At 54.2% G+C, this 57,671-nt stretch carries 49 protein-coding genes, 2 pseudogenes and 1 riboswitch (2 of these 52 cut by a window edge); of the genes and pseudogenes, 32 read left to right on the forward strand and 19 right to left on the reverse strand.

Annotation, left to right across the window (positions count from 1 at the left end):
- The 3 genes from thiP to sgrR all read right to left on the reverse strand — a co-directional run.
- Positions 1–1,496: the 5' portion of a thiamine/thiamine pyrophosphate ABC transporter permease ThiP gene (thiP, locus tag ACLJQD_RS14650; RefSeq protein WP_000235635.1), read on the reverse strand. The gene continues 115 nt to the left of window position 1, outside the view; the window shows 1,496 of its 1,611 coding nt (coding positions 1–1,496); it begins with the start codon at positions 1,494–1,496; the stop codon falls past the left edge of the window.
- Entirely contained in the window at positions 1,472–2,455 is a 984-nt protein-coding gene (gene thiB, locus ACLJQD_RS14655; protein WP_000915326.1) for a thiamine ABC transporter substrate binding subunit, read from the reverse strand. Before thiB ends, thiP begins: the two co-directional genes overlap by 25 nt.
- A gap of 31 nt (positions 2,456–2,486) precedes the next feature.
- A riboswitch (TPP riboswitch) is annotated at positions 2,487–2,586 on the reverse strand.
- A 46-nt stretch (positions 2,587–2,632) separates the two neighbouring features.
- On the reverse strand, positions 2,633–4,291 hold the full coding sequence (sgrR, locus tag ACLJQD_RS14660) for an HTH-type transcriptional regulator SgrR (protein WP_017441564.1): 1,659 nt from the start codon (positions 4,289–4,291) through the stop codon (positions 2,633–2,635).
- A gap of 92 nt (positions 4,292–4,383) precedes the next feature.
- Here sgrR and sgrT point away from each other — a divergent pair, with 92 nt between their 5' ends.
- A complete protein-coding gene (sgrT, locus tag ACLJQD_RS14665; RefSeq protein WP_001248755.1) occupies positions 4,384–4,506 on the forward strand; it encodes a glucose uptake inhibitor SgrT in 123 nt (40 codons plus the stop codon).
- A 334-nt stretch (positions 4,507–4,840) separates the two neighbouring features.
- On the opposite strand, the gene leuD is transcribed toward sgrT, so the two are convergent.
- The 5 genes from leuD to leuL all read right to left on the reverse strand — a co-directional run bounded on the left by leuD (position 4,841) and on the right by leuL (position 9,696).
- The gene (gene leuD, locus ACLJQD_RS14670; RefSeq protein WP_000818264.1) at positions 4,841–5,446 is read right to left on the reverse strand and encodes a 3-isopropylmalate dehydratase small subunit; all 606 of its coding nucleotides are present in this window, start codon (positions 5,444–5,446) and stop codon (positions 4,841–4,843) included.
- 10 nt (positions 5,447–5,456) lie between these two features.
- Positions 5,457–6,857, reverse strand: a complete 1,401-nt coding sequence (gene leuC, locus ACLJQD_RS14675; protein ID WP_017441563.1) for a 3-isopropylmalate dehydratase large subunit — start codon at positions 6,855–6,857, stop codon at positions 5,457–5,459.
- 2 nt (positions 6,858–6,859) lie between these two features.
- On the reverse strand, positions 6,860–7,951 hold the full coding sequence (leuB, locus tag ACLJQD_RS14680; RefSeq protein ID WP_000042336.1) for a 3-isopropylmalate dehydrogenase: 1,092 nt from the start codon (positions 7,949–7,951) through the stop codon (positions 6,860–6,862).
- Positions 7,951–9,522, reverse strand: a complete 1,572-nt coding sequence (gene leuA, locus ACLJQD_RS14685; protein ID WP_000082819.1) for a 2-isopropylmalate synthase — start codon at positions 9,520–9,522, stop codon at positions 7,951–7,953. Before leuA ends, leuB begins: the two co-directional genes overlap by 1 nt.
- 87 nt (positions 9,523–9,609) lie before the next feature.
- On the reverse strand, positions 9,610–9,696 hold the full coding sequence (leuL, locus tag ACLJQD_RS14690) for a leu operon leader peptide (protein WP_001575587.1): 87 nt from the start codon (positions 9,694–9,696) through the stop codon (positions 9,610–9,612).
- 656 nt (positions 9,697–10,352) lie between these two features.
- Here leuL and leuO point away from each other — a divergent pair.
- From leuO to mutT, 23 genes are all read left to right on the forward strand, one after another.
- A complete protein-coding gene (gene leuO / locus ACLJQD_RS14695) occupies positions 10,353–11,297 on the forward strand; it encodes a transcriptional regulator LeuO (RefSeq protein WP_001115420.1) in 945 nt (314 codons plus the stop codon).
- Between the two features lie 321 nt (positions 11,298–11,618).
- Positions 11,619–13,343 carry an acetolactate synthase 3 large subunit gene (ilvI, locus tag ACLJQD_RS14700; RefSeq protein ID WP_023242871.1) on the forward strand — a complete coding sequence of 575 codons (1,725 nt, stop codon included), beginning with the start codon at positions 11,619–11,621 and terminating at the stop codon, positions 13,341–13,343.
- Positions 13,344–13,345: 2 nt separating this feature from the next.
- Positions 13,346–13,837, forward strand: a complete 492-nt coding sequence (gene ilvN / locus ACLJQD_RS14705) for an acetolactate synthase small subunit (protein ID WP_001750262.1) — start codon at positions 13,346–13,348, stop codon at positions 13,835–13,837.
- Positions 13,838–14,120: 283 nt separating this feature from the next.
- The gene (gene cra / locus ACLJQD_RS14710) at positions 14,121–15,125 is read left to right on the forward strand and encodes a catabolite repressor/activator (RefSeq protein ID WP_000762406.1); all 1,005 of its coding nucleotides are present in this window, start codon (positions 14,121–14,123) and stop codon (positions 15,123–15,125) included.
- 605 nt (positions 15,126–15,730) lie between these two features.
- Entirely contained in the window at positions 15,731–16,189 is a 459-nt protein-coding gene (gene mraZ / locus ACLJQD_RS14715; protein ID WP_000488294.1) for a division/cell wall cluster transcriptional repressor MraZ, read from the forward strand.
- Position 16,190: 1 nt separating this feature from the next.
- Positions 16,191–17,132 carry a 16S rRNA (cytosine(1402)-N(4))-methyltransferase RsmH gene (gene rsmH / locus ACLJQD_RS14720; protein ID WP_000970444.1) on the forward strand — a complete coding sequence of 314 codons (942 nt, stop codon included), beginning with the start codon at positions 16,191–16,193 and terminating at the stop codon, positions 17,130–17,132.
- Positions 17,129–17,494, forward strand: a complete 366-nt coding sequence (gene ftsL, locus ACLJQD_RS14725; RefSeq protein ID WP_000625651.1) for a cell division protein FtsL — start codon at positions 17,129–17,131, stop codon at positions 17,492–17,494. Before rsmH ends, ftsL begins: the two co-directional genes overlap by 4 nt.
- A 15-nt stretch (positions 17,495–17,509) precedes the next feature.
- Positions 17,510–19,276, forward strand: coding sequence for a peptidoglycan glycosyltransferase FtsI (gene ftsI, locus ACLJQD_RS14730; protein ID WP_000642235.1), 1,767 nt, complete (start codon positions 17,510–17,512; stop codon positions 19,274–19,276).
- Positions 19,263–20,750, forward strand: coding sequence for a UDP-N-acetylmuramoyl-L-alanyl-D-glutamate--2,6-diaminopimelate ligase (murE, locus tag ACLJQD_RS14735; protein ID WP_000775072.1), 1,488 nt, complete (start codon positions 19,263–19,265; stop codon positions 20,748–20,750). Before ftsI ends, murE begins: the two co-directional genes overlap by 14 nt.
- Entirely contained in the window at positions 20,747–22,105 is a 1,359-nt protein-coding gene (murF, locus tag ACLJQD_RS14740; protein WP_017441561.1) for a UDP-N-acetylmuramoyl-tripeptide--D-alanyl-D-alanine ligase, read from the forward strand. Before murE ends, murF begins: the two co-directional genes overlap by 4 nt.
- On the forward strand, positions 22,099–23,181 hold the full coding sequence (gene mraY / locus ACLJQD_RS14745) for a phospho-N-acetylmuramoyl-pentapeptide-transferase (protein ID WP_000964138.1): 1,083 nt from the start codon (positions 22,099–22,101) through the stop codon (positions 23,179–23,181). Before murF ends, mraY begins: the two co-directional genes overlap by 7 nt.
- 2 nt (positions 23,182–23,183) lie before the next feature.
- Entirely contained in the window at positions 23,184–24,500 is a 1,317-nt protein-coding gene (murD, locus tag ACLJQD_RS14750) for a UDP-N-acetylmuramoyl-L-alanine--D-glutamate ligase (protein ID WP_000796443.1), read from the forward strand.
- Positions 24,500–25,744 carry a cell division protein FtsW gene (gene ftsW / locus ACLJQD_RS14755; RefSeq protein ID WP_001239803.1) on the forward strand — a complete coding sequence of 415 codons (1,245 nt, stop codon included), beginning with the start codon at positions 24,500–24,502 and terminating at the stop codon, positions 25,742–25,744. Before murD ends, ftsW begins: the two co-directional genes overlap by 1 nt.
- Positions 25,741–26,808, forward strand: a complete 1,068-nt coding sequence (murG, locus tag ACLJQD_RS14760) for an undecaprenyldiphospho-muramoylpentapeptide beta-N-acetylglucosaminyltransferase (RefSeq protein WP_000016613.1) — start codon at positions 25,741–25,743, stop codon at positions 26,806–26,808. Before ftsW ends, murG begins: the two co-directional genes overlap by 4 nt.
- Positions 26,809–26,926: 118 nt before the next feature.
- A complete protein-coding gene (murC, locus tag ACLJQD_RS14765) occupies positions 26,927–28,402 on the forward strand; it encodes a UDP-N-acetylmuramate--L-alanine ligase (protein WP_001096072.1) in 1,476 nt (491 codons plus the stop codon).
- On the forward strand, positions 28,395–29,315 hold the full coding sequence (locus tag ACLJQD_RS14770; RefSeq protein WP_000763895.1) for a D-alanine--D-alanine ligase: 921 nt from the start codon (positions 28,395–28,397) through the stop codon (positions 29,313–29,315). Before murC ends, ACLJQD_RS14770 begins: the two co-directional genes overlap by 8 nt.
- 1 nt (position 29,316) lies before the next feature.
- Positions 29,317–30,147, forward strand: coding sequence for a cell division protein FtsQ (gene ftsQ / locus ACLJQD_RS14775; RefSeq protein ID WP_000075728.1), 831 nt, complete (start codon positions 29,317–29,319; stop codon positions 30,145–30,147).
- Positions 30,144–31,406, forward strand: a complete 1,263-nt coding sequence (ftsA, locus tag ACLJQD_RS14780; protein ID WP_000588463.1) for a cell division protein FtsA — start codon at positions 30,144–30,146, stop codon at positions 31,404–31,406. The genes ftsQ and ftsA overlap by 4 nt, the downstream gene beginning before the upstream one ends.
- Before the next feature lie 60 nt (positions 31,407–31,466).
- Positions 31,467–32,618 (forward strand): cell division protein FtsZ, encoded by a 1,152-nt coding sequence (gene ftsZ / locus ACLJQD_RS14785; protein WP_000462785.1) that lies wholly within the window; start codon positions 31,467–31,469, stop codon positions 32,616–32,618.
- Between the two features lie 100 nt (positions 32,619–32,718).
- Entirely contained in the window at positions 32,719–33,636 is a 918-nt protein-coding gene (lpxC, locus tag ACLJQD_RS14790) for a UDP-3-O-acyl-N-acetylglucosamine deacetylase (RefSeq protein ID WP_000595487.1), read from the forward strand.
- A gap of 278 nt (positions 33,637–33,914) precedes the next feature.
- The gene (gene secM / locus ACLJQD_RS14795) at positions 33,915–34,412 is read left to right on the forward strand and encodes a secA translation cis-regulator SecM (protein WP_000014336.1); all 498 of its coding nucleotides are present in this window, start codon (positions 33,915–33,917) and stop codon (positions 34,410–34,412) included.
- Between the two features lie 61 nt (positions 34,413–34,473).
- Positions 34,474–37,179, forward strand: a complete 2,706-nt coding sequence (gene secA, locus ACLJQD_RS14800) for a preprotein translocase subunit SecA (RefSeq protein WP_000905756.1) — start codon at positions 34,474–34,476, stop codon at positions 37,177–37,179.
- 151 nt (positions 37,180–37,330) lie between these two features.
- Positions 37,331–37,726, forward strand: a complete 396-nt coding sequence (gene mutT, locus ACLJQD_RS14805) for an 8-oxo-dGTP diphosphatase MutT (protein ID WP_000736058.1) — start codon at positions 37,331–37,333, stop codon at positions 37,724–37,726.
- Between the two features lie 33 nt (positions 37,727–37,759).
- Here the strand turns inward: mutT and ACLJQD_RS14810 are convergent.
- Positions 37,760–37,912 (reverse strand): annotated as a pseudogene (locus ACLJQD_RS14810) (aldo/keto reductase); the annotation flags it as partial.
- 26 nt (positions 37,913–37,938) lie between these two features.
- Here ACLJQD_RS14810 and ACLJQD_RS14815 point away from each other — a divergent pair.
- Positions 37,939–38,034 (forward strand): annotated as a pseudogene (locus ACLJQD_RS14815) (LysR family transcriptional regulator); the annotation flags it as partial.
- A 14-nt stretch (positions 38,035–38,048) separates the two neighbouring features.
- Here ACLJQD_RS14815 and yacG read toward each other — a convergent pair.
- The 3 genes from yacG to coaE are packed head-to-tail and all read right to left on the reverse strand — an operon-like array spanning position 38,049 to position 39,613.
- Positions 38,049–38,240 carry a DNA gyrase inhibitor YacG gene (yacG, locus tag ACLJQD_RS14820; RefSeq protein ID WP_001286419.1) on the reverse strand — a complete coding sequence of 64 codons (192 nt, stop codon included), beginning with the start codon at positions 38,238–38,240 and terminating at the stop codon, positions 38,049–38,051.
- A gap of 9 nt (positions 38,241–38,249) precedes the next feature.
- Complete coding sequence (gene zapD / locus ACLJQD_RS14825) at positions 38,250–38,993, reverse strand: cell division protein ZapD (RefSeq protein WP_000557441.1); 744 nt, start codon at positions 38,991–38,993, stop codon at positions 38,250–38,252.
- Positions 38,993–39,613, reverse strand: a complete 621-nt coding sequence (coaE, locus tag ACLJQD_RS14830; RefSeq protein ID WP_001270913.1) for a dephospho-CoA kinase — start codon at positions 39,611–39,613, stop codon at positions 38,993–38,995. The genes zapD and coaE overlap by 1 nt, the downstream gene beginning before the upstream one ends.
- 225 nt (positions 39,614–39,838) lie before the next feature.
- Here coaE and ACLJQD_RS14835 point away from each other — a divergent pair, with 225 nt between their 5' ends.
- Positions 39,839–40,882, forward strand: a complete 1,044-nt coding sequence (locus tag ACLJQD_RS14835; RefSeq protein ID WP_001217365.1) for a GMP reductase — start codon at positions 39,839–39,841, stop codon at positions 40,880–40,882.
- A gap of 30 nt (positions 40,883–40,912) precedes the next feature.
- On the opposite strand, the gene hofC is transcribed toward ACLJQD_RS14835, so the two are convergent.
- The 4 genes from hofC to nadC all read right to left on the reverse strand — a co-directional run bounded on the left by hofC (position 40,913) and on the right by nadC (position 45,052).
- Entirely contained in the window at positions 40,913–42,115 is a 1,203-nt protein-coding gene (hofC, locus tag ACLJQD_RS14840; RefSeq protein ID WP_017441559.1) for a protein transport protein HofC, read from the reverse strand.
- Positions 42,105–43,490: a type II secretion system protein GspE gene (gene gspE / locus ACLJQD_RS14845; RefSeq protein WP_017441558.1), complete on the reverse strand. Its 1,386-nt coding sequence runs from the start codon at positions 43,488–43,490 to the stop codon at positions 42,105–42,107. Before gspE ends, hofC begins: the two co-directional genes overlap by 11 nt.
- A gap of 9 nt (positions 43,491–43,499) precedes the next feature.
- A complete protein-coding gene (gene ppdD / locus ACLJQD_RS14850) occupies positions 43,500–43,937 on the reverse strand; it encodes a prepilin peptidase-dependent pilin (RefSeq protein ID WP_000414989.1) in 438 nt (145 codons plus the stop codon).
- A gap of 221 nt (positions 43,938–44,158) precedes the next feature.
- Positions 44,159–45,052 carry a carboxylating nicotinate-nucleotide diphosphorylase gene (gene nadC / locus ACLJQD_RS14855; protein WP_017441557.1) on the reverse strand — a complete coding sequence of 298 codons (894 nt, stop codon included), beginning with the start codon at positions 45,050–45,052 and terminating at the stop codon, positions 44,159–44,161.
- 87 nt (positions 45,053–45,139) lie between these two features.
- On the opposite strand from nadC, the gene ampD reads away from it, so the two are divergent.
- Positions 45,140–45,703 carry a 1,6-anhydro-N-acetylmuramyl-L-alanine amidase AmpD gene (gene ampD / locus ACLJQD_RS14860; protein WP_000936326.1) on the forward strand — a complete coding sequence of 188 codons (564 nt, stop codon included), beginning with the start codon at positions 45,140–45,142 and terminating at the stop codon, positions 45,701–45,703.
- The gene (ampE, locus tag ACLJQD_RS14865) at positions 45,700–46,554 is read left to right on the forward strand and encodes a beta-lactamase regulator AmpE (protein ID WP_000172039.1); all 855 of its coding nucleotides are present in this window, start codon (positions 45,700–45,702) and stop codon (positions 46,552–46,554) included. The genes ampD and ampE overlap by 4 nt, the downstream gene beginning before the upstream one ends.
- A 91-nt stretch (positions 46,555–46,645) precedes the next feature.
- Here the strand turns inward: ampE and ACLJQD_RS14870 are convergent, their stop codons facing one another.
- The 3 genes from ACLJQD_RS14870 to aroP all read right to left on the reverse strand — a co-directional run bounded on the left by ACLJQD_RS14870 (position 46,646) and on the right by aroP (position 50,539).
- Positions 46,646–47,596, reverse strand: coding sequence for a family 43 glycosylhydrolase (locus ACLJQD_RS14870; RefSeq protein WP_000024767.1), 951 nt, complete (start codon positions 47,594–47,596; stop codon positions 46,646–46,648).
- Positions 47,596–49,002: a glycoside-pentoside-hexuronide (GPH):cation symporter gene (locus ACLJQD_RS14875; protein WP_000357539.1), complete on the reverse strand. Its 1,407-nt coding sequence runs from the start codon at positions 49,000–49,002 to the stop codon at positions 47,596–47,598. The genes ACLJQD_RS14870 and ACLJQD_RS14875 overlap by 1 nt, the downstream gene beginning before the upstream one ends.
- A gap of 163 nt (positions 49,003–49,165) precedes the next feature.
- Positions 49,166–50,539 (reverse strand): aromatic amino acid transporter AroP, encoded by a 1,374-nt coding sequence (gene aroP, locus ACLJQD_RS14880; protein ID WP_410967618.1) that lies wholly within the window; start codon positions 50,537–50,539, stop codon positions 49,166–49,168.
- Between the two features lie 562 nt (positions 50,540–51,101).
- On the opposite strand from aroP, the gene pdhR reads away from it, so the two are divergent.
- The 4 genes from pdhR to lpdA all read left to right on the forward strand — a co-directional run.
- Entirely contained in the window at positions 51,102–51,866 is a 765-nt protein-coding gene (pdhR, locus tag ACLJQD_RS14885) for a pyruvate dehydrogenase complex transcriptional repressor PdhR (RefSeq protein WP_000331771.1), read from the forward strand.
- 306 nt (positions 51,867–52,172) lie between these two features.
- A complete protein-coding gene (aceE, locus tag ACLJQD_RS14890) occupies positions 52,173–54,836 on the forward strand; it encodes a pyruvate dehydrogenase (acetyl-transferring), homodimeric type (RefSeq protein ID WP_017441556.1) in 2,664 nt (887 codons plus the stop codon).
- Positions 54,837–54,850: 14 nt separating this feature from the next.
- Positions 54,851–56,740 (forward strand): pyruvate dehydrogenase complex dihydrolipoyllysine-residue acetyltransferase, encoded by a 1,890-nt coding sequence (aceF, locus tag ACLJQD_RS14895; protein ID WP_017441555.1) that lies wholly within the window; start codon positions 54,851–54,853, stop codon positions 56,738–56,740.
- A 201-nt stretch (positions 56,741–56,941) separates the two neighbouring features.
- Positions 56,942–57,671 carry the 5' portion of a dihydrolipoyl dehydrogenase gene (gene lpdA / locus ACLJQD_RS14900; RefSeq protein WP_001519338.1) on the forward strand. Its footprint extends 695 nt past the window's final position, so 730 of the gene's 1,425 nt are visible here — the first part of the coding sequence; its start codon is at positions 56,942–56,944; its stop codon lies beyond the right edge, outside the window.

Consider the following 57,671-nt stretch of genomic DNA (forward strand, 5'->3'; position numbering starts at 1 on the left):
ATCTGCTGATACAGATAAAACGGCAGCGTGCGGAAATTGTCATTGCCGAAAAGCGCGACGACGCCAAAATCACCGATAGAAAGTACGCAGGCAAACGCCAGCGCCTGCGCCAGCGGACGTTTCAGCGCCCGCAGTTCCACGACCTTTAACCGCGACCAGCCTTCAATTCCTAATGACTGGCACAGCATTCCATAACGGGCGGTAATATCGCGCATTGGGTTTTCCAGGACTTTTAGCGCGTAGGGGATTGCCATCAGCGCATTGGTGAAAATCACGATGCCGTCGGCGGATTCCGGTAAGCCAACGCTGTTATTGAGCAGTAAAAAGAAGCCTGTCGCCAGCACGATCCCCGGCATCGCGAGGATCAACATTCCGCTGAGTTCCAGCGTTTGTCCGGCGAATAGTTGCTGGCGTTGGCGTAGCTCGCGGCTACTCCACAGCAGCATCATGGTCAGCACCACACACAGAACGCCCGCCGCCAGCGCAATGCGTAGCGATGTCCAGACAGCCTGCCACAGAATGGGTTGCGCCAGCACCTCCGGCAGGCTGCGGTTGACGCCATCGACCACCACGGCGACCAGCGGCGGAAGCAGCAGCAGCAGCGCCAGCACGATTAATAAGGCGTCCGTCAGACGGCTGTGGAGACGATCGTCAGGATCGCGCCAACCCTGCGTCAGCGTCATCCCCGGCGCAATCGCTTTGCTCAGCCGTTGGCTTAGCAGTACCAGCGCCAGGCAGCAGACCATCTGGATTAATGCCAGCATCGCCGCGCGGGCGGGATCGTAGTCATAACTAAGCGCCTGAAAGATAGCCAGCTCGATAGTGGTGGCCTGCGGGCCGCCGCCGAGCGACAGGACCGTTGCGAAACTGGCGAAGCAGAGCATAAAAATCAGCGCCGCGACGGGCGGAATTTGGCGGCGCAGCCACGGCCATTCGACAAAGCGGAAAAAATGCCAGCCGCGCATACCGAGCTGGGCGGCGAGTTGGCGCTGCTCGCCGGGAATGCTTTCCAAAGATTGCAGCAACAAACGGCTCGCCATTGGCAGGTTAAAAAAGACGTGCGCCAGTAAAATGCCCTGCAAGCCGTAGGGGGAGAATGTCCACTGAAGCCCCAGCATCTGCCACAGTGAGGCCAGCCAGCCCTGACGGCCATACACGCTAAGAATGCCGAACACGGCAACCAGTACCGGCAGAATCAGCGTCATGGCGCACAGACGCAGCAGCGCCAGACGTCCAGGAAAACGGCGTCGATAAAGCGCGCGGGCGAGAAAAACCGCCGGGACCACAGACAGCACTGCGGACAGAAACGCCTGCCAGAATGAGAAGCGCACCACATGCCACAGGTAGCTATCCCGCCAGATTGTCGACCACGCGCCCGACGGCGCGTTCAGCCAAAGCGCCAGAAAGGCCGCCAGCGAGACGGTTATCATCAGCGCGGCGGCGCACAGCCCCGGAATCAGCCAGCCGGGAATTAACGGCTGACGGCGCGTTGCCATTCGCTAATCCATGCCTGGCGTTGTGCTGCCACTTGTTGCGGCGTGAATTCCAGCGTTGTGGCGGGTTTGGCCAATGATTCAAACCCTGCGGGTAAGGCGACGTCCGCTACCGGGTACATCCAGTTGCCGGTGGGTATGGCGTTCTGAAACGCCGGAGAAACCATAAATTTGAGGAATTTCTCCGCCAGTTCCGGCTGCTTACTGGCGACGGTACGCGCCGCGACTTCTACCTGTAAGTAATGGCCTTCGCTGAAGTTCGCGGCGGCGTAATTGTCCTTCTTCTCTTCAATAATGTGATACGCCGGAGAGGTGGTGTAACTGAGCACCAAATCGCTTTCACCTTTCAGAAATAAACCGTAGGCCTCGCTCCAGCCTTTCGTCACCGTCACCGTTTTGGCCGCCAGTTTTTGCCAGGCCTGCGGCGCGTTATCGCCATAGACTTTGCGCATCCACAGTAACAGCCCCAGCCCTGGCGTACTGGTACGCGGGTCCTGATAAATCACCCGCCATTTTTGATCGCTCTCGACCAGTTCTTTCAGGCTTTTCGGCGGATTTTTCAGCTTGCTTTTATCGTAGACAAAGGCGAAATAGCCGTAATCGAACGGCACAAATGTGTCGTTTTTCCAGCCGCCGGGCACCTTGACCGCCTCATTCGCCACGCCGCTTTTGGCAAAGAGTTTAGTTTGCGTGGCCGCTTCCAGCAGATTGTTGTCCAGCCCCAACACCACATCGGCTTTGCTGTTCTTCCCCTCCATCCGCAGGCGGTTGAGCAGCGAAACGCCATCCTCCAGCGCCACCAGTTTCAGCTCGCAGTTGCAATCGGCTTCAAACGCTTTTTTCACCGCCGGGCCTGGCCCCCAGTCGGCGGCGAACGAGTCGTAGGTATAGACGGTGAGAACGGGTTTGGCGAAAGCAGGCGCCGCGCACAGGAGTAAAAGCGGAAGATATTTTTTTAACACTTTGCACCTCAGTGAAAGAGTGGCAAAGGACTTGAGAGGTAACCTCAAATCCCTTCGCCGGCATTATCCGGATCAGGTTCGACGGGTATTTTCTCAGCGCGCGCATGAGCGCGGCACCCCGTTGAGTTCGGCGTTAGTGTAGTGATTTTGTTGCCGGGCAGCAATCAAGAGCTGGCGTTAAGGATCCGGCGGCGCAAACCACGCCGATTTAAAATCAAACCAGCCGAGGGTATTCATGCGCAGCCCGCGCATACTGCGCTGTCCCTGGATAATCAGCCAGTGGTGGATCAGCGGCACAATCGCTTTGTTGGCCAGCAGTTGCTGGCACCAGTTCGCCAGGTTCATCTCGCCAGCGCGCCACTGCGCGGCGTCGTCCTGCCAGTCGCGCGGAATGCAGTTCTGCAAGAGCGGTACTTCGCACAGGTGCGCGAACAGCGAGAAATCCAGCGGCAGCGTAAAGTTAGCGCTATTGAGCCAGATATCGCTTTCGATCTCGCCGGCGTGCCATTGATCGTAGTCGATCTCCTGAATATGCAAATGCACCTGATGTTCAGCCAGAAGCGCGCTCATGATACGGGCGATAACCCGGTGCTCAATGTGTTCGCGATAGAAGGTCAGCGTGAGGGTTTCCAGACCGGCGGGTTTTTCGCCCGGGCCTGGACGGGCGTGATGCCAGCGCGGTAAAAGCCCATAGGCCGGGAACCAGAGCTGCTGTAGCGGTTCATCGGCATGATAGAGTAAATTGGTGGGGGAGAGGACGTGGCTTACCCATTCTCTGACCTGCGGATGCGCGCCGCGCGGCGTTCTGGCGTCGAATAGCAGGTAATAGCACCCCTCTTCCAGTCGGCTTTCTATCGCTTTTTCACCGCCTTGTATCGGCCCTTCCAGCATCAAGCCGCAGGCCGGTTCTTCACTGATATCCGGCAGTACCCAGACGTTCACTTCGTCTATCAACGCCCGATAGCCGAAGTAATCATCAAAGGCGAGTATCTTGAGCTGGTTTGGCGTATTACGCCGCACGGCATAAGGCCCGGTGCCGATAGGGTGGCTGGCGAAATTAGCCAGCGTTTCCCACTCCCGCGGCAAAATCATCGCCGGGACCTGGCCCAGCAGCCACGGCAACCAGCGATCCGGCTGGGAAAGATGAATATCCAGCGTCCACGCGGTAGGGGAGTCTATCTTTGTGATGTGCGAGTAAAGCGGAAGCGTATTGATACGCGTCAGCGAGGAGATGACATCTTCCATCTCCAGCTCGCGGCCATGATGAAAATGAATGCCGGGGCGCAGGTAGAAGCGCCACAGTAAAGGGGAAATTTGCTGCCAGTGGTGCGCAATGTCCGCTTCCAGTTCCCCGTTTTCCTCATTTACCCGCGTGAGCGAACTGAAAATTTGCCGGGCAATATGAGTTTCCGAGCGGCGTAATGCGGTTCCCGGCAGGAGATTGTGCATCGGACGATAGTAAAGAACCCGCAGAATATGCCGCCCCTGGCGGAAGCTGCGTCCCAGATGGGAAATCAGCATTTGCCTGACAGCGCTTTTATCGCCGACCAGTTGTACCAGTTGATCGATTCGATCTTGTTCCAGCAGGTCTTCCGCCCGCTGCTGTTGCAGCGCCAGTCCGGTATACAGGAACGTCAGACGCGAACGCTTTCCGCGTCCAACCTCGGCTTCCCATGTTAGCCAACCGCGCGCCTGCATCGTATTTAGCAGCGTACGCATATGGCGACGCGAGCAGTTCAGCAGATCCGCCAGCTCATTAAGCGTGGTGTCTTGCGTTTTACCGTCACAACATTGCCAGAGACGGATAAATTGTTGTTGCAGGCGACCTGAGGGCATAAAAGGGGAACTCCGATGAAAAACTCAGCAATTTTATTATCCCTATATTAGGCCAATAATATCTTTCGATGAAGCAAGAGGAAGAGGTCACTATGCGCCAGTTCTGGTTGAGATATTTTGCCGCGACGGAAAAAACGTCCTGGCTGGCTTGCCTGAGCGCGCCGCAGCGCTTAAAAATGCTCGCGGAACTGATGCAGTGGGAGGCGACCGATTGAAGCCAATTGCAGACATCATGTGTGACTGAGTATTGGTGTAGGCGATAGCCTAAAATCACCCGCCAGCAGATAATATCTGCTGGCTTTTTTTATTTCGGCTGTTTCTGGATGACGACGATGGGACGGCGTCTCAACGGGATTTATGCGGCGGTTTCTGTGGTCACGCGGGGGTGAGCGGGCGAGTAAAAGACGTATAAAAAATGCCGGAGTATCCCCGGCATGAGCGACTGATGAGTAACCCGGCGCTTGATGGCGCTACGCTTATCAGGCCTACAGGATATAGTGGCAACCTGGTGATATTGCATAACCTGTAGGCCCGGTAAGGCGTCAAGGGTTACCGCATAAATGCCGGTTGTTTATTTTCGTAGGCGGCAATCGCGTCTTCGTGCTGCAGCGTCAGCCCGATGCTGTCCAGACCGTTCAACATGCAGTGGCGGCGGAAGTCGTCGATTTTAAAGCTGTAGGTCTTATCGCCTGCTTTCACCACCTGTGCTTCCAGATCCACTTCAAAATGAATCCCCGGATTGGCTTTCACCAGAGCAAACAGCTCATCGACCTGTGCGTCGCTCAGGGTTACCGGCAGCAGTTGGTTATTGAAACTGTTGCCGTAGAAAATGTCGGCGAAGCTTGGCGCGATCACCACTTTAAAGCCGTAATCGGTCAACGCCCACGGCGCGTGTTCGCGTGAAGAGCCGCAGCCAAAGTTTTCCCGCGCCAACAGAATCGACGCGCCTTGATATTCCGGAAAGTTCAACACGAATTCCGGATTTGGCTGTTGGCCCTTTTCGTCCAGGAAGCGCCAGTCGTTAAACAGATGGGCGCCAAAACCGGTGCGCGTAACCTTCTGCAAAAACTGTTTAGGGATAATTGCATCGGTATCGACGTTGGCGGCATCCAGTGGGACAACCAGGCCGGTATGCTGGGTAAATTTCTCTGCCATGGTAGTTTCCTTATTTGATGCTGCGAATGTCGGCGAAGTGGCCGGTAACGGCGGCAGCGGCGGCCATCGCCGGGCTGACTAAATGCGTGCGACCCCCGCGGCCCTGACGGCCTTCAAAGTTACGGTTGCTGGTGGATGCGCAGCGCTCGCCCGGGTTCAGGCGGTCATTATTCATGGCCAGGCACATGGAACAGCCCGGTAAGCGCCATTCAAATCCTGCTTCGATAAAGATCTTGTCCAGACCCTCCGCTTCCGCCTGCGCTTTCACCGGACCTGAACCCGGCACCACCAGCGCCTGTACGCCAGGCGCGACTTTGCGCCCTTTGGCGACTTCCGCTGCCGCGCGCAAATCTTCAATGCGCGAATTGGTACAAGAGCCGATAAAGACTTTATCGATAGCAACGTCCGTTAACGGTACGCCCGGCTGTAAGCCCATATAAGCCAGCGCTTTTTCGGCGCTGGCGCGCTCAACCGGATCGCTAAAGGAGGCGGGATCGGGGATGATGTCGGTGACGGAAATCACCTGGCCCGGATTAGTGCCCCAGGTCACCTGCGGCGCGATTTCTTCTGCCCGCAGGGTGACGACAGTATCAAAGGTCGCGCCGTCATCGGTTTTCAGCGTTTTCCAGTACTCGACGGCTTCGTCAAAATCGCGGCCCTTCGGCGCGTGCAAACGCCCTTTTACGTAGTTAAAAGTGGTTTCATCCGGGGCGACCAGACCGGCTTTGGCGCCCATCTCAATCGCCATATTGCACAGCGTCATGCGGCCTTCCATACTCAGCGCGCGGATCGCGTCGCCGCAAAATTCAACCACGTGCCCGGTGCCGCCGGCGCTGCCGGTTTTACCGATGATCGCCAGCACGATGTCTTTGGCGGTAATGCCCGGCGCGGCGTAGCCCGTGACTTCAATCTTCATGGTTTTAGCGCGCCCCTGTTTCAGGGTTTGCGTCGCCAGTACATGTTCTACCTCAGAAGTGCCGATGCCGAAGGCCAGCGCGCCAAACGCGCCGTGGGTGGCGGTGTGGGAGTCGCCGCAGACGATGGTCATGCCCGGCAGGGTGACGCCCTGTTCCGGCCCCATCACATGGACGATGCCCTGATACGGGTGATTCAGGTCATACAGCTCGACGCCGAACTCGTTACAGTTCTTAATCAGCTCCTGCATCTGGATACGCGCCATTTCACCAGAAGCATTAATGTCTTTAGTCTGCGTCGAGACGTTGTGATCCATCGTGGCGAAGGTTTTCCCTGGCTGACGTACCGGACGATGGTGCGCGCGCAGACCGTCAAACGCCTGCGGAGAGGTGACTTCATGCACCAGGTGGCGGTCGATGTACAGCAGCGGCGTTTCGTTTGGCGCCTCAAAGACCACGTGGGCATCAAATAATTTTTCGTATAACGTTTTGGCCATGATTACACCCCTTCTGCGACATAGCGGGCGATAATATCGCCCATCTCATCGGTACTGACTGCGGCAGCACCCCTGGCTAAATCGCCGGTGCGAACGCCCTCTTCTAATGCGCGATTGATCGCCTGTTCAATGGCTGTTGCCGCATCGTTGGCATCCAGGCTGTAGCGCAGCAGCAGCGCCAGCGACAGGATCTGCGCAATTGGGTTGGCGATATTTTTCCCGGCGATATCCGGCGCGGAGCCGCCAGCCGGTTCATACAGGCCAAACCCTTGCTCGTTCAGGCTGGCGGAGGGCAACATCCCCATTGAGCCGGTGATCATCGCGCATTCGTCGGACAGAATGTCGCCGAACAGGTTAGAGCACAGCAGTACGTCAAACTGTGACGGGTCTTTAATCAACTGCATGGTGGCGTTATCGATATACATGTGCGCGAGTTCCACATCGGGATACGTTTTCGCGACATCATTGACGATCTCACGCCACAGGATAGAGCTTTGCAGTACGTTGGCTTTATCAATAGAGGTGACTTTACGGCGGCGTTTACGCGCCGATTCAAAGGCGATACGGGCAATGCGCTCGATCTCAAAGCGGTGATAAACTTCGGTATCAAAGGCTTTTTCGTACTGACCGCTGCCTTCGCGGCCTTTTGGCTGTCCGAAATAGATCCCGCCGGTCAGCTCGCGCACGCACAGGATATCGAAACCGTTAGCGGCGATATCGGCGCGCAACGGGCAAAATGCTTCCAGTCCCTGATACAGTTTCGCCGGACGCAGGTTACTGAATAACTTGAAATGTTTGCGCAGCGGCAGCAGGGCGCCGCGCTCCGGCTGGCTTTCCGGGGGCAAATTTTCCCATTTCGGGCCGCCGACGGAGCCAAACAGAATGGCATCCGCCTGCTCACACCCTTCAACGGTGGCTTTCGGCAGTGGATGACCATGATTGTCGATAGCAATACCGCCGACGTCATAGCGGCTGGTGGTGATACGCATATCAAAACGGCTGCGTACCGCATCCATAACTTTCAGGGCTTGCGCCATGACTTCCGGGCCGATACCGTCGCCCGGCAGTACGGCAATATGATAGTTCTTCGACATTACACGGTTTCCTTGTTGTTCTCTTTATTTTGAGCTTTGCGTTGCAATTCTTTTTCAACTTCGGCGGCGCGCCAGATATTGTTCAGTACGTGTACCATCGCTTTGGCGGAGGATTCGACGATATCCGTCGCCAGCCCGACGCCGTGGAAGCGGCGACCATGATGGTTCACGACGATATCGACCTGACCCAGCGCGTCTTTGCCCTGGCCTTTGGCGTTCAGGTCGTATTTAACCAACTCAACGTCGTAGCCAGTGATGCGGTTAATCGCCTGATAGATGGCGTCGACCGGGCCGTTGCCGTTCGCCGCCTCGGCCTTGATCTCTTCACCACAGGCCAGCTTCACGGAAGCAGTGGCGATATCGCTGGAGCCGGACTGCACGCTGAAGTAATCCAGACGGAAATGCTCTGGTTCTTCTTGCTGTTTATTAATAAACGCCAGCGCTTCCAGGTCATAGTCGAACACCTGGCCTTTTTTGTCCGCCAGCTTCAGGAACGCGTCGTACAGGTGGTCCATGTTGTAGTCTGTGTCCTTGTAACCCATCTCTTCCATGCGATGTTTCACGGCGGCACGGCCAGAGCGGGAGGTCAGGTTCAGCTGTATCTGGTTCAGACCGATGGACTCTGGCGTCATGATTTCATAGTTTTCGCGGTTCTTGAGGACGCCATCCTGGTGGATGCCGGAAGAGTGGGCAAAAGCGCCGCTGCCGACAATCGCTTTGTTGGCCGGGATCGGCATGTTACAGATCTGGCTGACGGTCTGGCTGGTGCGCCAGATTTCGTGGTGATTGATGTTGGTGTGTACGTTCATGATGTCTTTGCGCACTTTAATCGCCATGATCACTTCTTCCAGTGCGCAGTTACCGGCACGTTCTCCGATACCGTTCATCGCGCCTTCAACCTGACGCGCGCCCGCATGTACTGCCGCCAGCGAGTTGCCTACTGCTATCCCTAAATCGTCGTGGGTATGAACGGAGATGATGGCTTTGTCGATATTGGGGACACGTTCATACAGGCCGGAAATGATTCCCGCGAACTCAAACGGCATGGTATAGCCCACGGTATCGGGAATATTAATGGTTCTCGCGCCGGCGTTTATAGCGGCTTCCACCACGCGCGCCAGATCGTCAACAGGCGTCCGGCCAGCATCTTCGCAGGAGAACTCTACGTCATCAGTGTAATTACGCGCCCGCTTAACCATGTATACCGCGCGTTCGATGACCTCATCCAGCGTGCTGCGCAGCTTGGTGGCAATGTGCATTGGCGAGGTGGCGATAAAAGTATGGATGCGAAACGCGTCGGCGACCTTCAGCGCCTGTGCCGCGACGTCGATGTCTTTTTCTACACAACGCGCCAGGGCGCAAACGCGGCTGTTTTTGATGGTGCGGGCGATGGTTTGGACAGATTCAAAATCACCCGGAGAAGAGACCGGGAAGCCCACTTCCATGACATCAACACCCATGCGCTCAAGGGCCAGGGCAATCTGCAGCTTCTCTTTCGCGCTCAGGCTGGCCTGTAACGCTTGTTCGCCGTCGCGTAAGGTCGTATCAAAAATAATGACTTGCTGGCTCATGATGTGGTCCTTGTCTCCAGGGGTGCCTTGCGTCAGGCATAAAAAAACCCGCGCAACGGCGCGGGTTTTGTTTGACTTCGAGCTGACTTAATGTTGAATGCCGCCCACCGGTCTACCGCGCACAATAAATGCGTTGAGTAGTAGTAGCCCAGTGAAACGAACGATATGTGACATTAATTCAGCTCCAGCGAATGCGTTATGCTTTTAGTGGTACTGGATATGCCGTTTAATGTCAACTCTATTTTCTGTCGCCATTGCATTTTGTTGACGATATCCGGATACGTACTTTAGCTAATTGTGCTGGGCTGCGCGTCCAATAAAGGATAAAAGAACGAGTGGACATTCATACTTTTCATTGTTTGAAATATTTAGGCATTTTTGTTTGCAAATTGGTTAGGGGAATGGACTGTTAAAGGTATGCTAAAGGTTTGGTTTATCTTTTTGATTTGTTTTATATTTTAACAAATAACCTTGTTTACTTAATGGATAAGGATAAAGTTATTGATAAATTAATGTTAACTTTTTAGCTATTAATAATATAAACATTTAATTGAAACTTAAATGATCATTCACTTGGTGTATGATTGTGTATTCGCCATAGTTATGGTTATATTGCTTGCGTAATTTAAACATTATGAATCGCAATGGTGTGACTCAGGACACATTACGCTTGCGCTGGCATTCTATTTGTCTCTGTCAGCGTCTTTATGTTTTCCGAATTTTAACGCTTTCCCTTTTTCTTATTTTATATGCATGGTAAATCATATTTTCAGGAATTATTTCTGCCTTCAGCCAGAAAAAGGGAGTTAAGCGTGACAGTGGAGTTAAATATGCCAGAGGTCAAAACCGAAAAGCCGCATCTTTTAGATATGGGCAAACCACAGCTTCGCATGGTTGATTTGAACCTATTGACCGTGTTCGATGCGGTAATGCAAGAGCAGAATATTACGCGCGCCGCCCACACGCTGGGAATGTCGCAGCCTGCGGTCAGTAACGCCGTAGCGCGTCTGAAGGTTATGTTTAATGACGAACTTTTTGTTCGATATGGACGAGGAATTCAGCCGACTGCCCGTGCATTTCAGTTATTTGGTTCAGTCCGTCAGGCGTTACAATTGGTGCAAAATGAATTGCCGGGATCGGGGTTTGAGCCGACCAGCAGCGAACGTGTATTCAATCTTTGCGTGTGCAGTCCGCTGGATAATATCCTGACGTCACAGATTTATAATCGTGTAGAAAAAATTGCGCCAAATATTCATGTCGTTTTTAAAGCGTCGTTGAATCAGAATACTGAGCATCAGCTACGCTATCAGGAAACCGAGTTCGTTATTAGTTATGAAGAATTCCGTCGTCCTGAGTTTACCAGCGTACCGCTATTTAAAGATGAAATGGTTTTAGTCGCCAGCCGAAAACACCCGCGTATTAGCGGCCCGCTACTGGAAGGCGATGTTTATAATGAACAACATGCGGTTGTTTCTCTCGATCGTTATGCGTCATTTAGTCAACCGTGGTATGACACGCCGGATAAACAGTCGAGCGTGGCTTATCAGGGCATGGCGCTTATCAGCGTTCTGAACGTGGTTTCGCAGACGCATTTGGTCGCTATTGCCCCGCGCTGGCTGGCGGAAGAGTTTGCGGAGTCGCTGGATCTGCAAATATTGCCGTTGCCTTTAAAACTGAATAGCCGGACATGCTACCTTTCCTGGCATGAAGCGGCTGGGCGTGATAAAGGGCACCAATGGATGGAAGATTTATTAGTTTCTGTTTGTAAGCGATAAAACCGGGCAGAATAAATCAGAAACAAATTCTGGTTTATTCTGCTTTTTAGCGTATATAAAAAATTTTATGCTGAATTAACGGTGAGCGATTCTTTTCGTCGTTGTGAAAAATAGATGAATTGCTGTAAGTCTGCATTTATAAGCGATTATTTATTACCTGGTGTGATTCAGACGGAGTATTTCTCCATTTCTTCTCTTCTTGCCTCCTGATTATTCTAACCTTCCCCATCTTTACGTCATTCCACCCAATTGCCAGGCGTGATAGCGAGCGGTTAAGGTGTCCGTCAAACCGTGATGACAGGTATAAAGTGGAGGCAAGCCGTGGAGATGTTGTCTGGAGCCGAGATGGTCGTCCGATCGCTTATCGATCAAGGCGTAAAGCAGGTGTTCGGCTATCCTGGAGGCGCAGTGCTTGATATTTATGATGCGCTACATACCGTTGGAGGGATCGATCATGTGCTGGTGCGTCATGAGCAGGCCGCGGTGCATATGGCGGATGGCCTGGCGCGAGCCACTGGCGACGTTGGCGTGGTGCTGGTGACTTCCGGACCGGGAGCGACCAATGCGATTACCGGGATTGCTACGGCCTATATGGATTCCATTCCGCTGGTGATTCTTTCCGGCCAGGTCGCCACCTCATTGATTGGCTATGATGCCTTTCAGGAGTGCGACATGGTGGGGATTTCCCGACCAGTGGTCAAACATAGCTTCCTGGTCAAACAGACGGAAGATATTCCCCAGGTGCTTAAAAAGGCCTTCTGGCTGGCGGCAAGCGGACGTCCTGGGCCGGTGGTCGTGGATTTGCCGAAAGATATTTTGAATCCGGCGAAAAAAATGCCGTATGTCTGGCCGGAAACGGTCAGTATGCGCTCTTACAATCCCACAACATCAGGACATAAAGGACAAATTAAGCGAGCCTTGCAAACGCTGGCGTCGGCAAAAAAACCGGTGGTCTATGTTGGGGGAGGGGCGATAAGCGCGGCCTGCTATGCGCCGCTGCGCCACATCATTGAAACCTTTAACCTGCCGGTGGTCTCTTCATTAATGGGACTGGGCGCGTTTCCTGCTACTCATCGCCAGTCGTTAGGAATGCTGGGAATGCATGGCACTTATGAAGCCAATATGACCATGCATAACGCCGACGTGATTTTCGCTGTTGGCGTACGATTTGACGACCGCACGACGAATAATCTCGCTAAATATTGTCCGAACGCGACGGTATTACACATCGACATTGACCCGACGTCCATATCCAAAACGGTTAACGCTGATATCCCGGTGGTGGGCGATGCCCGCCTGGTACTGGAACAAATGCTGGAGCTACTGGCGCAGGATGCGCCGTCTCAGCCGCAGGATGATATTCGCGACTGGTGGCAGCAGATAGAGATCTGGCGCGCCCGTCAGTGCCTGAAATATGACGCGGAAAGCGAAAGCATTAAACCCCAGGCGGTGATTGAAACCCTCTGGCGTCTGACGAAGGGCGACGCGTACGTGACGTCCGATGTAGGACAACACCAGATGTTTACCGCTCTCTATTACCCGTTCGATAAACCACGTCGCTGGATTAATTCCGGCGGGCTCGGCACGATGGGTTTTGGCCTACCGGCTGCGCTGGGCGTTAAAATGGCCCTGCCGAAAGAAATGGTGGTCTGCGTGACCGGCGATGGCAGTATACAGATGAACATTCAGGAGCTGTCGACAGCCTTACAGTATGAACTGCCGGTACTGGTTCTGAACCTGAACAACCGTTATCTGGGGATGGTGAAACAGTGGCAGGATATGATCTATTCCGGTCGCCATTCTCAGTCTTATATGCAGTCGTTACCGGATTTTGTGCGCCTGGCGGAAGCATATGGCCATGTCGGGCTGCAGATTAACCGTCCGGATGAGCTGGAAAGTAAACTCAGCGAAGCCCTTGAGCATGTGCGTAATAACCGACTGGTGTTCGTCGATGTCACCGTTGATGGCAGCGAGCATGTCTATCCAATGCAGATTCGCGGGGGCGGGATGGACGAAATGTGGTTAAGCAAAACGGAGAGGACCTGATGATGCGCCGGATTTTATCGGTATTACTGGAAAACGAATCTGGGGCGTTATCGCGGGTTATCGGCCTCTTTTCGCAACGCGGATATAATATTGAAAGCCTGACCGTTGCGCCGACAGACGATCCGACGTTGTCGCGCATGACTATCCAGACGGTAGGCGATGAAAAAGTGCTTGAGCAAATTGAAAAGCAACTGCACAAGCTGGTTGATGTGCTGCGCGTCAGCGAGCTGGGACAGGGAGCGCACGTTGAGCGGGAAATCATGCTGGTGAAAATCCAGGCTAGCGGCTACGGACGGGAAGAGGTGAAGCGTAATACGGAAATTTTCCGTGGTCAGATTATTGACGTTACGCCAACGTTGTATACCGTTCAACTGGCGGGCACCAGCGATAAACTGGATGCTTTTCTGGCCTCGCTGCGCGACGTGGCGAAAATTGTTGAAGTGGCGCGTTCAGGCGTCGTCGGGCTTTCGCGCGGCGATAAGGTTATGCGCTGAGCAGATTCGCCGGATGACGACGCGGTTGCGTTTTATCCGGCCTGCAGGCTGATATCTGGCCCGGGTCCGATAAGCGTAGCGCCATCAGGCAGGTTTGCCGGATATCAGCCAACAGGAATTATCGCCCAACCCAATATCACCGGTTGGGCTTTTTTTTGCGAAATCCGTGGTAACCCGGAATAAAAGCGGTTGCCGGAGTGATCAAACTGCGCTTAGATGTTAACGATTTTAACCCATGCCGACATAAAGGTTATGGTTTGTACAATTTACACAAGGGGCAATTGTGAAACTGGATGAAATCGCTCGGCTGGCCGGTGTCTCGCGCACAACTGCAAGCTACGTTATAAACGGTAAAGCAAAGCAATACCGCGTGAGCGACAAAACCGTAGAAAAAGTCATGGCGGTAGTGCGTGAGCACAATTACCATCCTAACGCTGTGGCTGCCGGGCTGCGTGCTGGACGCACACGTTCCATTGGTCTGGTGATCCCGGACCTTGAAAACACGAGCTACACCCGTATCGCAAACTATCTTGAGCGCCAGGCACGCCAGCGTGGCTATCAACTGCTGATCGCCTGTTCTGAAGATCAGCCCGATAACGAAATGCGCTGCATTGAGCACCTTTTGCAACGCCAGGTGGATGCAATCATTGTTTCAACTTCGTTACCACCGGAGCATCCCTTCTATCAGCGCTGGGCCAACGATCCGTTCCCCATCGTCGCGCTCGACCGCGCGCTGGATCGCGAACATTTCACCAGCGTGGTCGGCGCCGATCAGGATGATGCCGAGATGCTGGCGGAAGAGCTGCGTAAATTCCCGGCGGAAACGGTGCTTTATTTGGGCGCGCTGCCGGAGTTGTCCGTCAGTTTCCTGCGCGAGCAGGGGTTCCGCACCGCATGGAAAGACGATCCGCGGGAGGTGAATTTCTTATATGCCAACAGCTATGAGCGCGAAGCCGCCGCGCAGCTGTTTGAGAAATGGCTGGAAACGCATCCTATGCCGCAGGCGCTCTTTACGACATCGTTCGCGCTATTACAGGGCGTGATGGACGTTACGCTGCGGCGCGATGGAAAACTGCCTTCGGATTTGGCGATTGCGACCTTCGGCGATCATGAGCTGCTGGATTTTCTGCAATGCCCGGTACTGGCGGTGGCGCAGCGTCATCGTGATGTCGCGGAACGCGTGCTGGAGATTGTGCTGGCAAGTCTTGATGAACCGCGTAAACCGAAACCCGGCTTAACGCGTATTCGGCGAAACCTGTATCGTCGCGGCATTCTGAGCCGTAGCTAAAGGACCGGCGGTAAAAGACTCTCTCTTCTGCCGCCGTCAAACAAATGCGTATCAGTAAAAATATCCCTTAAATAATTAAGATTATTCCTTAAAATTATCCGAAAATTCTTTTTTATTACCTTTCTTTTGTCCGAAATCGTCCATATTCCACTAATTAAGACGTAACGAGTCTTTTCCTTTGTCTTGTTTTGTTACAAGCAGGCAAGAAATCGTCGAATTAACAGCCACTTTTTGTCTTTGGCGCGACAGTCGCTCGTAGGCGCTGGTATAGCAGGCGCTGCACACGTTAAACAGGCACTGTTAACACGGTGCAATATGTCCTAAAATGCCGCTCGCGTCGCAAACTGACACTTTATATTTTTCTCGGATTATATTGAGTCCGTTTTAAACGGCGGTGGGTCTTTGGTTTTTTTCTTACAAATATTCATAACGTTAATTTGGCTTGCGCGCTGGACGGAAATTAATCAACGCAGATATTCGCCGTAAACATTGGCTTTTTTACTTAGGTAAGCGTTGTGACTTGCTTGACAAGCTTTTCCTCCGCTCCGTAAACTCCTTCGAGTGGGAATTTGTGGGATAAAGTGGTAAGAAGGGGTGAGACTGGCATGTTCCGGGGGGCAACGTTAGTCAATCTCGACAGTAAAGGGCGCCTGACCGTGCCGACCCGTTATCGGGAGCAACTGATCGAGAGCGCTACCGGTCAAATGGTATGTACCATTGACATCCATCACCCATGCCTGCTGCTTTACCCCCTGCCTGAATGGGAAATTATTGAGCAAAAGTTATCTCGTCTGTCGAGCATGAACCCGGTAGAACGTCGCGTACAGCGTTTACTGTTGGGCCATGCCAGCGAATGTCAGATGGATGGTGCAGGTCGATTACTGATCGCGCCAGTTCTGCGGCAACATGCCGGACTGACGAAAGAAGTGATGCTGGTTGGACAGTTCAACAAATTTGAGCTGTGGGATGAAACGACCTGGTATCAACAGGTCAAGGAAGATATCGACGCTGAACAGTCAGCTACCGAAACGTTATCGGAGCGGCTGCAGGACTTGTCTCTATAAGATGATGGAAAATTTTAAACACACTACGGTACTGTTGGATGAAGCCGTTAATGGGCTGAATATTCGTCCGGATGGTATCTATATTGATGGCACATTTGGTCGCGGCGGCCACTCGCGCCTGATCCTCTCGCAACTGGGCGAAGAGGGGCGCTTGCTGGCGATCGATCGCGATCCGCAGGCGATCGCCGTTGCGCAGACCATTAATGATCCTCGCTTCTCCATCATTCATGGACCTTTTTCCGCGCTGGCTGATTATGTAGCCGAGCGCGAGCTTACCGGCAAGATTGACGGGATCCTTCTCGATCTTGGCGTCTCTTCTCCGCAGCTTGACGATGCGGAGCGCGGTTTTTCATTTATGCGCGACGGTCCGCTGGATATGCGAATGGACCCGACGCGCGGCCAGTCTGCCGCCGAGTGGTTACAAACGGCGGAGGAAGCGGATATCGCCTGGGTGCTGAAAACATTCGGCGAGGAGCGTTTTGCCAAACGTATTGCTCGCGCCATTGTTGAGCGCAATCGCGAACAGCCGATGACCCGCACCAAAGAGCTGGCTGAAGTGGTTGCGGCGGCGACCCCGGTAAAAGACAAATTCAAACATCCCGCGACCCGTACCTTCCAGGCGGTGCGCATCTGGGTAAACAGTGAACTGGAGGAGATAGAGCAGGCGCTAAAAAGCTCGCTCAGCGTACTGGCCCCAGGCGGGCGGCTTTCAATCATCAGTTTCCACTCGCTGGAAGACCGTATTGTGAAACGCTTTATGCGTGAGCAAAGCCGCGGTCCGCAGGTACCGGCTGGATTACCGATGACGGAAGCGCAGCTCAAAAAACTGGGCGGTCGTGAGTTACGAGCGTTAGGCAAGTTGATGCCGGGTGAAAAAGAGGTAGCTGAAAATCCTCGGGCCCGTAGTTCAGTTCTGCGTATCGCAGAGAGGACGAACGCATGATCAGCAGAGTGACAGAAGCCCTAAGCAAAGTGAAGGGATCGATAGGAAGCAACGAGCGCCATGCCTTGCCTGGCGTGATCGGTGACGATCTTTTGCGGTTCGGGAAGCTGCCACTCTGCTTGTTCATTTGCATCATTTTAACGGCGGTGACGGTGGTCACGACGGCGCACCATACTCGTTTACTCACCGCGCAGCGTGAACAACTGGTTCTGGAGCGCGATGCATTGGACATTGAATGGCGCAACCTGATCCTTGAAGAAAATGCGCTCGGCGATCACAGCCGGGTGGAGCGGATCGCAACGGAAAAGCTGCAAATGCAGCATGTTGATCCGTCCCAAGAAAATATCGTAGTGCAAAAATAAGGATAAACGCGACGCATGAAAGCAGCGGCAAAAACGCAAAAATCGAAGCGCCAGGAAGAACAGACCAACTTCATCAGTTGGCGTTTTGCGTTGCTGTGCGGCTGTATTTTACTGGCGCTGGTTTTTTTACTTGGACGCGCGGCGTGGCTACAGATTATCGCCCCGGATATGCTGGTGCGTCAGGGCGATATGCGTTCGCTGCGTGTTCAGGAAGTCTCCACCTCACGCGGTATGATTACCGACCGTTCCGGGCGTCCACTGGCGGTCAGCGTACCGGTTAAGGCGATCTGGGCCGACCCGAAAGAAGTTCATGACGCCGGCGGCATCAGCGTTGGCGATCGCTGGAAAGCGCTTTCTACTGCGCTCAATATTCCGCTCGATCAGCTCTCCGCCCGTATCAACGCCAACCCGAAAGGGCGTTTTATTTATCTGGCGCGCCAGGTAAACCCTGACATGGCGGACTACATCAAAAAACTCAAACTGCCGGGGATTCATTTGCGTGAAGAGTCCCGCCGCTACTACCCGTCAGGAGAAGTAACCGCTCACCTCATCGGTTTTACCAACGTCGACAGTCAGGGGATTGAAGGCGTTGAAAAGAGCTTTGATAAGTGGCTTACCGGTCAGCCTGGCGAGCGAATCGTGCGTAAAGACCGCTATGGCCGCGTGATTGAGGATATCTCCTCCACTGACAGTCAGGCAGCGCACAACCTGGCGTTAAGCATTGATGAACGCTTACAGGCGCTGGTTTACCGCGAACTGAACAACGCGGTGGCGTTTAACAAGGCGGAATCCGGTAGCGCGGTGCTGGTCGATGTCAATACCGGTGAAGTACTGGCGATGGCGAATAGCCCTTCCTATAACCCCAACAACCTTGCCGGTACGCCGAAAGACGCGATGCGTAACCGTACCATCACCGACGTGTTTGAACCGGGTTCTACGGTTAAGCCGATGGTGGTGATGACTGCGCTTCAGCGCGGTATCGTCAACGAAAATACGGTGTTGAATACCGTTCCATACCGAATTAACGGCCACGAAATTAAAGACGTGGCGCGCTACAGCGAATTAACCCTGACCGGGGTTCTACAGAAGTCGAGTAACGTCGGTGTATCCAAACTGGCGTTAGCGATGCCGTCCTCAGCGTTAGTAGATACTTACTCACGTTTTGGGCTAGGAAAGGCGACCAATTTGGGGTTGGTCGGAGAACGCAGTGGCTTATATCCTCAAAAACAACGGTGGTCCGACATAGAGAGGGCCACCTTCTCTTTCGGCTACGGGCTAATGGTAACGCCGTTACAGTTAGCGCGAGTCTATGCAACGATCGGCAGCTATGGCATTTATCGCCCGCTGTCGATTACCAAAGTTGATCCGCCTGTACCCGGCGAACGCATCTTCCCTGAATCCACCGTACGCACCGTGGTGCATATGATGGAAAGCGTAGCGCTGCCGGGCGGCGGCGGCGTGAAGGCGGCAATTAAAGGCTACCGTATCGCGATTAAAACCGGTACGGCGAAAAAAGTGGGGCCGGACGGTCGCTACATCAACAAATACATTGCTTACACCGCAGGCGTCGCGCCTGCGAGTCAGCCGCGCTTCGCGCTGGTGGTTGTCATCAACGATCCGCAGGCGGGTAAATACTACGGCGGCGCCGTTTCCGCGCCGGTATTTGGTGCCATCATGGGCGGCGTTCTGCGCACCATGAACATCGAACCGGACGCGCTGGCAACGGGCGAAAAAAATGAATTCGTAATTAATCAAGGCGAGGGAACAGGTGGCAGATCGTAATTTGCGCGACCTTCTTGCTCCGTGGGTGGCTGGACTACCCGCGCGAGAACTGCGAGAGATGACGCTCGACAGCCGTGTGGCTGCGGCGGGCGATCTCTTTGTGGCAGTGGTGGGTCATCAGGCGGACGGGCGTCGATATATCCCGCAGGCGATAGCGCAAGGCGTAGCTGCCATTATTGCAGAGGCGAAAGACGAGGCGAGCGACGGTGAGATTCGCGAAATGCACGGCGTACCAGTCGTCTATCTCAGCCAGCTCAATGAGCGTTTATCTGCGCTGGCGGGCCGCTTTTACCATGAGCCATCTGAAAACATGCGTCTGGTGGCGGTGACCGGCACCAATGGCAAGACCACCACCACCCAACTACTGGCGCAGTGGAGCCAGTTGCTCGGCGAAACCAGCGCAGTGATGGGAACGGTAGGCAACGGACTGTTGGGTAAAGTGATCCCGACGGAGAACACAACCGGTTCCGCTGTGGATGTTCAGCATGTGCTGGCCAGTCTGGTTGCGCAGGGCGCGACCTTCGGCGCGATGGAAGTCTCTTCTCACGGCCTGGTGCAGCATCGCGTGGCGGCGCTGAAATTTGCCGCCTCCGTGTTTACTAATTTGAGCCGCGACCATCTCGACTATCATGGCGATATGGCGCATTACGAGGCGGCAAAATGGATGCTTTATTCCACCCACCATCACGGTCAGGCAATCGTCAATGCCGATGATGAAGTTGGACGCCGCTGGCTGGCGTCGCTACCCGATGCGGTCGCGGTTTCAATGGAAGGGCATATCAACCCTAACTGTCACGGTCGTTGGCTGAAAGCGGAGGCGGTGGAGTACCACGACCGCGGAGCGACGATTCGTTTTGCTTCAAGCTGGGGTGAAGGCGAAATCGAAAGCTGCCTGATGGGCGCGTTTAACGTCAGCAACTTACTGCTGGCATTGGCGACGCTGCTGGCGCTGGGCTATCCGTTAACGGATTTGCTGAAAACCGCCGCGCGTTTGCAGCCGGTTTGCGGGCGTATGGAAGTGTTCACTGCGCCAGGCAAACCGACGGTGGTGGTGGATTACGCGCACACGCCGGATGCGCTGGAAAAAGCGTTGCAGGCGGCGCGCCTGCACTGCGCCGGAAAATTGTGGTGCGTCTTTGGCTGTGGCGGGGATCGTGACAAAGGTAAGCGCCCACTCATGGGGGCCATTGCCGAAGAATTCGCGGATATCGTCGTGGTGACTGACGATAACCCGCGTACCGAGGAGCCGCGCGCCATTATCAACGATATTCTGGCCGGAATGCTGGACGCCGGGCAGGTCAGGGTAATGGAAGGCCGCGCTGAGGCGGTAACCAATGCCATTATGCAGGCAAAAGACAATGACGTCGTGCTGATTGCAGGTAAAGGGCACGAGGATTACCAGATTGTCGGCACGCAGCGTCTTGATTATTCAGACCGCGTGACCGCAGCGCGTTTGCTGGGGGTGATCGCATGATTAGCGTAACGCTCAGCAAAATTGCCGATGTCCTTGGCGCCGAACACCGCGGGGCGGATCTCACGCTCGATACGGTCATTACCGACACACGGAAAGTGACGCCGGGATGCCTGTTCGTGGCGCTGAAAGGGGAACGCTTTGATGCGCATGATTTTGCTGATAAAGCAAAAGCGAACGGCGCTGGCGCCCTGCTGGTCAGTCGTCCTCTGGATATCGATCTTCCGCAGGTGATTGTAAAAGACACGCGTCAGGCATTTGGCCAACTGGCCGCCTGGGTACGTATGCAGGTACCGGCGCGGGTGGTGGCGTTAACCGGTTCGTCCGGCAAAACCTCGGTCAAAGAGATGACCGCCGCGATTCTTAGCCAGTGCGGAAATACTCTGTATACCGCAGGCAATTTTAACAACGACATCGGCGTGCCGATAACGCTGCTGCGCTTAAACCATGATTATGACTATGCGGTAATCGAGTTAGGCGCTAATCACCAGGGAGAAATCGCCTGGACCGTTAGCCTGACGCGCCCGGAAGCGGCGCTGGTCAATAACCTGGCGGCGGCGCATCTGGAAGGTTTCGGCTCGCTGGCCGGCGTGGCGAAAGCGAAAGGCGAAATCTATACCGGTTTGCCTGAGAACGGTATCGCGATTATGAATGCCGATAATAATGACTGGCTGAACTGGCAAAGCATTATTGGCGATCGTCAGGTGTGGCGCTTTTCGCCGAATGCGGCAAACAGCGACTTTACCGCTGCGAATATCCACGTGACGTCACACGGTACCGAATTTACCCTGCAAACGCCGACGGGCAGCATTGATGTGCTGCTGCCGTTGCCGGGGCGGCACAATATTGCCAACGCGCTGGCGGCCGCTGCTTTATCAATGGCGGTGGGGGCGACGCTGACGGCGATTAAAGCAGGGCTGGCGGCGTTAAAAGCTGTACCCGGGCGTCTGTTCCCGATTCAGCTAAGTGAAAACCAACTGGTACTGGATGACGCTTATAACGCCAACGTCGGTTCGATGACCGCCGCAGTGCAGGTCCTTTCTGAAATGCCCGGCTACCGCGTGCTGGTGGTAGGCGATATGGCCGAGCTGGGCGCAGAAAGCGAAGCGTGCCACCTCCAGGTTGGCGAGGCCGCAAAAGCGGCGGGTATTGATCGCGTGTTAAGCACCGGAAAACTCAGTCAGGCTATCAGCCACGCCAGCGGCGTCGGCGAACATTTTGCCGATAAAGCCGCGCTCATTGCGCGTTTACACGCTCTGCTTCAGGAGCAACCAATGATGACTATTTTAGTGAAAGGATCACGCAGCGCCGCGATGGAAGATGTGGTTCATGCGTTACAGGAGAAAGGTTCATGTTAGTTTGGCTGGCCGAGCATTTGGTCAAATATTATTCCGGCTTTAACGTCTTTTCTTATCTGACGTTTCGCGCCATCGTCAGCCTGTTGACCGCGCTGTTCATCTCTTTATGGATGGGCCCGCGTATGATCGCTCGTCTGCAAAAACTCTCTTTTGGCCAGGTGGTACGTAACGATGGCCCGGAATCGCACTTCAGTAAACGCGGTACGCCGACGATGGGCGGCATCATGATCCTGACGGCGATTGTGATTTCCGTTCTGTTATGGGCTTACCCGTCTAATCCGTACGTCTGGTGCGTGCTGGTGGTATTGATTGGCTACGGCATTATCGGTTTTGTCGATGACTACCGCAAAGTGGTGCGGAAAGATACCAAAGGGCTGATTGCGCGCTGGAAATATTTCTGGATGTCGGTTATCGCGCTCGGCGTGGCCTTTGCGCTTTATCTCGTCGGGAAAGACACGCCCGCGACCCAACTGGTGGTGCCGTTCTTTAAAGATGTTATGCCGCAATTGGGGCTGTTTTACATTCTGCTGTCCTACTTTGTCATCGTCGGTACGGGTAACGCCGTAAACCTGACCGACGGGCTTGATGGTCTGGCGATTATGCCGACTGTTTTCGTTGCCGCCGGCTTTGCGCTGGTGGCCTGGGCGACCGGGAACATGAACTTCGCCAATTACCTGCATATTCCGTATTTACGCCATGCGGGCGAGCTGGTGATTGTCTGTACGGCGATTGTCGGCGCGGGATTAGGATTCTTGTGGTTTAACACCTATCCGGCGCAGGTTTTTATGGGCGATGTCGGATCGCTGGCGTTGGGCGGCGCGTTGGGCATTATCGCCGTGCTGCTGCGTCAGGAATTTCTGCTGGTGATCATGGGCGGCGTCTTTGTGGTGGAAACTCTGTCGGTCATCCTGCAGGTGGGTTCCTTTAAACTACGCGGACAGCGTATTTTCCGTATGGCGCCTATCCATCACCACTATGAACTGAAAGGCTGGCCGGAACCGCGCGTAATTGTGCGCTTCTGGATTATTTCGCTGATGCTGGTGCTGATTGGCCTGGCAACGCTGAAGGTACGTTAATCATGGCTGATTACCAGGACAAAAACGTCGTCATTATTGGTCTGGGCTTAACCGGACTCTCTTGCGTGGACTTTTTTCTCGCCCGCGGCGTGACGCCGCGGGTGATGGATACTCGCGTGACGCCGCCGGGTCTGGATAAGCTGCCGCAAGAGGTTGAGCGTCACGTTGGCGGCCTGAACGACGAGTGGCTCTTAGCGGCGGATTTAATCGTCGCCAGCCCTGGTATTGCTCTGGCGCATCCCTCTCTTAGCGCTGCCGCCAGCGCTGGAGTGGAAATTGTCGGCGATATCGAACTGTTTTGCCGCGAAGCGCAAGCGCCGATTGTGGCCATCACCGGCTCGAACGGCAAAAGCACCGTGACCACCTTAGTGGGCGAGATGGCGAAGGCGGCGGGCGTCAATGTCGGCGTTGGCGGCAATATCGGTCTTCCGGCGCTGATGCTGCTGGATGCCGATCGCGAATTGTACGTGCTGGAATTATCCAGTTTCCAACTGGAAACTACCTCAAGTTTGCAAGCGGCGGCGGCAACGGTGCTCAACGTCACTGAAGATCATATGGACCGGTATCCGTTTGGTTTGCAACAGTACCGGGCGGCGAAACTGCGCGTCTACGAGAAGGCGAAAGTGTGCGTAGTGAATGCCGATGACGCGTTGACGATGCCGGTTCGCGGGGCCGATGAGCGCTGCGTCAGCTTTGGCGTCAATATGGGTGATTATCACCTTAATCGTCAGCAGGGCGAAACCTGGCTGCGAGTCAAAGGCGAGAAGGTGCTGAACGTGAAAGAGATGAAGCTTTCCGGCCAGCATAACTATACCAATGCGTTAGCGGCGCTGGCGCTGGCGGATGCCGTAGGTCTGCCGCGCGCCAGCAGTTTGAAGGCGTTGACGACATTTACCGGTCTGGCGCATCGCTTCCAGCTGGCGTTGGAGCATAACGGCGTACGTTGGATCAACGACTCTAAAGCGACCAATGTCGGCAGTACCGAAGCGGCGCTAAACGGTTTGCATGTGGACGGTACGCTGCATCTGCTGCTGGGCGGCGACGGTAAGTCGGCAGACTTTTCTCCGCTGGCGCGCTATCTGACCGGCGATCGTATCCGCCTGTATTGCTTTGGGCGCGATGGCGCGCAGCTTGCCGCACTGCGTCCGGAAATCGCCCAACAGACTGAGACGATGGAAGAGGCGATGCGTTTGCTGGCGCCGCGCGTTCAACCGGGTGATATGGTGCTGCTGTCGCCCGCCTGCGCCAGCCTCGATCAGTTTAAAAATTTTGAGCAACGGGGCGATGTCTTTACCCGTCTGGCGAAGGAGTTAGGTTGATGCGTTTATCTCTCCCCCGTCTGAGAATGCCGCGCGTACCAGGCTTTGGCCTCCTGGCCTGGCTGTTTGCGGCGCTTAAAGGCTGGGTGATGGCTTCGCGCGATAAAGACGCCGACAGTCTGATCATGTATGACCGCACGCTGCTATGGCTGACCTTCGGGCTGGCGGCGATTGGTTTTGTCATGGTGACGTCGGCCTCCATGCCAGTCGGGCAGCGCCTGGCGAACGATCCGTTTTTGTTTGCCAAACGTGATGCGCTCTATATCTTCCTGGCATTTTGTCTGGCGATGGTCACGCTGCGTTTGCCCATGACCTTCTGGCAAAAATACAGCACGACGATGCTGATAGCGTCGATCATTATGCTGCTTATCGTGCTGGTCGTCGGGAGCTCGGTCAACGGGGCGTCGCGCTGGATTGCGCTGGGGCCGCTGCGTATTCAGCCTGCGGAGTTTACCAAGCTGTCGCTGTTCTGCTACCTCGCGAACTATCTGGTGCGTAAGGTTGATGAGGTGCGAAATAACCTGCGCGGCTTTTTAAAACCAATGGGCGTGATTCTGGTGCTGGCGGTGTTACTGCTGGCGCAGCCTGACCTCGGGACGGTGGTCGTACTGTTTGTCACCACGCTGGCGATGCTGTTTCTCGCCGGGGCGAAATTATGGCAGTTCATCGCCATTATCGGGATGGGCATCTCGGCGGTGATTCTGTTAATCCTCGCCGAACCGTATCGTATTCGCCGCGTTACCTCGTTCTGGAACCCCTGGGAAGATCCGTTCGGCAGCGGTTATCAGCTGACGCAGTCGCTGATGGCTTTTGGTCGCGGTGAGATATGGGGGCAAGGGCTGGGGAATTCGGTGCAGAAACTGGAGTATTTGCCGGAGGCGCACACCGATTTCATCTTCGCCATTATTGGGGAAGAACTGGGTTATATCGGTGTGGTATTGGCGCTTTTAATGGTATTCTTCGTCGCTTTTCGCGCGATGTCGATTGGCCGTAAGGCATTGGAGATTGACCACCGTTTTTCCGGATTTTTAGCGTGTTCTATCGGTATCTGGTTTAGTTTCCAGGCGCTGGTAAACGTTGGCGCGGCCGCGGGGATGCTGCCGACCAAAGGCCTTACGCTGCCGCTGATCAGTTATGGCGGGTCGAGTCTGTTGATTATGTCGACGGCCATTATGTTTTTATTACGTATTGATTATGAAACGCGTCTGGAAAAAGCGCAGGCGTTTACACGAGGTTCTCGATGAGTGGTCAACCGAAGCGGTTAATGGTGATGGCGGGCGGTACCGGCGGGCACGTGTTCCCGGGACTGGCCGTTGCGCATCATTTAATGGCCCAGGGCTGGCAGGTTCGCTGGCTGGGTACCGCCGATCGTATGGAAGCGGATTTAGTGCCGAAGCATGGCATCGACATTGACTTTATTCGGATCTCCGGTCTGCGCGGTAAAGGCGTAAAAGCGCTTCTGGCGGCGCCGCTGCGGATTTTTAACGCCTGGCGGCAGGCGCGAGCGATCATGAAGCGATTTAAGCCGGATGTCGTGCTGGGAATGGGCGGTTATGTATCCGGCCCCGGCGGTCTTGCCGCCTGGTCATTGGGTATTCCGGTCGTTTTGCATGAGCAAAACGGTATCGCCGGGCTAACCAATCAGTGGCTGGCCAAAATCGCGACCACGGTGATGCAGGCGTTTCCCGGTGCGTTTCCGAACGCGGAAGTGGTGGGTAACCCGGTGCGTACCGACGTACTGGCGTTGCCGTTGCCGCAGGTGCGTCTGGCCGGTCGTGACGGCCCGATTCGCGTGTTGGTGGTCGGCGGTTCTCAGGGGGCGCGAGTCCTGAACCAGACGATGCCGCAGGTTGCCGCCAGACTGGGCGATACGGTTACAATCTGGCATCAAAGCGGAAAAGGCGCGCAGCTCACGGTAGAGCAGGCATATGCCGGGGCGGGACAACCGCAACATAAGGTAACGGAATTTATCGATGACATGGCCGCCGCCTATGCGTGGGCGGATGTGGTGGTATGTCGTTCCGGCGCTTTAACGGTGAGCGAGATCGCCGCCGCCGGATTACCGGCGATATTCGTGCCGTTTCAGCATAAAGACAGGCAGCAGTACTGGAATGCGCTGCCGTTAGAAAACGCCGGCGCAGCTAAGATTTTTGAGCAGCCGCAGTTTACTGTAGAGGCTGTCGCCGACACCCTGGCGGGGTGGTCGCGCGAGGCGTTGTTAACCATGGCGGAGCGTGCCCGCGCGGTATCCATTCCGGATGCTACCGAACGCGTCGCCAGTGAAGTCAGCCGGGTTGCCCGGACATAATTTGTGGCGGTGCCTTTTGCATCGCAGGGTTTTTCTACCCTCAATAATTTGGGTTGCAGGCAAGCCAACGCATCTGCAATTTGAAGTATGGCGGGTATTGGAGTTAATGGCGTAAAGAATGAATACACAACAACTGGCAAAACTGCGTTCCATCGTGCCCGAAATGCGTCGCGTTCGGCACATTCACTTTGTCGGCATCGGTGGTGCTGGTATGGGCGGTATTGCCGAAGTTCTGGCCAATGAAGGGTATCAGATCAGTGGTTCCGATTTAGCGCCGAATCCGGTGACCCAGCAGTTGACGAGCCTGGGGGCGACGATTTTCTTTAACCATCGTCCGGAAAATGTGCGTGATGCCAGCGTGGTCGTCGTTTCCAGCGCAATTTCCGCGGATAACCCGGAAATTGTCGCGGCGCATGAAGCGCGTATTCCGGTTATTCGCCGTGCGGAAATGCTGGCGGAACTGATGCGTTTTCGCCACGGCATCGCCATTGCCGGGACGCACGGAAAAACCACAACGACCGCGATGGTGTCCAGTATTTATGCCGAAGCGGGGCTGGACCCGACTTTCGTGAATGGCGGACTGGTGAAAGCCGCAGGCGTTCATGCGCGTCTGGGCCATAGTCGTTACCTGATTGCCGAGGCAGATGAGAGCGACGCATCCTTCCTGCATTTGCAGCCGATGGTCGCGATCGTCACCAACATCGAAGCCGACCATATGGATACCTATCATGGCGACTTTGAAAATTTAAAGCAGACGTTTATTAACTTCCTGCATAACCTGCCGTTCTACGGTCGCGCGGTAATGTGCGTCGACGATCCGGTCATCCGCGAGCTGCTGCCGCGGGTGGGGCGTCAGACCACGACGTATGGCTTTAGCGAGGATGCTGACGTCCGCGTAGAAGATTATCAGCAGATAGGGCCGCAGGGGCACTTTACGCTGTTGCGCCAGGGAATGCCGGATCTGCATGTCACGTTGAATGCGCCGGGTCGCCACAATGCCCTGAATGCCGCCGCAGCAGTGGCGGTAGCGACCGAAGAAGGCATCGACGATGACGCTATCCTGCGCGCGCTGGAAAGCTTCCAGGGGACCGGGCGTCGTTTTGACTTCCTCGGCGAGTTCCCGCTTGAGCCGGTGAATGGTAAAGCCGGGACGGCGATGCTGGTGGATGACTATGGCCATCATCCGACTGAAGTAGACGCCACCATTAAAGCTGCGCGAGCAGGGTGGCCGGATAAAAACCTGGTGATGCTGTTTCAGCCGCACCGTTACACGCGCACGCGCGATCTGTATGACGATTTCGCCAATGTGCTGACCCAGGTCGATGCGCTGCTGATGCTGGACGTTTACCCGGCGGGCGAAGCGCCGATTCCGGGCGCGGATAGCCGTTCTTTATGTCGTACGATTCGTAATCGGGGAAAAATTGACCCGATTCTGGTTTCCGATCCGGCTCAGGTTGCGACAATGTTAGCGCCGGTGCTGACGGGTAACGACTTGATATTAGTGCAAGGCGCAGGAAATGTTGGCAAAATTGCGCGTTACTTATCTGAAATCAAGCTGAAGCCGCAAATCCAGGAGGAAGAGCAACATGGCTGATAAAATCGCGGTCCTGTTGGGCGGAACCTCTGCGGAGCGGGACGTTTCGTTAAATTCCGGCGCGGCAGTGTTGGCCGGGTTACGTGAAGGCGGCATTGATGCGCATCCCGTCGATCCGCAAGAGGTCGATGTCGCGCAGCTTAAAGCAATGGGCTTTCAGAAGGTCTTTATTGCGTTGCATGGCCGTGGCGGTGAAGATGGCACCTTACAGGGAATGCTTGAACTGCTCGGCCTGCCTTATACCGGCAGCGGCGTGATGGCCTCGGCGCTTTCCATGGATAAACTGCGCAGTAAATTGCTGTGGCAGGGCGCAGGCTTACCGGTTGCGCCGTGGGTCGCGCTGACGCGCGCTGAGTTTGAAAAAGGCCTTAGCGAAGAACAAAAAGCGCGAATTTCGGCGCTGGGTTTACCGCTGATCGTCAAACCCAGCCGTGAAGGCTCCAGCGTCGGTATGACGAAAGTAGTAGAAGAAAATGCTTTACAGGGTGCGTTATCATTGGCTTTTCAGCATGATGACGAAATACTGATTGAAAAATGGCTGTGCGGTCCGGAATTTACGGTGGCGATAGTTGGCGAAGAAATTTTACCGTCAATTCGTATCCAACCGGCAGGAACCTTCTATGATTATGAGGCGAAGTATCTCTCTGATGAGACTCAGTATTTCTGCCCTGCCGGTTTAGAAGCGTCCCAGGAAGCCGCGCTACAGTCTCTCGTCCTGCAGGCATGGAAAGCTTTAGGCTGCACGGGATGGGGGCGTATTGACGTCATGCTGGACAGCGATGGTCAGTTTTATCTGCTGGAAGCCAATACTTCTCCGGGGATGACCAGCCATAGTCTGGTGCCGATGGCGGCGCGTCAGGCGGGAATGAGCTTCTCGCAGTTAGTGGTACGAATTCTGGAGTTGGCGGACTGATATGTCGCAGGCTGCGCTGAACACGCGAAACAGTGATGAAGAGACGCCTTCTTCACGCCGCAATAATGGAACGCGTCTTGCAGGAATTTTATTCCTGCTGACGGTACTGTGCACCGTGTTTGTTAGCGGGTGGGTCGTGTTAGGGTGGATGGAAGATGCGCAGCGTTTACCGTTATCAAAGCTGGTATTAACCGGCGAGCGTCACTACACGCGTAACGATGATATCCGTCAGGCGATACTGGCTCTGGGCGCGCCGGGAACCTTCATGACGCAGGATGTGAACATTATCCAGAGCCAGATTGAGCGTTTGCCGTGGATTAAACAGGCCAGCGTCAGAAAACAGTGGCCTGATGAATTGAAGATTCATCTGGTTGAATATGTGCCGATTGCGCGTTGGAATGATCAACATATGGTCGATGCTGAAGGGAACACCTTCAGCGTGCCGTCAGACCGCATCGGCAAACAGGTTTTACCCATGTTGTATGGCCCGGAAGGCAGCGCGAGTGAAGTGTTGCAGGGATACCGCGAGATGGGGCAGGTGCTGGCTAAGGATAAATTCACTCTAAAGGAAGCGGCGATGACCGCACGTCGCTCCTGGCAATTGACGCTTAATAACGGCATTAAGCTCAATCTCGGCAGGGGCGATACGATGAAAAGGTTGGCTCGCTTTGTAGAACTCTATCCGGTTTTACAGCAGCAGGCGCAAACCGATGGCAAACGGATTAGCTACGTTGATTTGCGTTATGACTCAGGTGCGGCAGTTGGCTGGGCGCCGCTCCCCCCTGAGGAATCTAATCAGCAACAGAATCAGGCACAGGCAGAACAACAATGATCAAGGCGACGGACAGAAAACTGGTAGTAGGACTGGAGATTGGCACCGCGAAGGTTGCCGCTTTAGTAGGGGAAGTTCTGCCCGACGGTATGGTCAATATCATTGGCGTGGGCAGTTGCCCATCGCGGGGTATGGATAAAGGCGGGGTGAATGACCTTGAGTCAGTGGTGAAATGCGTTCAGCGCGCCATTGACCAGGCGGAATTGATGGCCGATTGCCAGATCTCCTCGGTATATCTGGCGCTTTCCGGCAAACATATTAGCTGTCAGAATGAAATTGGTATGGTGCCCATTTCCGAAGAGGAAGTGACGCAAGAAGATGTGGAAAACGTCGTGCATACTGCGAAGTCAGTGCGCGTGCGCGATGAACATCGCGTGCTGCATGTGATTCCTCAGGAGTATGCCATTGACTACCAGGAAGGCATTAAAAATCCGGTCGGTCTTTCCGGCGTGCGTATGCAGGCGAAAGTACATTTGATTACCTGCCACAACGATATGGCAAAAAACATTGTCAAAGCTGTTGAACGTTGTGGTCTGAAAGTTGACCAACTGATATTTGCCGGACTGGCGGCCAGTTATTCCGTGTTAACGGAAGATGAACGTGAACTGGGCGTCTGTGTCGTGGATATCGGCGGTGGTACAATGGATATCGCCGTTTATACTGGCGGCGCGCTGCGTCATACCAAAGTGATCCCTTACGCGGGGAACGTGGTGACCAGCGATATCGCTTATGCCTTTGGTACGCCGCCGAGCGATGCTGAAGCCATTAAAGTCCGCCACGGTTGCGCGCTGGGTTCCATTGTCGGTAAAGACGAGAGCGTTGAAGTACCGAGCGTAGGCGGGCGTCCGCCGCGCAGCCTGCAACGTCAGACGCTGGCGGAAGTGATTGAGCCGCGTTACACCGAGCTGCTCAATCTGGTCAACGAAGAGATATTGCAATTACAGGAACAGCTTCGCCAACAAGGGGTAAAACATCACCTGGCGGCGGGGATTGTGTTAACCGGCGGCGCGGCGCAAATCGAAGGGCTTGCTGCTTGCGCTCAGCGCGTGTTTCATACGCAGGTGCGTATCGGCGCGCCGCTGAATATCACTGGTCTGACGGATTATGCCCAGGAGCCGTATTACTCAACGGCGGTGGGATTGCTTCACTACGGGAAAGAGTCCCACTTAAACGGTGAAGCAGAAGTGGAAAAACGTGTTACGGCATCAGTTGGCTCGTGGATCAAGCGACTTAATAGCTGGCTGCGAAAAGAGTTTTAATTTTTATGAGGCCGCCAGATATTACGGCCTCAGGCGACAGGCACATGACGGAGAGAGATTATGTTTGAACCTATGGAACTAACCAACGACGCGGTGATTAAAGTCATCGGCGTCGGTGGTGGCGGCGGTAACGCTGTTGAACACATGGTGCGCGAGCGCATCGAAGGTGTTGAATTCTTCGCGGTGAATACCGACGCTCAGGCGTTGCGTAAAACGGCGGTTGGCCAGACCATTCAAATTGGTAGCGGCATTACCAAAGGTCTGGGCGCCGGCGCTAACCCGGAAGTCGGTCGTAACGCGGCGGACGAAGACCGTGAAGCGCTGCGTGCGGCGCTTGAAGGCGCAGACATGGTATTTATCGCGGCAGGCATGGGCGGCGGTACCGGAACCGGCGCGGCGCCAGTGGTTGCTGAAGTGGCAAAAGATTTAGGTATTCTGACCGTTGCCGTGGTGACTAAACCTTTCAATTTTGAAGGCAAAAAGCGCATGGCATTTGCGGAGCAGGGTATTACCGAGCTGTCCAAGCATGTGGACTCGTTGATCACCATCCCGAACGACAAGCTGCTGAAAGTGCTGGGCCGTGGTATCTCCCTGCTCGACGCGTTCGGCGCGGCTAACGACGTGCTGAAAGGCGCGGTTCAGGGTATCGCAGAGCTGATCACCCGCCCGGGCCTGATGAACGTCGACTTTGCTGACGTGCGTACCGTGATGTCTGAAATGGGCTACGCAATGATGGGCTCCGGCGTGGCGAGCGGTGAAGACCGTGCGGAAGAAGCGGCTGAAATGGCTATTTCTTCTCCGCTGCTGGAAGATATCGACCTGTCCGGCGCGCGCGGCGTGTTGGTCAACATTACTGCGGGCTTCGACCTGCGTCTGGATGAGTTCGAAACCGTCGGTAACACCATCCGTGCCTTTGCATCGGATAACGCCACCGTGGTTATCGGTACTTCTCTGGACCCGGATATGAATGATGAACTGCGCGTGACGGTAGTGGCGACCGGTATTGGTATGGACAAACGTCCGGAAATCACTCTGGTCACCAATAAACAGGTGCAGCAGCCGGTGTTGGATCGTTATCAGCAGCACGGTATGGCGCCGCTGACGCAGGAGCAAAAAACGGTCGCGAAAGTGGTTAACGACAATACACCACAGGCGGCGAAAGAGCCGGATTATCTGGATATCCCCGCATTCCTGCGTAAGCAAGCTGATTAAGAATTAGCTGGAATTTGGGATTCTGGGCTCTTTGTGCTAAACTGGCCCGCCGAATGTATAGTACACTTCGGTTGGATAGGTAATTTGGCGAGATTATACGATGATCAAACAAAGGACACTTAAACGTATCGTTCAGGCGACTGGCGTCGGTTTACACACCGGCAAAAAAGTCACCCTGACATTACGCCCTGCGCCGGCCAATACCGGGGTCATCTATCGTCGCACCGACTTGAATCCACCGGTAGATTTCCCGGCCGATGCCAAATCTGTGCGTGATACCATGCTCTGTACGTGTCTGGTGAATGAGCATGATGTACGGATTTCAACCGTTGAGCACCTGAATGCTGCTCTGGCGGGCTTAGGTATCGATAACATCGTTATTGAGGTTAATGCCCCGGAAATCCCGATCATGGATGGCAGTGCCGCTCCGTTTGTCTACCTGCTGCTTGATGCCGGTATTGATGAACTGAACTGCGCCAAAAAATTCGTACGCATCAAAGAGACTGTTCGGGTTGAAGATGGCGATAAATGGGCTGAATTCAGACCGTACAATGGTTTTACGTTGGATTTCACCATCGACTTTAACCATCCGGCGATCGATTCCAGCAGCCAGCGCTACGCGATGAACTTCTCTGCGGATGCGTTCATGCGCCAGATCAGCCGTGCGCGTACCTTCGGTTTTATGCGTGATATCGAATATCTGCAGTCCCGCGGCCTGTGCCTGGGCGGCAGCTTCGATTGTGCCATCGTTGTTGACGATTATCGCGTATTGAACGAAGACGGCCTGCGTTTTGAAGATGAATTCGTTCGTCACAAAATGCTCGACGCGATCGGTGACTTGTTCATGTGTGGTCACAATATTATTGGTGCGTTTACCGCGTATAAATCCGGTCACGCATTGAATAACAAATTGTTACAGGCAGTCCTGGCAAAACAGGAAGCCTGGGAATTTGTGACCTTCCAGGACGACGCAGAACTGCCGTTGGCTTTCAAAGCGCCTTCGACGGTACTGGCATAACGACATACGCTGTCGTATAAAATTCGACTGGTTAACCTGGCACTCTCTCCGGCCAGGCGAGCCAGTCGTTTTTTTTACTATCCTTTATCTGCGCTTTCCTTAATACAGCCATTTTGACAGGGTTAAATGGAAACACGGCGCGTTCGCTGTTTTCTTAGCCGATTTTCACCTTAGCTTCTCGTCATTACTGCTGTAGCGCGTACGCTTTAATGATAAGATTTGTGCGCAAATTGTTTTGATTCCGTAAGCCCATGAGGGGCATATCAGGTGGCAATGACGTGAGTGGAATACTGACGCGCTGGCGACAGTTAGGCAGACGATACTTCTGGCCGCATCTCTTATTAGGGATGGTCGCGGCGAGTTTTGGTTTGCCCGCGCTCAGTAACGCCGCTGAAACCAATACGCCTGCAAGGACGACCGCCAGCACCGCGTCTAAAGTTAACTTTAGCCATCTTGCGCTGTTAGAAGCCTCTAACCGTCGTCCCAATTTCACCGTAGATTACTGGCATCAGCACGCTATTCGCACGGTGATTCGCCACCTTTCTTTTGCAATGGCGCCGCAAACGCTGCCCGTTGCCGACGCGCCGTCGCCATTACAGGCGCATCATATCGCCTTACTGAATACGCTCAGCGCGATGCTCACGCAGGAGGGCACGCCGCCGGCGATTGTTCGCCGCCTCTCCCTGGCGTATTTTGCGCCACAAACCGCATTTAGCATCCCGGCCTGGATAAGTCAGGCGCAGGGTATCCGCGCCGGTCCGCAACGTCTCAGCTAACGAAAAAAGACCCTTTTACTTTATTTGTAGCTCCGCGGCGCGGGGCATTTGAGACTTTATTATGCTAATCAAATTATTAACCAAAGTATTCGGTAGCCGTAACGATCGTACGCTGCGTCGTATGCGTAAGGCCGTCAGCCTTATTAATGCGATGGAACCGGAGATGGAAAAACTCTCCGATGACGAACTGAAAGCGAAAACCAACGAATTTCGCGCCCGTATTGAAAAAGGCGAAAGCGTAGAGAGCCTGATTCCGGAAGCGTTCGCGGTGGTGCGTGAAGCCAGTAAACGCGTCTTTGGGATGCGTCACTTCGACGTTCAGCTATTGGGTGGTATGGTGCTCAACGATCGCTGTATCGCCGAAATGCGTACTGGTGAAGGTAAAACGCTGACCGCAACGCTGCCAGCCTACCTGAACGCGCTGTCCGGCAAAGGCGTTCATGTGGTAACCGTGAACGACTATCTGGCGCAGCGTGACGCCGAAAACAACCGTCCGCTATTCGAATTCCTCGGTATGTCCGTTGGTATCAACCTGCCAGGTATGCCTGCGCCAGCCAAACGTGAAGCTTACGCTGCCGACATCACTTACGGCACTAACAACGAATACGGTTTTGACTACCTGCGCGACAACATGGCGTTCAGCCCGGAAGAGCGCGTGCAGCGTAAACTGCATTATGCGCTGGTGGATGAGGTCGACTCCATCCTGATCGATGAAGCGCGTACGCCGCTGATTATTTCCGGCCCGGCGGAAGATAGCTCGGAAATGTACAAAAAAGTGAACAAAATCATTCCGCACCTGATTCGTCAGGAGAAAGAAGATTCTGACACTTTCCAGGGCGAAGGCCACTTCTCCGTTGATGAGAAAGCGCGCCAGGTTAACCTGACCGAACGCGGTCTGGTGCTGATCGAAGAGCTACTGGTGCAAGAAGGCATTATGGATGAAGGCGAGTCGCTCTACTCGCCTGGCAATATTATGCTGATGCATCACGTCACCGCCGCGCTGCGCGCGCACGCGCTGTTTACCCGTGACGTGGATTACATTGTGAAAGACGGCGAAGTCATCATTGTTGATGAACATACCGGTCGTACCATGCAGGGGCGTCGCTGGTCTGACGGTCTGCACCAGGCGGTAGAAGCGAAAGAAGGCGTTGAAATTCAGAATGAAAACCAGACGCTGGCGTCTATTACCTTCCAGAACTACTTCCGTCTGTATGAAAAGCTGGCCGGTATGACCGGTACGGCGGATACTGAAGCCTTCGAATTTAGTTCTATCTATAAGTTGGACACCGTCGTTGTTCCGACCAACCGTCCGATGATCCGTAAAGATTTGCCGGATCTGGTCTACATGACCGAAGCGGAAAAAATCCAGGCCATTATCGAAGATATTAAAGAACGTACCGCGAACGGTCAGCCAGTGCTGGTCGGGACGATTTCTATCGAGAAATCTGAAGTGGTCTCCAGAGAGCTGACCAAAGCGGGCATCAAACATAACGTACTGAACGCAAAATTCCACGCCAACGAAGCAGGCATCGTTGCGCAGGCTGGTTATCCAGCGGCGGTCACTATCGCTACTAACATGGCGGGTCGTGGTACCGATATTATGCTGGGCGGTAGCTGGCAGGCGGAAGTCGCCGCGCTGGAAGCGCCGACGGAAGAACAGATTGCGCAGATTAAAGCGGACTGGCAGGTACGCCATGACGCGGTTCTGGCTGCCGGTGGTCTGCATATCATTGGCACCGAGCGCCATGAATCCCGCCGTATCGACAACCAGCTGCGTGGCCGTTCCGGTCGCCAGGGCGATCCGGGTTCTTCCCGTTTCTACCTGTCGATGGAAGATGCGCTGATGCGTATTTTCGCCTCCGATCGTGTCTCCGGTATGATGCGTAAACTGGGAATGAAGCCGGGCGAAGCGATTGAGCACCCGTGGGTGACGAAAGCTATCGCTAACGCGCAGCGTAAAGTAGAAAGCCGTAACTTCGATATCCGTAAGCAACTGCTGGAATATGATGATGTGGCGAACGATCAGCGCCGTGCAATTTATACCCAGCGTAACGAACTGCTGGATGTGTCTGACGTGAGCGACACCATTAACAGCATTCGCGAAGATGTCTTTAAGGCGACTATCGACGCCTACATTCCGCCGCAGTCGCTGGAAGAGATGTGGGACATCCCGGGTTTGCAGGAACGCCTGAAAAACGACTTCGACCTGGAGATGCCGATTGCCGAATGGCTGGATAAAGAGCCGGAGCTGCATGAGGAGACGCTGCGTGAGCGCATCCTGGCGCAGTCCATCGAGGTGTATCAGCGTAAAGAAGAGGTGGTTGGCGCTGAAATGATGCGTCATTTCGAAAAAGGCGTGATGCTGCAAACGCTCGATTCCCTGTGGAAAGAGCATCTGGCGGCGATGGATTACCTGCGTCAGGGTATTCATCTGCGCGGCTATGCGCAAAAAGATCCGAAGCAGGAATACAAGCGCGAATCCTTCGCTATGTTCGCCGCGATGCTGGAATCGCTGAAATATGAAGTGATCAGTACCCTGAGCAAAGTCCAGGTACGTATGCCGGAAGAGGTCGAAGCGATGGAAATGCAGCGTCGCGAAGAGGCGGAGCGCCTGGCGCAGATGCAGCAGCTAAGCCATCAGGATGACGATGCTGCCGTGGCTGCCGATCTGGCCGCCCAAACCGGCGAACGTAAGATTGGACGTAATGATCCTTGCCCTTGTGGTTCCGGTAAGAAATACAAACAGTGTCACGGTCGCCTGAGCTGATGCGATAAACTTACCGGCCTGATAAGACATAATGTGTTGCCATCAGGTCGGTGTTGGCATTATTGCCGAAGGGCGCTACGCTTATTCGGCCTGGCATTGAACACAGATAAAAAGGCGCAGGCGACTGCGCCTTTTTTATGGATGCACCAAGATGAAAAAACTGCAAATCGCGGTTGGGATTATCCGCAACCCGAACGACGAAATTTTTATTACCCGACGCGCCGCTGATGCGCATATGGCGAACAAGCTGGAATTTCCCGGCGGAAAAATTGAAGCCGACGAAACACCAGAGCAGGCGTTGATCCGGGAGCTACAGGAAGAGGTGGGGATTACGCCAACACAGGTGACATTATTCGACACTCTGGAATATCAATTCCCGGATAGACACATTACGCTGTGGTTTTGGCTGGTTGAACGCTGGGAGGGCGAACCGTGGGGGAAAGAAGGACAGCCGGGACGGTGGATCGCGCAAAACGCGTTGAATACGGACGATTTTCCGCCGGCCAATGAACCGATTATTCGTAAATTACGCCAATTTGCGCCTTAGTGGGGGATCGCAACACGATCCCCATCGATCTTATTAGCGATTTAATGTCGACATAATTTCCGGCCAGTAGCGGGGGCCGGCGGCGGCGGCGTGAGGAAAAACCGCCTCAATTGCCGCCAGCTCCTGCGGGCTGAGGGTCAGTGATAACGCGCCGAGGTTTTCATCCACCCTGGCGCAGTGGCGGCTACGTTTCTGTTATAGCCTAATCTCGCCGGTTTTATTTGTATTATCCCGGCCGCGCGCATATGGCGCCAAAACTACGCGTATTTATTGATTATTTTTGTCATAAGGCGATATTGCCGTCTTAACAGAGCCATCACCGTTAGCGCTCTTCGCTCCAGTCGTCGCTATCAGACTGGTCGCCGCTGCTGGCGATTCGTTTCTCTTCGGCGGCCCATTCGCCCAAATCAATTAACTGACAGCGTTTAGAACAAAATGGACGGAAGGGGCTAATTTCCCCCCAGACGACCGGTTTACCGCAGGTCGGACAGTTTACGACGGTCACGTCAGACATTTTTACTCCTTAGCAACAGGCCAGTTCAAAATCAAGACGCTCCGGCACCAGACCATTTTCACTATCCAGCGGCATAAAGCGAATGGCAAAACGGCTCTTATGGCCGGAAATTTGCGGATAAAGTTGTGAATCGAGCGTCAGCATAAGACGCAGCAAATCGGCGTCGTCCCCGTTATCCTGATAAAAACCGTTCAGGCTGGTTTGCTTACGGAAAGGCGCTGAATTACGGATCAGATCAAGCACCAAAGTCAGCGCCTGGGTGAGGGGATTCAGGCTGGCAAGCCAGCTTTCAATCTGGGCGTCGCGCTGCGCCTGTTGTAGGTGTAACCAGATATGCAGAGTGGGTAAATCGAAACTGCAACAGCCGCCAGGAATACTTAAGCGTTGACGCACAAGGGCAATCAAGCGATCTTCGCGTAGCTGCTGGCCAATCCTCGGGGCGGAGATCAGCACGCTGCCCGCCGATTTTAACTGCTGGCGCAGGGCTTCAATACGGTCTTGATCGACGCCGGGAACCTCAACCCAGGCCTGTAATTTACGCTGCTGGCGCTCCAGTTCTTTCAGCAGTTCGGTACGGACTTCGCCCCGTTCGAACACATCCAGTAGATCACTGATATTACGGAAAAAATGCAGTGCGCCAGCATGGTCTGCAATTGGCAGGTTGATGGAGAGCTGTTGGATCAAAAACTCTATGCGCAGCCACGTACGCATCTTCTCATTGAGAGGGTGTTCAAATAGGACCTGGGTGTGCATTACGGTTTTTCCTGTGAGACAAACTGCGACGCGAGCTTAAGATAACTGGCGTGCAGGCGGGCCACATCTGATGCGATAGCATCCGGTGCGCCGTTATTATCAATAACATCGTCCGCCACGGCAAGGCGCGCTTCACGCGTCGCCTGCGCAGCGAGAATGTGTTCAACATGCTCGCGCGTAACATCATCACGCTGCATTGTGCGTATGAGCTGCGTTTCGGGCGTCACGTCAACCACCAGTACGCGGTTGGCTTTTTGATACAGCCTGTTTTCAACCAGCAGAGGCACAACCCATAACACATAGGGCGACGTAGCCTGTTGAAACTGTCGTTGGGTTTCCTGCTGAATTAAGGGATGAAGCAGAGCGTTAAGCCAGGCTTTTTCTTCCGGATGCGAAAAAATACGCTCACGCAGCGCCCGGCGACGTAACGTGCCGTCAGCGGCGATAAGTTCAGAACCAAAATGTTCCGCTATTGCGTTCAGGGCGGGCTGCCCTGGCTCAACCATCTGGCGCGCGATAATATCCGCGTCGATGACGGTTATTCCGAGGTCAGCGAAGGCATCAGCGACGGTACTTTTACCGCTGCCAATACCGCCGGTTAAGGCTACGGTATACCTCATATCTCCAGCTTCCGGAATTTTAGTTTGACAATCAAAAGGTTAAATTTCAAGCATGCAAAGACGATACGCTCTGAGCATTAACCTACTATTCGCCAGGTAAATTTATGGGATTGTAACGTAAAAAAAGAGAATTTCGCAGTCTTGTACGGCCATGATTAGTGCGTATGATAGCGTCACTGGAGTTGTGAGTTTCGATTTTTCGCCATTAACCCCAGGAATCCGTACATGCGTATTGAAGAAGATCTGAAGTTAGGTTTCAAAGACGTTCTTATCCGTCCTAAGCGTTCTACCCTCAAAAGCCGTTCCGATGTCGAACTGGAACGTCAATTCACCTTTAAACACTCAGGTCAGACCTGGTCTGGCGTACCGATTATTGCGGCCAATATGGATACCGTCGGGACGTTTGAAATGGCGCAAGCATTGGCCGGGTTTGATATTCTGACTGCTGTACATAAACATTATACCGTTGAAGAATGGGCAGCTTTTATCAACACGGCTTCGGCTGATGTTCTCAAGCATGTGATGGTTTCCACCGGGACCTCTGATGCTGATTTCGAAAAAACCGTGCAGATTCTGGCGCTGAATCCTGCGCTGAACTTTGTCTGTATTGATGTGGCCAATGGCTATTCAGAACATTTTGTGCAGTTCGTCGCGAAAGCACGTGAAGCATGGCCGACAAAAACAATCTGCGCAGGCAATGTGGTAACGGGCGAGATGTGCGAAGAGCTTATCCTCTCCGGCGCCGATATCGTGAAAGTGGGAATTGGTCCTGGCTCCGTATGCACGACGCGTGTAAAAACCGGCGTTGGTTATCCGCAACTGTCGGCGGTTATCGAATGTGCTGACGCGGCGCATGGCCTGGGCGGTATGATCGTCAGCGATGGCGGCTGCACCATGCCAGGCGATGTAGCAAAAGCCTTTGGCGGCGGCGCGGATTTCGTTATGTTGGGCGGCATGCTGGCGGGGCACGAAGAGAGCGGCGGCAGCGTGGTAGAAGAGAACGGCGAGAAATTTATGCTGTTCTACGGCATGAGTTCGGAATCTGCGATGAACCGTCATGTCGGCGGCGTTGCGAAATACCGCGCGGCAGAAGGTAAAACGGTTAAATTGCCGCTGCGTGGGCCGGTGGGCAATACTGCCCGCGATATCCTGGGCGGTCTACGCTCAGCCTGCACTTATGTCGGCGCGTCTCGCCTGAAAGAGTTGACCAAACGCACCACCTTTATTCGGGTGCAGGAACAAGAAAACCGCATTTTCAATAGCCTCTAATATTCTGGCTGGCGTAAATGTGCGCCAGCCTTATCCCATCCCGCTCATCGCGTCTCCCAAATGAAAAATCGGCAAATACATCGCCACCACCAGCGTACCGATAATTAAACCGGTAATGATCAATAACGCCGGTTCCAACAGCGACGCCAGATTATCGGCCAGCGCCAGCGTAGTTTCACTGTGGTGACGGGCAAGGTTATGCAGCATGATATCGAGTGAACCGGACGCTTCGCCCGTTCTGACCAGTTGCAGGCATAGCGGACTAAATTCCTGGGTATTTTTTAGCGCCAACCAGACCGGATTGCCCGCGGCGATCTCCTGATGTACCTGCGTTAAACGCTGTGACCAGTAAGGGCAGCCGAGACTCTCGATAGCGCTTTCCAGTCCCTGAAGAAAAGGAATGCCTGCGCTTTGGGTTAATGCCAGTACGGTGAATATTTGCGCTAGTTTCTGGCCTCTTATCAGGCGACCCATAACGGGAAGCCGTAGCAGAAGACGCTGCCGCTGCGCTTGCCAGGACGGCTTTTGTTTTACCCTGCGGTGAGCGATAGCAATGAGCATCGTCAGGAACAAGATGAGCCAACCCCATGCCGCCCCCCATTGCGCTATCGCGATAATACCGCGCGTCAGAAGAGGGAGCGGGGTATTGAAGCTACGGTAAATGGCGGCAAATTCCGGCAGAACAAAGTGCAGCATGGCGAAAACGACCAGGGCGGCCATTGTCAGAATAATGACGGGATAGCGCAGCGCCTTTTTCACGCTAACCGTAATCTGCCGTTGCGCTTTTTGCTGACGAGCCAGTTCAAAGCAGCATTCGGCCAGTTTGCCGGTCAGTTCTCCGGTGCGGATCATCGTCTGGTAGAGCGGCGGAAATACCTGCGGCCAGGAGACTAATGCGCTGGAAAAAGGGACGCCCTGTTCAAGCTCGTGAGCCAGCGTGCGCAACAGCGCTTGCCATTGTCGGTGTGGATGCTGTTGCGCAAGGAGTTCCAGCCCTTCAGAAAGCGTCAGCCCGGCATGAATGAGCGTGGCCAACTGATGAATAATTTCAGCGCTTTGCTCTTCTTTCCACAGTGCGGCGTTAACGCCCATGCGCTTGATGCGAAGCGGCATAATGCGCTGATGTTGCAGGGTGATGATCAGCGCCAGACGATTGTCCGCCCATACAACATCTTGTTTCAGTTGACCTTTATCGTTAACGCCTTGCCAGCGCCAGAGCTGTTTAACGCTCATGGGGCATTCCCAGAACGCGCAGTATCTCTTCAAAGGACGTCATGCCTTGCTCAACGGCGCGACAGCCATTTTCAAAAAGCGTCCCTGTACCGGTCTGTTGGAGGTGGGCTTCCAGTGCTTGCGCCGATGCGCCGCTCGCAATTAACTGACGTAATGCCGGGGTAACGGTTAACACTTCGAATAACGCGGTTCGGCCATAAAAGCCGTGGTAGCAATGCTGACAGCCGCTTGCCTGCCAGCGCGGTAGCGCGCTGGGCCAAAGATTGGGCGATAGCACTACGGGATCGTTCAGGCGCTGTTTGCAGTGCGGGCAAAGCTTCCTTACCAGGCGTTGCGCTACCACCAGCGTAAGCGCCGATGAGATCATCCAGCGTGCTACGCCCATTTGCTGCAAACGTATCAGGGTTTCGCTGGTGGAGTTTGTATGGAGCGTTGAAAGTACCAGATGGCCCGTTTGTGCCGCCTTAATGGCGATTTCTGCGGTGTCGCCGTCACGAATTTCACCTACCATGATGATGTCAGGGTCCTGGCGTAAAAGCGCGCGCAGCACATTTTGAAAGGTGAGCCCGGCGCGGGGATGGATCTGCGTCTGGTTAATCCCATCCAGTGGAATTTCTATCGGATCCTCAACGCTACAGAGGTTGATACCCGGCGTATTCCGGGTTTGTAGCGCGCTGTATAGCGTGACCGTTTTTCCGCTACCGGTGGGGCCAGTCACCAGTACCAGCCCCTGAGGTTGCTGTAGGGCTTGTCTAAAAGCGGTAAGTTGTGCCCCGTACATGCCCAGCGTGTCCAGATCCAGCGTTTGTTCAACCTGATGCAACAACCGTAAGACGACTTTTTCGCCTTCTTTACAGGGAAGCGTGGCGATACGAAAAGAGATGCTGTCTCCCGCCAGGTCAACGGTAAATTGCCCGTCCTGCGGCAGCCGATGTTCAGCGATGTCCAAATTTCCCAGGACTTTCAATCTGGCCGTCAGCGCAAGCCCCGTCTCTTTAGCGATGTCCTGCAGAATATGAAGAACGCCGTCGATGCGGAGTCTTATTCGGTAGCGGCTGGCGCCTGGTTCGAGATGGATATCAGAGGCGCGTTTCGCCATCGCCGAGCGTAATGTCTGATTGAGAAGCTGGGCCGCGGTTTCTCCGCCTTTCGCGGCGTTTGCCGAGGGTGCCTGATCCGGCTTATGCCGATGATTTTCCATTTGCTGGCGAGTCCAGCACACAATATCAATCTGTTTTTGCGTAGCGAAATGCAGAGCGTCCAGTAACGCATGAGAGGGCGCGTCGACCACCGCAACAGTGATACTGTTGCTGGCGCTATTGATCAGTACAGCCTGATGACGTTGACACAAGGTGTTGAGCTGAGCGTCTTTCATCTTGTCTCCTTAGTTGGCGTCAAAACGGAAGACATCTTCACAAGCCTGTTGTAACGCGCTGTCGCTTTGAATATTGCAGTTACGCGTCCAGCCGGTAATGCCGTTAGCATTGTCCCAGGCGGGCGTCATGATGACGCTAAGCCCGCTCAGACTCTCCTGGCCGGTAAGCGTGATGACGCCTTTTTCCACGCTCATGCCCGAAACATAACGGGTGATGACGGGCGAGGGGATACCGTTGACGCCCGCATCGCATGTGCTCGTCCCACCATGTTCCAGAGCGCAGAGTTCGACGGCGGTACGGTAGGGGACAAACGTTTGCAACATATCCGTCAGCGCCGCTTTACGCAGATAGTTCTGGTAAGCCGGAATGCCAATGGCGCTTAAAATGGCGATGATGCCAATAACGACCATCAGTTCGATAAGCGTGAAACCGCGTTGTTTTTCCATTGTTCGCTCCTTGAGTTAGCTGGCGCTACTGTGGCAAACGAGGAAAGAGCGGGCGAGCGGCAAAAGGTAAAACGGGAAGGCGGATTCTGAAGATTTTCGCTGCGTTACATGACACGGCAACGTTATTGCGAGGCGCTACGAATATTTTACCGAATCACGACGCGGATCTACGGACAGGTGATTTATAGACCCGACGGCGCAGCGCCATCGGGCGGAGAGGATCAGCAAAAACGCATGGAGAGATCGAGCGCGCGTACGTGCTTGGTCAGCGCGCCAACGGAGATGAAATCCACCCCGGTTTCAGCAAATTCGCGTAAGGTTTCCGCGGTGACGTTGCCGGATACTTCCAGCCGCGCCTGGCCGTTGACGCGTTTCACCGCCTCGCGCATCTGGTCGGTGTTGAAATTATCCAGCATGATAATATCCGCGCCTGCTTTCAGCGCATCGTCCAGTTCATCCAGATTTTCGACCTCGACTTCTACCGGCACGTCCGGATGTAGCCAGAACGCTTTTTCCACCGCCTGACGAACCGAACCGGAGGCGATGATATGGTTTTCTTTAATCAGGAACGCGTCAGTGAGGCCCAGACGATGATTGGCGCCGCCGCCGCATAAAACCGCATATTTGAGCGCGGTGCGCAGACCCGGCAGCGTTTTACGCGTGTCGAGCAACTGGGTTTGGGTGCCAGCCAATAGTCCAACGTAGCGGCGTACTTCACTGGCGACGCCGGAAAGGGTCTGGACAAAGTTTAGCGCCGTGCGCTCGCCGGTCAGCAATACGCGAGCCGGGCCGTTCAGTTCAAACACTGTTTGGTTGGCATGAATGGCGTCGCCGTCATCGACATGCCAGGTGAGGCGCACATCATCGCCCGCCAGTTGGATGAAGACCTCTTCAACCCAGCGCTTGCCGCAGAAAACGCCGTCTTCACGAGTGATCACCGTGGCATGGGCTCGCGTATCTGCCGGCAAAAGTTGCGCGGTGATATCGTTGCCAGCATCGACTTCTCCACCTAAATCTTCACGCAGCGCCTGAGCAACGGCGGCAGGGATATCGAGATTAATGCGTTCCAGTAGCGCGTCACGTCGGTCGTCTGGGTTATAACGGCGAGGCGGCATGATAAAACTCCAAATTGCTAACGAATCATAAGGTAGAAACATGCTACTCTGAAGCAGCTATAAGCACCACTCAAAAGGAGACTCCGCATGTTGCCAGATAAGGGTTGGTTGGTAGAGGCGCGACGCGTCCCTTCTCCGCATTATGATTGCCGTCCGGATGACGAAAAACCGTCCTTGCTGGTGGTGCATAATATTAGCCTGCCCCCCGGCGAGTTTGGCGGTCCGTGGATCGATGCATTATTCACCGGAACGATAGATCCAGACGCCCATCCTTTTTTTGCAGAAATCGCTCATCTTCGTGTTTCGGCCCATTGTCTGATTCGTCGCGACGGTGAAATCGTCCAGTATGTGCCTTTTGATAAGCGTGCGTGGCATGCGGGCGTATCAAACTATCAGGGGCGGGAACGTTGTAATGATTTCTCCATTGGTATTGAGCTGGAGGGGACAGATACGCTGGCTTATACCGATGCGCAGTATCAGCAGCTAGCCGCCGTGACGCGCACGCTTATCGCTTGCTATCCGGCGATCGCCGACAATATGACCGGACACTGCAACATTGCGCCTGACCGCAAAACGGACCCTGGCCCTGCCTTTGACTGGCCGCGCTTTCGCGCTTTGGTAGCCCTCTCGTCGCACAAGGAGATGACATGACGCTGTTTACGACATTACTGGTGCTGATTGTCGAGCGCCTGTTTAAGCTGGGCGAGCACTGGCAGCTCGATCATCGGCTGGAGGCGCTATTCCGTCGGATTACGCATTTTTCGATGTTGCGCACGATGGGAATGACGGCGATCGCGATGGTGGTGACTTTTCTACTGCTCCAGGCGTTAAAAGGGCTGCTATTTAACGTGCCGACGCTGGTGGTGTGGATTCTCCTGGGCGTGCTGTGTATCGGCGCGGGCAAAGTGCGAGTACATTATCACGCCTGGCTGAAAGCGGCGTCCCGTAACGATCCGCATCCTTGCGAGGCGATGGCCAGCGAGCTTACGCTGATTCACGGCGTGCCGCCGGATTGTAATGAGCGTGAGTTTTTGCGTGAGCTGCAAAATGCGTTGTTATGGATAAATTTCCGTTTTTACCTCGCACCGCTATTTTGGTTTATCGTTGGCGGTCCATGGGGGCCGGTAACGCTGGTGGGCTATGCGTTTTTACGGGCCTGGCAGACCTGGCTGGCGCGCTATCAGACGCCGCACCAACGTTTGCAATCCGGCATTGACGCTATTCTTCATGTGCTGGACTGGATTCCGGTACGTCTGGCGGGCGTAGTGTATGCATTACTGGGGCATGGCGAGAAAGCGTTGCCGGCCTGGTTTGCCTCGCTGGCGGATCTGCATACTTCGCAGTATCAGGTGCTCACACGTCTGGCGCAGTTCTCACTGGCGCGCGAACCGCATACTGACAAAGTAGAAACCCCCAAAGCGGCGGTGTCGATGGCGAAGAAGGCCTCGTTTGTGGTGGTGGTGATTATTGCGTTGCTCACCATTTATGGGGCATTAGTGTAATGTTGTGCCGATGGCGCTAACGCTTATGCGGCCTACAATGGAAAAACCTGTAGGCCCGGTAAGCGCTAGCGCCACCGGGCAGTGCAACGGCTTAGATCGTATCGGCTGGCGGCACGCCGAAATCAGGCATCCCGTTTTCGTCCCAGCGCACCCGTTTCAGACGCGTATGGCGGTTGGGATCGTACAACGGATCGCCTTCAATTTCGGTGTAATTTCTCGCGTGGTACACCAGTACATCTTCACCTTCCGGCGTTTGCGTAAAGCTGTTATGTCCCGGCCCATACTGGCGATTTTCATAGCTGGTGGTAAAGACCGGGCGCGGTGATTTATGCCAGTTGGCCGGATCGCGCGGATCGTCGTTTACGTTAATCCACAGTAACCCCATACAGTAGTTTTCATCGGTGGCGCTGGCCGAATAGCTGATAAACAGCTTGTCGCCATGCACCACGACGGCCGGACCTTCGTTAACCCAAAAACCCCGACACTCCCAGTCGTACTCTGGCTTACTGAGTCTTACCGGCTCGCCTTTAATCGTCCACGGATTTTCCAGTTCAGCCAGATAAATATTTGAGTTACCGGCAATATCCGGCGCTTTTTGCGCCCACAGATACCACTGCTTTCCCTGATGATAAAAAGTGGTGGCATCGAGGGCGAAGGTATCAAACGGTGTTTTAATTTGACCTTTCTCCGTCCACTTGCCGGTGAGTGGGTCGGCATCGGCGCACTCCAGGGCAAACATGCGGTGCTGGAACATTCCCAGCTTATCAAGCGCTTGAGTATGGGTAGCGGCAAAATAGATGTACCACTTACCGTTGATGCGGTGCATTTCCGGTGCCCAGATGAGCTGGCTCATCGGGCCACTTTCCGGTTTGCGCCAGACGACAACGGGGTCAGCGGCGCGCAACCCTTCCAGCGAATCAGCCCGGCGGATTTCCAGCCTGTCATATTCCGGTACGGAGGCAATAAAGTAGTAATCGCTGCCGTCGCGTAAAATAAACGGATCGGCACGTTGTTCAATAAACGGGTTTGGCCAGTTTGCCATCAGGCTTTCCTTACGCTTTCAGCGGCTTTGAGCTCCTGCAACTCACTCAATTCGCGGTAATTAGTGCGACGTTTTTCCAAATCGTCCTGGATTTTTTTCATCAGTTCACGGTCAACTTTCAGCAGACGTACCACGCCTGCGGTAATCAGATAGCCAACGCCGGGGATAACGGTAAACAACAGCATAATACCGTTCATCGCCGAGGCGCTTTGCGCTTTGGCGCTGGCGTCATAACCGTACCAGGAGAGCAAAAAGCCGACCATCGCCCCGGCAATCGCCAGGCCCAGTTTCAGGAAGAACAGATTACCGGAGAAGCTAATACCGGTAATGCGTTTGCCGGTTTTCCATTCACCGTAATCATCGACATCCGCCATCAGCGACCAGTGCAACGGGGAAGGGATCTGATGCAGAATATTGAGCAGGAAGTAGAGCGCCACTATCATCACGGTAGCTTTCGGATCAAAGAAATAGAACGCGCAGGAGAAAATCGCCAGCGCGATATTGGTCCAGAAAAATACCTTCAATTTACACCAGCGATCGGTTAAGACTTTTGCCAGCATACTGCCGATCATCATACCGACCACGCCAAGGCTAATAAAAAGCGTAGCGAAATGGGTGCTTTGTCCCATCACCCAGGTGACGTAATACATGGTCGCCGCCATACGGATAAACCCCGGGCAGACGTTACATAAGGTCAATAGCAGAATGCGTACCCATTGATCGTTTTTCCACACGTCTTTGAAATCATTCTTCATATCATCGTGCGTCGGAACGGCAGGGCGAACGCGTTCGCGGACGCTGGCAAAGCAGAACAGAAACATACCCATGCCGATAATCGCCAGCACGGTCATCGCCAACTGATAGCCTTTGGCTTTGTCGCCGCCGCCAAACCAGTCCACCATCGGCAATAGCGTTAACGATAGCAACAGCGTCGCGATGCCGACTAACACGAAGCGATAAGCCTGACAGGCCACGCGCTCTTTTGGATCGTTGGTGATCACGCCGCCCAGTGAGCAATAGGGAATATTGATGGCGGTGTAGGTCACGGAAAGCAGAAAATAGGTGACGAAAGCATAGACAACTTTGCTGTTATAGCCCCAGTCCGGCGTCGTGAACATCAGCACGCTGAACAGCGCGTAGGGAAATGCAATCCACAGTAGCCAGGGGCGGAAACGACCATATTTACTTTGGGTACGATCGGCAAGCGCGCCCATCACCGGATCGGTAACGGCATCGATAACGCGTACTGAAAGGAGTAAAACACCGACTAACGCCGGGGCAAGACCAAAAATATCCGTATAAAAATAATTAACAAACAGCATGATAGCGCCAAAAATAATGTTACATCCGGCGTCGCCCATGCCATACCCGATTTTCTCTCTTACCGAAAGTCTGCCCTTATCCATTGAGACTTCTCCCCATCAGATGATGGCGGTAATTATTCGCCTGCGAGCTTTTATTTGCGTAGCAGGATCACGCCGCTGATATGGATAAAATGGTTATACGTGGGAAACTGTGAGGCAGATAACACCCTCCCCGGACGGGGAGGGCGGAAAAGTAACGCCACGATCAGTGGGCTTTCACCGTTTTTGCCGTTTTTTCTTTACACAGGTAGCCGACGCCCAGGATGAGCAGCCATACCGGAATCAGCCACACGGAGATCGCCATACCTGGCGTCATCAGCATAATGATCAATACCGCCGCCATAAACAGCAGGCAGAGAACGTTGCCGAACGGATAAAACAGGGCCGGGAAGCGGGTTTTCACGCCCTGCTGCTGTTTCGCGCGACGGAACATCATATGGGCAAGGCTAATCATCGCCCAGTTAATGACCAGCGCGGAGACCACCAGCGCCATCAGCAGTCCGAATGCGGACTCTGGGGCCAGGTAGTTGATCAGCACGCACAGCGCCGTCACGACGGCGGAAACCAAAATGGAGCTCACCGGCACGCCGCGTTTATCGACGTTCAGCAGCGCTTTCGGCGCATTTCCCTGCTGGGCCAGACCGAACAGCATACGGCTGTTGCAGTAAACGCAGCTGTTATAAACCGATAGCGCGGCGGTGAGAACCACGATATTCAGCGCATTGGCGACAAACGTATCGCCCAGCTCATGGAAGATAAGAACAAACGGGCTGGTATCGGCGGTGACGCGAGTCCATGGCAGCAGCGAAAGCAGAACCGCCAGCGAGCCGATATAAAAAATCAGGATGCGATAGATAACCTGATTGGTGGCTTTGGGAATGCTCTGTTCCGGGTTATCGGCTTCAGCGGCGGTGATCCCTACCAGCTCCAGTCCGCCGAACGAAAACATAATAATGGCCATCATCATCACCAGCCCGGTCCAGCCATGCGGCAGAAAGCCACCCTGTTCCCACAGGTTGCGCACGGTGGCCTGCGGACCAGCGGTATCGCTGAAGAGTAACCACGCGCCGAACAGAATCATAGCGATGACGGCGATCACTTTAATAATGGCGAACCAAAACTCCATCTCACCGAACACTTTAACGTTGGTCAGGTTGATGGCGTTGATAATCACAAAGAAGGCTGCCGCAGAAGCCCAGGTGGGGATCTCCGGATACCAGAACTGGATATATTTACCCACTGAGGTCAGTTCCGCCATGGCAACTAATACGTACAGCACCCAGTAGTTCCAGCCGGAAGCGAATCCGGCAAAGCCGCCCCAGTATTTATAGGCGAAGTGGCTAAAAGAGCCGGCGACCGGTTCTTCAACCACCATCTCTCCCAGCTGGCGCATAATCAGAAAGGCAATAAAGCCTGCAATCGCATAGCCCAGGATAATTCCTGGCCCCGCCGACTGAATAACGGAGGCGCTTCCCAGGAACAAGCCTGTCCCTATCGCGCCGCCCAATGCGATAAGCTGAATATGGCGGTTTTTCAGGCCGCGCTTGAGCTGCTCGCCGTGCTGCTGACTGTCCATTATAAAACCTCGTGTATCGGGCGCGGTTTATTCATAACGCGCTTATTTTGAACGATGCAGTAGTGCGTGTGTAAGTTTGCAATTCCGCTTTTTGTATTAATTTATTTACAAGCTCGTTTTTTAAAATGTCACTTCAACTCTTTCGTCTTGATCAGAATAATGGTATGTGGCCGCGAATGCACCTGCTTTGTGCAGGGGTGATGACGAGTTGCGTAAAAAGAAAGCACTTGTAAATACCTCCTTTTATTTTCCCTTACAAAGGTTGATTTGTTTTTATTCATTATTTATGCATAAAAATGCATTTAATCTGCTGTTGAATCGGTTCAGATGAGATTTTTTATCGTTTCAAATACGTTAAATCTACCTCCTGGTGGGTAAATTTAACATTTGTGCACAGTTACAGTTTTGAAACATGATTTCTGTAAAATTGTTAAAATGTGCCTCCTTTACTGATTTCAATCAAAACCTGTATGGACAGAAGGTGAATACTTTGTTACTTTAGCGTCACAGACATGAAATTGGTAAGACCAATTGACTCCGGGCAAATGGCTTAAGACAGGAAATCATGGCCTACAGCAAAATCCGCCAACCAAAACTCTCCGATGTGATCGAGCAGCAGCTGGAGTTTTTAATCCTTGAGGGAACATTGCGTCCCGGAGAAAAACTCCCACCGGAACGTGAACTGGCAAAACAGTTCGACGTCTCCCGTCCCTCCTTGCGCGAGGCGATTCAACGTCTCGAAGCGAAGGGATTGTTGCTTCGTCGCCAGGGCGGCGGAACCTTCGTGCAGAGCAGCCTGTGGCAGAGCTTTAGCGACCCGCTGGTGGAACTGCTCTCCGATCACCCTGAATCCCAGTTTGACCTGCTCGAAACGCGCCATGCGCTGGAAGGCATTGCTGCTTATTACGCGGCGCTACGCAGCACCGACGAAGATAAAGACCGTATTCGCGAGCTGCACCATGCCATTGAGCTGGCGCAAGAGTCCGGCGATCTGGATGCCGAGTCCGAAGCCGTGCTCCAGTATCAAATCGCCGTCACCGAAGCGGCACACAACGTGGTATTGCTTCATCTGCTAAGGTGTATGGAGCCGATGCTGGCGCAAAACGTGCGGCAGAACTTCGAATTGCTGTATGCGCGTCGGGAGATGCTGCCGCTGGTGAGTACGCATCGCACCCGTATATTTGAAGCCATTATGGCCGGAAAACCAGAAGAAGCGCGTGAAGCGTCACACCGCCATCTGGCGTTTATCGAAGAGATTATGCTGGACAGAAGCCGTGAGGAGAGCCGTCGTGAACGCGCTTTACGCCGTCTGGAACAGCGCAAGAATTAGTTTTTTCTGGCAGAACGTTAACCAGAAGATGTTGTGAATAAAGCGCAAAAATGTGCGCGGCAACTAAATGCCAGGCCCATAAGGCTATTTTATTTGCCATTTTGGTCCTGGGCAGTGCTCACAATCCTCACGTACTACGTGTACGTTCCGGTTGTTCCGCGCTGTCCGTGACCAAACTGGCTGCAACAATTACACCTTATGGGCCAGGCAATAAACGCAGAACCTGTCTTATTAAGCTTTCTGACGAAAGTTTAATGGGACAGGTTCCAGATAACTCAACGTATTAGATAGATAAGGAATACCCCCATGTCAGAACGTTTCCAAAATGACGTGGATCCGATCGAAACTCGCGACTGGCTACAGGCGATCGAATCGGTCATCCGTGAAGAAGGTGTTGAGCGCGCTCAGTATCTGATTGACCAACTGCTTTCTGAAGCTCGTAAAGGCGGCGTGAAAGTCGCGGCAGGCGCAGGGGCCAGTAATTACATCAACACTATTGCCGTTGAAGACGAACCGGAATACCCGGGCAATCTGGAGCTGGAACGTCGCATTCGTTCTGCTATCCGCTGGAACGCCATCATGACCGTGCTGCGCGCGTCTAAAAAAGACCTTGAGTTGGGCGGCCACATGGCGTCCTTCCAGTCTTCCGCCACGATCTATGATGTCTGTTTCAACCATTTCTTCCGTGCGCGCAACGAACAGGATGGTGGCGACCTGGTATACTTCCAGGGCCACATCTCTCCGGGCATCTACGCTCGCGCGTTCCTGGAAGGTCGTCTAACCCAGGAACAGATGGATAACTTCCGTCAGGAAGTGCATGGCAATGGCCTCTCTTCCTATCCGCACCCGAAACTGATGCCGGAATTCTGGCAGTTCCCGACCGTCTCTATGGGGCTGGGCCCAATCGGTGCTATCTACCAGGCGAAATTCCTGAAATATCTGGAACACCGCGGCCTGAAAGATACCTCTAAACAGACCGTTTACGCCTTCCTCGGCGACGGCGAGATGGATGAGCCGGAATCCAAAGGCGCGATCACCATCGCCACCCGTGAAAAACTGGACAACCTGGTCTTTGTTATCAACTGTAACCTGCAGCGTCTTGACGGCCCGGTCACCGGTAACGGCAAGATTGTTAACGAACTGGAAGGCATCTTTGCAGGTGCTGGCTGGAACGTTATTAAAGTCATGTGGGGCGGTCGTTGGGATGAGCTGCTGCGTAAAGACACCAGCGGTAAACTGATCCAACTGATGAACGAAACCGTTGACGGCGACTACCAGACCTTCAAATCCAAAGACGGCGCTTACGTACGTGAGCACTTCTTCGGTAAATACCCGGAAACCGCAGCCCTGGTGGCCGACTGGACCGATGAGCAGATTTGGGCGCTGAACCGCGGTGGTCACGATCCGAAGAAAGTCTATGCTGCACTGAAAAAAGCGCAGGAAACCAAAGGCAAAGCGACGGTAATCCTGGCCCATACCATTAAAGGTTACGGCATGGGCGATACCGCGGAAGGTAAAAACATCGCTCACCAGGTTAAGAAAATGAACATGGACGGCGTGCGTTACGTCCGCGATCGTTTCAACGTGCCGGTTGCCGATGCTGATCTCGAAAAACTGCCGTACATTACCTTCCCGGAAGGTTCTGAAGAACACAAATACCTGCATGAACGCCGTCAGGCGCTGCATGGCTACCTGCCAAGCCGTCAGCCGAACTTCACCGAGAAGTTAGAGCTGCCGACCCTGGAAGATTTCGGCGCGCTGCTGGAAGAGCAAAGCAAAGAGATTTCCACCACTATCGCTTTCGTGCGTGCTCTGAACGTGATGCTGAAGAACAAGTCGATCAAAGATCGCCTGGTACCGATCATCGCCGACGAAGCGCGTACTTTCGGTATGGAAGGTCTGTTCCGTCAGATTGGTATCTACAGCCCGAACGGCCAGCAGTACACCCCGCAGGACCGTGAGCAGGTTGCCTACTACAAAGAAGACGAGAAAGGCCAGATTCTGCAGGAAGGGATCAACGAGCTGGGCGCAGGCGCATCCTGGCTGGCTGCGGCGACCTCTTACAGCACCAACGATCTGCCGATGATCCCGTTCTACATCTACTACTCCATGTTCGGGTTCCAGCGTATCGGCGACCTGTGCTGGCAGGCTGGCGACCAGCAGGCTCGCGGCTTCCTGATCGGCGGGACTTCCGGTCGTACTACGCTGAACGGCGAAGGTCTGCAGCACGAAGATGGTCACAGCCACATTCAGTCGCTGACTATCCCGAACTGTATCTCTTACGACCCGGCTTACGCTTACGAAGTGGCTGTCATCATGCATGATGGTCTGGAGCGTATGTACGGTGAGAAACAAGAGAACGTTTACTACTACATCACCACCCTGAACGAAAACTACCACATGCCGGCTATGCCAGCAGGTGCCGAGGAAGGTATCCGTAAAGGTATCTACAAACTCGAAACCCTCGAAGGTAGCAAAGGTAAAGTTCAGCTGCTGGGCTCCGGTTCTATCCTGCGTCACGTGCGTGAAGCGGCACAGATTCTGGCGAACGACTACGGCGTAGGTTCTGACGTGTACAGCGTGACCTCCTTCACCGAACTGGCGCGTGATGGTCAGGATTGTGAGCGCTGGAACATGCTACACCCGCTGGAAACCCCGCGCGTTCCGTACATCGCTCAGGTGATGAACGACGCTCCGGCAGTGGCATCTACTGACTATATGAAACTGTTCGCCGAGCAGGTTCGTACTTACGTACCGGCTGACGACTATCGCGTACTGGGTACGGATGGCTTCGGTCGTTCCGACAGCCGTGAGAACCTGCGTCACCACTTCGAAGTTGATGCTTCTTATGTGGTTGTTGCAGCGCTGGGCGAACTGGCTAAACGTGGCGAAATCGACAAGAAAGTGGTAGCGGATGCGATTACCAAATTCAACATCGATGCAGATAAAGTTAACCCGCGTCTGGCGTAAGAGGTAAAAGAATAATGGCTATCGAAATCAAAGTACCGGACATCGGGACAGATGAAGTTGAAATCACCGAGATTCTGGTCAAAGTGGGCGACAAAGTGGAAGCTGAACAGTCGCTGATCACCGTAGAAGGCGACAAAGCCTCTATGGAAGTCCCGTCTCCGCAGGCTGGCGTCGTGAAAGAGATCAAAGTCTCTGTCGGCGACAAAACCGAGACCGGTGCACTTATCATGATTTTCGATTCCGCCGACGGTGCAGCTGACGCTGCACCTGCTAAGGCAGAAGAGAAGAAAGAAGCGGCTCCGGCAGCAGCACCTGCTGCGGCAGCGGCGAAAGACGTTCACGTTCCGGATATCGGCAGTGACGAAGTTGAAGTGACTGAAGTGATGGTGAAAGTGGGCGACACCGTTGAAGCTGAACAGTCGCTGATCACCGTCGAAGGTGACAAGGCCTCTATGGAAGTGCCGGCGCCGTTCGCGGGCACCGTGAAAGAGATCAAAGTGAACACCGGTGATAAAGTGTCTACCGGCTCACTGATTATGGTCTTCGAAGTGGCGGGCGCAGCGCCTGCCGCAGCACCAGCGAAAGCGGAGGCCGCTCCGGCTGCGGCTGCTCCAGCAGCAGCGACGGGCGTGAAAGACGTTAACGTACCGGACATCGGCGGCGACGAAGTTGAAGTCACCGAAGTGATGGTCAAAGTCGGCGATAAAGTTGCCGCTGAACAGTCGCTGATCACCGTGGAAGGCGACAAAGCCTCCATGGAAGTGCCTGCGCCGTTCGCGGGCACCGTGAAAGAAATCAAAATCAGCACCGGCGATAAAGTGAAAACCGGTTCTCTGATTATGGTCTTCGAAGTAGAAGGCGCAGCGCCTGCGGCCGCTCCGGCTAAACAGGAAGCGGCGGCACCGGCTCCGGCGGCGAAAGCTGAGAAGCCTGCTGCCCCGGCTGCCAAAGCGGAAGGCAAATCTGAGTTCGCTGAAAACGACGCTTACGTTCACGCTACCCCGCTGATTCGCCGCCTGGCGCGCGAGTTTGGCGTCAACCTGGCGAAAGTGAAAGGCACCGGTCGTAAAGGCCGTATTCTGCGCGAAGACGTTCAGGCTTACGTGAAAGACGCTATCAAACGCGCGGAAGCTGCGCCGGCTGCTGCGGGCGGTGGTATCCCGGGTATGCTGCCGTGGCCGAAAGTGGACTTCAGCAAGTTTGGTGAAGTTGAAGAAGTGGAACTGGGCCGTATCCAGAAAATCTCTGGCGCGAACCTGAGCCGTAACTGGGTGATGATCCCGCACGTTACGCACTTCGACAAAACCGATATCACCGATCTGGAAGCGTTCCGTAAACAGCAGAACGCCGAAGCTGAGAAGCGTAAACTGGACGTGAAATACACGCCAGTGGTCTTCATCATGAAAGCGGTTGCCGCTGCTCTGGAACAGATGCCGCGCTTCAACAGCTCGCTGTCCGAAGACGGTCAGCGTCTGACCCTGAAGAAATACATCAACATCGGCGTGGCGGTTGATACCCCGAATGGCCTGGTGGTTCCGGTCTTTAAAGACGTGAATAAGAAGAGCGTGACCGAGCTGTCTCGTGAACTGACCACCATCTCCAAAAAAGCGCGTGATGGTAAGCTGACCGCTGGCGAAATGCAGGGTGGTTGCTTCACTATCTCCAGCATCGGCGGCCTGGGAACTACCCACTTTGCGCCGATTGTTAACGCGCCGGAAGTGGCTATCCTCGGCGTTTCTAAGTCGGCGATGGAACCGGTGTGGAATGGGAAAGAGTTTGTGCCGCGTCTGATGATGCCTATTTCTCTTTCCTTCGACCACCGTGTGATCGATGGTGCTGATGGTGCGCGTTTCATTACCATTATCAACAATATGTTGTCTGACATTCGCCGTCTGGTGATGTAAGCGAAAAAGCCGGCCCGACGGCCGGCTTTTTTTTGATAATCTCATGTATTTTGTGAGGTTATTAGCGAAAGCAATAATTCGTGATCCGTTTGTTGTTTCAAAATTGTTAACAATTTTGTAAGATACGGGCGGATAGAACGACCCGGTGGATGATGGGCGATCAAGTACCCCGGACCGCCGGATACAAATAAAGAGGTCATGATGAGTACTGAAATCAAAACTCAGGTCGTGGTACTTGGGGCGGGCCCGGCAGGCTATTCTGCCGCTTTCCGTTGCGCTGATTTAGGTCTGGAAACCGTAATTGTAGAACGCTACAACACCCTTGGCGGTGTTTGTCTGAACGTCGGCTGTATCCCTTCTAAAGCGCTGCTGCACGTAGCAAAAGTTATCGAAGAAGCCAAAGCGCTGGCTGAACACGGTATCGTCTTCGGCGAGCCGAAAACCGATATCGACAAGATTCGTACCTGGAAAGAGAAAGTGATCACGCAGCTGACCGGCGGTCTGGCGGGTATGGCCAAAGGCCGTAAAGTGAAAGTGGTCAACGGTCTGGGTAAATTCACCGGGGCGAACACCCTGGAAGTTGAAGGCGAAAACGGCAAAACCGTGATCAACTTCGACAACGCGATCATCGCGGCAGGTTCTCGTCCGATCCAATTACCGTTTATTCCGCATGAAGACCCGCGCGTATGGGATTCTACCGACGCTCTGGAACTGAAAGAAGTACCGAAGCGTATGCTGGTCATGGGCGGCGGTATCATCGGTCTGGAAATGGGTACCGTATACCACGCGCTGGGTTCAGAGATTGACGTGGTTGAAATGTTCGATCAGGTTATCCCGGCGGCTGATAAAGATATCGTTAAAGTCTTCACCAAGCGCATCAGCAAGAAATTCAACCTGATGCTGGAAACCAAAGTGACTGCCGTTGAAGCGA

This window comes from Salmonella sp. SAL04214 (assembly GCF_046550615.1).
GTDB classification, from domain to species: Bacteria; Pseudomonadota; Gammaproteobacteria; order Enterobacterales; family Enterobacteriaceae; genus Salmonella; species Salmonella enterica.

Coding starts and splice junctions, on each gene's coding strand:
- sgrR (WP_017441564.1), bottom strand. CDS start 4,291: ATGCCCTCAGGTCGCCTGCAACAACAATTTATCCGTCTCTGGCAATGT.
- sgrT (WP_001248755.1), top strand. CDS start 4,384: ATGCGCCAGTTCTGGTTGAGATATTTTGCCGCGACGGAAAAAACGTCC.
- leuD (WP_000818264.1), bottom strand. CDS start 5,446: ATGGCAGAGAAATTTACCCAGCATACCGGCCTGGTTGTCCCACTGGAT.
- leuC (WP_017441563.1), bottom strand. CDS start 6,857: ATGGCCAAAACGTTATACGAAAAATTATTTGATGCCCACGTGGTCTTT.
- leuB (WP_000042336.1), bottom strand. CDS start 7,951: ATGTCGAAGAACTATCATATTGCCGTACTGCCGGGCGACGGTATCGGC.
- leuA (WP_000082819.1), bottom strand. CDS start 9,522: ATGAGCCAGCAAGTCATTATTTTTGATACGACCTTACGCGACGGCGAA.
- leuL (WP_001575587.1), bottom strand. CDS start 9,696: ATGTCACATATCGTTCGTTTCACTGGGCTACTACTACTCAACGCATTT.
- leuO (WP_001115420.1), top strand. CDS start 10,353: ATGCCAGAGGTCAAAACCGAAAAGCCGCATCTTTTAGATATGGGCAAA.
- ilvN (WP_001750262.1), top strand. CDS start 13,346: ATGCGCCGGATTTTATCGGTATTACTGGAAAACGAATCTGGGGCGTTA.
- mraZ (WP_000488294.1), top strand. CDS start 15,731: ATGTTCCGGGGGGCAACGTTAGTCAATCTCGACAGTAAAGGGCGCCTG.
- rsmH (WP_000970444.1), top strand. CDS start 16,191: ATGATGGAAAATTTTAAACACACTACGGTACTGTTGGATGAAGCCGTT.
- ftsL (WP_000625651.1), top strand. CDS start 17,129: ATGATCAGCAGAGTGACAGAAGCCCTAAGCAAAGTGAAGGGATCGATA.
- ftsI (WP_000642235.1), top strand. CDS start 17,510: ATGAAAGCAGCGGCAAAAACGCAAAAATCGAAGCGCCAGGAAGAACAG.
- murF (WP_017441561.1), top strand. CDS start 20,747: ATGATTAGCGTAACGCTCAGCAAAATTGCCGATGTCCTTGGCGCCGAA.
- mraY (WP_000964138.1), top strand. CDS start 22,099: ATGTTAGTTTGGCTGGCCGAGCATTTGGTCAAATATTATTCCGGCTTT.
- murD (WP_000796443.1), top strand. CDS start 23,184: ATGGCTGATTACCAGGACAAAAACGTCGTCATTATTGGTCTGGGCTTA.
- ftsW (WP_001239803.1), top strand. CDS start 24,500: ATGCGTTTATCTCTCCCCCGTCTGAGAATGCCGCGCGTACCAGGCTTT.
- murG (WP_000016613.1), top strand. CDS start 25,741: ATGAGTGGTCAACCGAAGCGGTTAATGGTGATGGCGGGCGGTACCGGC.
- murC (WP_001096072.1), top strand. CDS start 26,927: ATGAATACACAACAACTGGCAAAACTGCGTTCCATCGTGCCCGAAATG.
- ACLJQD_RS14770 (WP_000763895.1), top strand. CDS start 28,395: ATGGCTGATAAAATCGCGGTCCTGTTGGGCGGAACCTCTGCGGAGCGG.
- ftsQ (WP_000075728.1), top strand. CDS start 29,317: ATGTCGCAGGCTGCGCTGAACACGCGAAACAGTGATGAAGAGACGCCT.
- ftsA (WP_000588463.1), top strand. CDS start 30,144: ATGATCAAGGCGACGGACAGAAAACTGGTAGTAGGACTGGAGATTGGC.
- ftsZ (WP_000462785.1), top strand. CDS start 31,467: ATGTTTGAACCTATGGAACTAACCAACGACGCGGTGATTAAAGTCATC.
- lpxC (WP_000595487.1), top strand. CDS start 32,719: ATGATCAAACAAAGGACACTTAAACGTATCGTTCAGGCGACTGGCGTC.
- secA (WP_000905756.1), top strand. CDS start 34,474: ATGCTAATCAAATTATTAACCAAAGTATTCGGTAGCCGTAACGATCGT.
- mutT (WP_000736058.1), top strand. CDS start 37,331: ATGAAAAAACTGCAAATCGCGGTTGGGATTATCCGCAACCCGAACGAC.
- yacG (WP_001286419.1), bottom strand. CDS start 38,240: ATGTCTGACGTGACCGTCGTAAACTGTCCGACCTGCGGTAAACCGGTC.
- zapD (WP_000557441.1), bottom strand. CDS start 38,993: ATGCACACCCAGGTCCTATTTGAACACCCTCTCAATGAGAAGATGCGT.
- coaE (WP_001270913.1), bottom strand. CDS start 39,613: ATGAGGTATACCGTAGCCTTAACCGGCGGTATTGGCAGCGGTAAAAGT.
- ACLJQD_RS14835 (WP_001217365.1), top strand. CDS start 39,839: ATGCGTATTGAAGAAGATCTGAAGTTAGGTTTCAAAGACGTTCTTATC.
- hofC (WP_017441559.1), bottom strand. CDS start 42,115: ATGAGCGTTAAACAGCTCTGGCGCTGGCAAGGCGTTAACGATAAAGGT.
- gspE (WP_017441558.1), bottom strand. CDS start 43,490: ATGAAAGACGCTCAGCTCAACACCTTGTGTCAACGTCATCAGGCTGTA.
- ppdD (WP_000414989.1), bottom strand. CDS start 43,937: ATGGAAAAACAACGCGGTTTCACGCTTATCGAACTGATGGTCGTTATT.
- nadC (WP_017441557.1), bottom strand. CDS start 45,052: ATGCCGCCTCGCCGTTATAACCCAGACGACCGACGTGACGCGCTACTG.
- ampD (WP_000936326.1), top strand. CDS start 45,140: ATGTTGCCAGATAAGGGTTGGTTGGTAGAGGCGCGACGCGTCCCTTCT.
- ampE (WP_000172039.1), top strand. CDS start 45,700: ATGACGCTGTTTACGACATTACTGGTGCTGATTGTCGAGCGCCTGTTT.
- ACLJQD_RS14870 (WP_000024767.1), bottom strand. CDS start 47,596: ATGGCAAACTGGCCAAACCCGTTTATTGAACAACGTGCCGATCCGTTT.
- ACLJQD_RS14875 (WP_000357539.1), bottom strand. CDS start 49,002: ATGGATAAGGGCAGACTTTCGGTAAGAGAGAAAATCGGGTATGGCATG.
- pdhR (WP_000331771.1), top strand. CDS start 51,102: ATGGCCTACAGCAAAATCCGCCAACCAAAACTCTCCGATGTGATCGAG.
- aceE (WP_017441556.1), top strand. CDS start 52,173: ATGTCAGAACGTTTCCAAAATGACGTGGATCCGATCGAAACTCGCGAC.
- aceF (WP_017441555.1), top strand. CDS start 54,851: ATGGCTATCGAAATCAAAGTACCGGACATCGGGACAGATGAAGTTGAA.